We start from the raw sequence: 57,671 nt of genomic DNA, 5'->3' as shown, positions 1-57,671 counted from the left end.
GAGATCGCCAGCATACTTGCTGCAATGAAAGCAATCTGCCAACCCGAAGCCTGTGTGACGTAGCTGACATAATGTGCGCCAGTCAAAGCGATCACTGGCACACCGATCGGAACCGATCCCAGCATGATCCAGCCCAACATAGCTCCGGCTTTTGGCCGAAAAGCTAGCTGTACATAAGCCGTGATCCCTCCCGCGCTTGGCGCCATTCTGACAAGGCGCGCCAGTGTGCCGACGAGCAGAAATGATAAGAAAGACATAAATCCCCAAACCAATACAGAAGCGGGACCGGCGGCATCAGCCGTGACAGACGGAAGGATTAAGATCCCGCAGCCTAATACGGCCCCGATCGTTAATGCCGCTCCTTGAACCCAAGTAATCGAACGCTGCAATTCCGGCAAAATGATTGCCTCCTTTCATGTTGATGGCTTAATTATAGAAAAAAACAAACGGCACCCATATGCTACAATTAAGCTAAATCAACAACATTTCCTCATAATAAAAGGAATTCTCACCAATTCACTTAAACATATAAAGGAGCAATACCAATGGACGATACAGACCTACAGATTCTTTCGCATTTGCAGCAAAATGCCAGATTAACGATGGTTGAATTAGGAAAGCTTGTCGGACTCAGCTCTCCGAGTGCGGCGGAACGTGTCAGAAAGCTTGAGGACAAAGGGGTCATTACCGGGTACAGCGCTGATATCTGTTATGAAAAGCTAAACAAACATGTCACTGCTTTTATCCTGATGGAGCCGAAAAGCTGCAAACACTACGCCGCCTTTGCCGCAGCTCACCCCGATGTGGCAGAGAACCACCGGATTACAGGTATGTACAGCTATGTGACAAAAGTGGTGACGGAATCTGTGCATAGTCTAGAAGATTTTATAGACGCTTCAATGGCCCACGGAAAACCGACCACGCTTGTTGTGCTTTCTTCTTCCGCTTTCCGGCATGCTTTTGTATAACTAAAAACCCGCAGCACAATCTGCGGGTTTTTCTTCACTTTATTTTTGGGCAGCCTTCAGAGCTCGGGCTCCGATATCTTTTCTGAAAAACAGGCCGGGTTTGATGATCTCATCAACGGCTTTGTACACTCTGTCTCGTGCCGCTTCAAACGTTTCATCAAAAGCGGTCACATTGGCGACACGGCCGCCGTTTGTGACGAACTCTTCACCTTCTGCTTTCGTTCCGGCATGGAAGACGACAACTTGATCAGCATTTGCTGTCAGGCTGCCAATCGGCGTGCCTTTTGCATAGCTTTCAGGATAGCCTTCTGAAGCAAGCACGACACTGACTGCCGCCGTATCCTTCCATCTCAAGTCAACTTCCTTATCATCTAAAAGATCAAGAAGCACTTGTACCAGATCAGATTCCATACGAGGAAGCACAACCTGCGTTTCCGGGTCACCGAAGCGGGCATTAAATTCAATGACCTTCGACCCATTCGCAGTGAGCATCAGTCCCGCGTACAAAACGCCTGTGAAGGAGCGACCTTCTTGAACCATTGCTTTTGCGGCTGGCTTGACGATCGTTTCTACAGCATGACGCACGGTGTCTTCCGAAATTTGCGGAACAGGAGAGTAAGCGCCCATTCCTCCTGTATTCGGCCCTTTGTCACCATCAAACGCGCGTTTATGATCCTGGGCAATGACCATCGGATATACCTTTTCTCCTTTGACAAATGCCATGAGGGAAAACTCTTCGCCGGAAAGAAATTCTTCAATCACGACAGATGCGCTCGCATCACCGAATTTTTCATCTTCAAGAAAATCATGCAGACACGCGATGGCTTCTTCTTCCGTCATCGCAACGGTTACGCCTTTTCCAGCCGCCAGTCCATCCGCTTTAATGACAATCGGAGCGCCTTTTTCCTGCACATAAGCCTTGGCTTTTTCAAAGGATGTAAACGTGTCGTATTCTGCGGTCGGAATGTCGTATTTCTTCATTAAATCCTTTGCAAACTGCTTGCTTCCTTCGATGATCGCAGCGGCTTTTGACGGACCGAACACACGAAGACCGACTTTTTCGAACTCGTCAACAAGGCCTTCAATTAAAGGAACCTCAGGCCCGACAATGGTCAGCCCGACCTGATTTTCTTTTGCAAATGAGACAAGCCCGGCGTGGTCGCTTTCCTCAATGTTTACAAGCTGTGCAGAAGATGCCATGCCGTCATTTCCCGGAGCGACAAATACCGTATCAACAAGGCTGCTTTGCGCCACCTTCCATGCCAGCGTATGCTCTCTTCCGCCTTTACCGATAATTAATACATTCACGTCGTTTTCATCCCCTTAATGTTTGAAGTGTCTGATGCCGGTGAATACCATGGCAATGCCGTACTCGTCCGCTTTTTTAATGGAATCCCCGTCACGGATAGATCCGCCTGGCTGGATGATAGCTGTAACGCCCGCTTTTGCCGCTTCTTCGACTGTATCCGGCATTGGGAAATATGCATCTGATCCGAGTGCGCTGCCTTTCGCTTTTTCTCCGGCCTGCTCGATTGCGATTTTCGCTGATCCGACGCGGTTCATTTGTCCGGCTCCTACACCTACTGTCATGTTATCTTTTGCGAGAACAATCGCATTGGATTTCACATGTTTCACGACTTTCCAAGCAAGCTTCAAATCTTCCCACTCTTGCTCGTTCGGCTCTCTTTTTGTCGGAATGCTGATCTCAGCATCATTAAAGCCGTGCATATCTAAATCTTGAATCAGCAAACCGCCTTGTACAGATGTCAGCTGTTTTTCTTTTTGAACGGCAGCTTTCACATCAAGTGTCAGCAGACGGAGATTTTTCTTCGCTGTCAGGATATCAAGCGCTTCTTGGCTGAATGAAGGCGCAATGATGATTTCTAAGAAAATATGATGAAGCGCTTCGGCTGTTGCCTTGTCCACTTCACGGTTCAACGCGATAATGCCGCCGAAGATCGATGTTTTATCTGCTTCGAACGCTCTGTCAAACGCTTCTGCGATCGTTTCGCCAGTTCCCACCCCGCACGGATTCATATGCTTCACAGCAACCGCAGCAGGCTCAGTGAATTCACGAACAATTTGAACAGCTGCGTCCGCGTCTTTAATGTTGTTGTAAGAAAGCTCTTTGCCGTGCAGCTGTTCTGCTTGCGCAATAGATCCTTTGACAGGAAGCGCGCTTTGGTAGAATGTGGCTTCTTGATGAGGATTTTCCCCATAACGAAGCGATTGTTTTTTCTCAAACGTAACGGTGAATTGCTCTGGTTCTTTTTCACCGACAACATTTGTCAGATATTCAGCGATCAGCGCGTCATATGCCGCAGTGTGGCGGAATACTTTTGCCGCCAGCTCGCGTTTTTTCTGAAGCGAAACATCGCCTTCTTCTTTGATTTGATTCAGAACAGGGCTGTAATCCGCTGGGTCAACGATAACCGTCACATCCTGATGGTTTTTCGATGCCGCACGCAGCATGCCAGGTCCGCCGATATCAATGTTTTCAATAGCCTCTTCGTACGTCACATTCTCTTTAGAAATCGTTTCTTTAAATGGATAGAGGTTGACGACAACCAGGTCAATTGGCGCAATGCCGTGTTCATTGATCTGCGCCATATGCTCTTCGTTGCCGCGAACTGCGAGAAGACCGCCGTGAATATTCGGATGAAGCGTTTTTAAGCGCCCATCCATAATTTCCGGAAAACCTGTCACTTCAGAAATTCCGATGACATCAACACCGTTTTCTTGAAGAAGCTTTTTTGTGCCGCCGGTTGAAATAACTTCAACGCCAAGCTCTGTCAGTTCTTTTACGAAAGGAACAAGATTTGTTTTATCTGAAACACTGATTAGTGCGCGTTTAATGGTCATGCCTTTTCACCTCTGTTATTTAATCCTAATAGCTCTTTAATCACACTCGGATACCATTTGTGCTCAAGCTTGTGAATGTGATGTTCGATGGTTTCTAATGTATCATCTTCGGTAATTTCAATTGCCTTTTGAGCGATGATCGGCCCTGTATCCATTCCTTCATCGACATAATGAACCGTAATCCCGGCAACCTTCACACCTGCCCGGTATGCCTGTCCGACTGCATCTATTCCAGGGAAAGCGGGAAGAAGGGAAGGATGGATGTTGATGATTTTTCCTCCGTATGCCTGAAGCAGCGTATCACCGATCAGTCTCATATAGCCGGCGAGAACGATCAATTCTGCTTCATGAAGATGAAGCTGTTCAATAATGGCCCGTTCAAATGCGGCCTTGTTTTCATAAGACTTCGGCTCAAATGCAAAGGATGGAATCTGGAATCTTTCCGCCCGCTCGATGACTTTTGCCTGCGGCTTATCGCAAACGAGGAGCGAAACGGCTGCATCCCAGTTCTCCTCTTTCAAACGCGTGACGATGGCTTCAAAGTTTGAGCCGTTTCCGGATGCAAATACCGCAAACTTTTTCATGAAAGTGCAGCACCGCCGAATGTAACGCCTTCACCATGTTTCACTCGCCCGATCAAATAGGCTTTTTCGCCGTGGCTTTCAAGCGTTCCGATGACTTCGGTGAGATGTTCTTCTTTTACTGCAAGAACAAATCCGATGCCCATATTAAAGACGTTAAACATGTCTTCTTCTTTCAGCTTGCCATGTTCCTGCAAGAAAGAGAAGATCGGCGGGATCGGCCAAGAGCCGTGATCGATTTCCGCACTTAAGCCTTCAGGAAGCATACGCGGAAGATTTTCGATAAATCCGCCGCCTGTTACGTGCGCCATTCCATCAATGAATCCGCTTTTCACAGCCGCAAGCACAGGCTTCACGTAAATTCTTGTCGGCTCAAGCAGTTCTTCGCCGAGCGGGCGTTCAAACGGCGCATACGTTTTGTCGAGATCAAGCTCTGCATCGTCCAGAAGCACCTTTCTCACAAGGGAAAAGCCGTTGCTGTGAAGGCCGCTGGAGCTCAGACCGATTAAAAGGTGGCCTTCCTTGATGTTTTCGCCGGTCACGATTTCATCCTTTTCCGCCACACCAACCGAGAAACCTGCAATATCGTATTCATCAGCTGTATATAATCCAGGCATTTCAGCGGTTTCTCCGCCGACCAAGGCTGAACCTGATTGCTCACAGCCATCCGCAACACCTTGTACGATCTGCTCGATTTTCACAGGGTCCGCTTTGCCGACCGCTAAATAGTCGAGAAAAAAGAGCGGCTCCGCACCTTGCGCAAGCACGTCATTGACACACATTGCAACAGCGTCTACACCAATCGTGTTATGTTTATCCATGGAAAAAGCCAGCTTTAATTTTGTGCCGACACCGTCTGTTCCCGAAATTAAAACAGGTTTCTGATAAGAAAGCTCAGACAAATCAAACATGCCGCCAAAGCCGCCAAGGCTGCCCATAACGCCAAGCCTTTTCGTGCGCTCCACATGTTTTTTCATCCGTTTTACAGCTTCATATCCGGCTTCGATGTCAACTCCTGCGTTTTTATATGCTTCAGACATCCTATTCACTCCTTTAAGGCGCTTTTCAAAATATCTCTCCGAACAAGGGCAGAAAGAGAAAGGCAGCCAAACTGCGCTGCCTTTATGTCATTTTCAAGTTTTATTTGGTTAACACCGCTTCTTTTACATGAGGAAGCACAGTGTCCTGATAAATTTCAGTCGGATATTTCCCTGTAAAGCAAGCAAGACATTGCCCGCAATTCGAGTCTTCGTATTTTCTGCCGATTCCTTTCAGCAGCCCTTCGACACTCAAAAATGAGAGAGTGTCGGCTCCGATTTCCTGACGGATTTCTTCAACCGAGTGGGAAGACGCGATCAGCTCTTCATGTGTGGACGTATCAATGCCGTAAAAGCACGGATGAGCGATCGGCGGCGAACTGATTTTCACATGCACTTCTGTCGCACCCGCTTCTCTGAGCATCGTTACGATCCGGCGGCTTGTTGTTCCGCGCACGATGGAGTCATCCACCATAACGACGCGTTTCCCTTCTACAACACCGCGCACCGCAGAAAGCTTCATTCTGACGCCCTGCTCACGAAGAGCCTGAGACGGCTGAATAAACGTTCTGCCCACATAACGGTTTTTGATTAACCCAAGCTCGTACGGGATGCCTGTTGCTTCCGCGTAGCCGATCGCCGCTGAAATACTGGAATCCGGAACGCCTGTCACGACATCAGCTTCAACCGCTGATTCCTGAGCGAGCATTTTTCCAAGGCTTTTACGTGCACTGTGCACGTTAATGCCGTCAATATTGCTGTCAGGTCTTGAGAAATAAATGTACTCCATGCTGCAAATGGAACGGTTGATATTCATGGAGAAGCGCTCTGATTTCATGCCATCATCATTGATAATCAGCATTTCTCCCGGCTCCACCTCACGAAGGTACGTCGCACCGACGACATCAAATGCGCATGTTTCTGAAGCGACGACATAAGCGTCTCCCATCATGCCGATTGACAGCGGTCTAAGCCCGTTCGGGTCAAGCGCGACGATCATTTCTGTTTCAGTCATGATCAGGAACGCGTAGGCGCCTTTCAGCATAGAAAGCGAGTTTTTAATCTGATCCTTCAGTGTGAAGTGGCCGCTTCTTTTGATCAGGTGAGCCAAAACCTCTGTATCCGAAGAAGTCTGGAAGATGCTCCCTTGATTTTCAAGCTGCTGCTTCAGCTGAGTGGCATTCACCAAGTTTCCGTTATGGGCAAGCGCCAGGCTGCCGTTGTTTTGAGAGCGGAAGAGGAGCGGCTGAACATTTTCATATCCGCCGCCGCCAGCCGTTGCGTACCGAACGTGCCCAATTGCGCCTTTCCCCTTTACTTTGCTAAGCTCACCGTTTTGAAAAACTTCAGTGATCAGCCCTTGGCCTTTATGTGCCGTCAGCTTTTCACCGTCAGTCGCCACAATGCCCGCGCCCTCCTGTCCTCTGTGCTGGAGGCTGTGAAGGCCGTAATACGTGATTTGCGGGGCTTCTTCATGCCCCCAAATCCCAAAAACGCCGCATTCTTCATTTAAGCCTTTGATTTCAGCAAGCATGGGATAGCTCCTTTCCACGCGCGTTCAAGCTCTTTTGTCTGCGCGTGAATCAATTGTTGTCCGTCTTGGTTTTGAACGCTCAGAAGTCCGTCAGCTGTTACCTCACCGATATGAACCGCATCTTGTACAGCTGCTTCAAACGCTGCTTGATGTTCTTTTTTCACAGAAACGACGAAGCGAGATTGAGATTCAGAGAATAATAACGCTGCTTCCCCTTCAACAGTCACGTTAGCGCCAAGGTTTTCCGTCGTCATGACACTTTCAGCAATCGCTACGCCTAAGCCGCCTTCAGATACATCGTGTGCTGATTGAACAAAGCCTTGTTTGATCGCGTCAAGCAGTGCCTTTTGGCGTGCCTGTTCTACATCTAGATCGATTTGCGGCGCTTTGCCGTAAATGCGGCCTTCTGTCATTTTTTGCAGCTCGCTTCCGGCAAACTCAGGTTTTGTTTCGCCGATGACGTACACGAGGTCGCCCGCTTGTTTGAAATACTGCGTTGTGATGTGTGCTGTATCTTCAATTAAACCGACCATGCCGATCACAGGTGTCGGGTAGATCGCCGTGCCGTTTGATTCGTTGTAAAGCGATACGTTTCCGCCGATCACAGGTGTGCTGAGAACGTTGCACGCCTCACTGATGCCGTCAGCCGCTTTTTCAATCTGCCAGAAAATTTCCGGCTTCTCCGGGTTTCCAAAGTTCAGGTTATCTGTAACCGCAAGCGGTTCTGCACCTGAGCAAACGATGTTGCGCGCCGCTTCAGCGACAGCGATTTTTCCGCCGACCTCTGGATCAAGGTAGAGATAACGGGCGTTACAGTCAGTTGTCATCGCCAGCGCCTTTTTCGTTCCGCGGATTCTGAGAACACCCGCATCAGACCCAGGGGCCACAACCGTATTCGTCCGCACCATGTAGTCATACTGGTCGTAAACCCACTCTTTGCTTGCGATCGTCGGCTGCTGCAGGAGCGCCTTCAGTGTTTCATTCGCATCGTCAATTTGAGGAGCCGGGACATCCGTCTCTAAAAATTCACGGTAGTAAGCAGGCTCTTGAGAAGGCTTGTGGTAAACGGGCGCCTCTTCTGCCAAAGCATCAACAGGGAGCTCGCATACAACCTCACCTTTATGTGTCAGGCGCAGCAGTTTATCATCTGTTACACGTCCGACAGAAACCGCTTCAAGATCATACTTGTCAAAAATATCGATGATTTCCTGCTCACGTCCGCGCTCGATAACAAGCAGCATCCGTTCCTGTGATTCAGAAAGCATCATTTCATAAGCAGTCATGCCTGTTTCACGCTGCGGAATCAAGTCAAGATTCATTTCAATGCCTGAACCCGCTTTACTTGCCATTTCCGCGCTTGAGCTGGTCAGACCGGCAGCTCCCATATCCTGAATGCCGACTAACGCATCGCATTGGATGACTTCCAGACATGCTTCAAGCAAAAGCTTCTCCATAAACGGATCGCCGACTTGGACAGCAGAACGCTTTTCTTCAGACGAGTCTGACATTTCTTCAGAAGCAAACGTAGCGCCGTGAATTCCGTCCCGCCCTGTTTTTGCGCCGACGTACATGACCGTGTTGCCGACACCCTTTGCCTGGCCTTTTTTGATGTCTTCATGATTGATTAATCCGACGCACATTGCGTTGACAAGCGGATTTCCTTCATAGCTGCTGTCAAATTGCACTTCGCCGCCGACTGTCGGGATTCCGATGCAGTTCCCGTATCCGGCGATACCCGCTACTACTTCTTCAAACAAGTACTTCACGCGCGGTGAAGTCAGTTCACCAAATCGAAGAGAGTTTAATACAGCGATAGGACGCGCACCCATTGAAAAGACATCACGGATTATGCCGCCTACGCCAGTCGCAGCGCCTTGGTACGGTTCGATGGCTGATGGATGGTTATGCGATTCAATTTTGAACACAACCGCTTGGTTATCACCGATATCAACGATTCCGGCGCCTTCACCCGGACCTTGCAGCACGCGTTCGCCGCTTGTCGGGAATTTACGCAAAATCGGCTTTGAGTTCTTGTAGCTGCAATGCTCTGACCACATGACAGAAAAAATTCCGATTTCTGTGTAGTTCGGCAATCTGCCAAGAATGGATTCAATCAATGCAAACTCATCATCACTGACACCCATTTGCTGATAGATTTTCTCTTCTTTAATTTGTTCTTTACTTGGTTCAAGCAGTAGTGACATGAGTTTCCCTCCAATTTTTCACGATAGACTGAAACAATTTAAGACCGTCGGCGCTTCCAAGCAGTTCATCGACCGCGCGCTCCGGATGAGGCATCATGCCTAATACATTTCCTTTTTCATTTACAACACCGGCAATATCGCTGACACTTCCGTTAATATCGCAACCGTATGTGAAAGCAATTTGATTGTTTTCTTTTAATGAAGCAAGCGTTTCGTCATCACAGTAGAAATTCCCTTCACCGTGGGCAACCGGAATCGTAATCGTTTGGCCCTTTTCATAGGAAGAGGTGAATAATGTTTCGTCGTTCTGCACGATTAATTCAACCGGACGGCAAATGAACTTCAAGTCTTTGTTGCGTCTCATTGCACCTGGCAGAAGGCCAAGCTCCTGTAAAATCTGAAATCCGTTGCAGACGCCGAGAACAGGTTTTCCTTCAGCCGCTGCCTGTTTTACAGCTGGCATAATATTCGCAAAACGGGCGATGGCGCCGCATCTCAAGTAATCTCCGTAAGAAAAACCTCCCGGAATTAACACCCCGTCAAAGCCGTCAAGGCTTGTTTCCTCGTGCCAGACGTATTCCACATCATGACCGAGTTCGTCCTTTACAGCGTGAAACATATCGATATCACAGTTAGAGCCAGGTAACACAATCACCGCAAATTTCACTGTGCGACTACCTCCTCAACCTCGTATCTGTAATCTTCAATCACTGTATTCGCAAGAAGTTTTTCGCACATTTCTTTGACTAGCACGTCAAGATCACGGTCAGACTTTTCGATTGTTAGCTCCATGTATTTCCCGATGCGCACGTCGGCGACTTCCTTGTAAGACATACTGTGCAAGGCATGCTGGACAGCGCTCCCTTGTGGATCCAATACACTTTCTTTTAAGCTGACATAAACTTTTACTTTATACATGATGAATGCCTCCCAGTCTTTTGAAAATCTCTTCGTATGCGTCGGTTAAGCTTCCCAGATTGCGTCTGAATAAATCTTTGTCCAGCTTTTCGTTCGTGTCTTTATCCCACAAGCGGCATGTGTCAGGTGAAATTTCATCCGCCAAAAGCACTTTCCCGTCTGCATCTAAACCGAATTCAAGCTTGAAATCTATTAATCTGACGTGACAATCGTCAAAAATGCTTTGAAGCTCTTCATTTACTGTTTTTGTAATGGACTTAATGGTTTCTACCTGTTCAGGAGTCGCCGCTTTCAGCAGCCAAACATGATCTTCTGTGATGAGCGGATCACCCAGCGCGTCATCCTTGTAGTAAAACTCGATAATCGGCTGTTCAAGCTTCGTGCCTTCTGGAATGCCGAGACGTTTGGACATGCTTCCTGCCACAACATTTCTGACAACGACTTCCAGCGGCACAATCGTTACCTTTTTAATGAGCTGCTCTGTTTCCGAAATGCGCTCGATAAAGTGGTTGTTAACCCCTTTTTCGTGAAGCTGTTTGAAAATCAGGCTTGAGATCTCATTGTTTAAGCGCCCTTTGCCGCTGATTTCCGCCTTTTTTTCTCCGTTAAAGGCAGTTGCAGAATCTTTATACACCACATACAGCGTGTTTTCGTCGTCGGTTTTGTAAATCTTTTTCGCTTTTCCTTCATATAAAAGTTCATTCTTCGCAATATTCACGGAAGGCCTCCTAACCCGAATGTTGGGAATTTTCAAACTAAGGCGGCACGGAAGAAGCCGCCTAAAAGCTTCTTCTATGCTAAACCTAAACGTTCAAAGATCAGATCCACATTTTTCAGATGGTAGTTGTAATCAAAGCAGTCAGCAATTTTTTCCGGAGAAAGACGGGAAGTGATTTTCTCTTCCGCTTCCACAAGCTCACGGAACGGTACTTGCTTTTCCCAGGCCTCCATTGCTTTCGGCTGCACTGTGTCATAAGCTTCTTCACGAGTCAGGCCCGTGTCAATCAATGCCAGCAGCACGCGCTGTGAGTAGATCAGCCCCAATGTGCGGTCCATGTTGCGCTTCATGTTTTCCGGGAAGACCGTTAAGTTCTTCACGATGTTGGAGAAGCGGTTCAGCATGTAATTCAGCGCGATTGTCGCATCCGGAAGAATAATCCGTTCCGCTGAAGAATGAGAAATATCGCGCTCATGCCATAACGGAACATTTTCGTAAGCTGTCATCATGTAGCCGCGAATGACACGCGCTATACCTGTCATGTTTTCAGAACCGATCGGATTCCGTTTATGCGGCATAGCTGATGAACCTTTTTGCCCTTTCGCAAAAAATTCCTCGACCTCGCGTGTTTCACTCTTTTGCAGTCCGCGAATTTCAACCGCGAATTTCTCAATGCTTGTCGCAATCAAAGCAAGTGTCGCCATATAATCAGCATGGCGGTCACGCTGAAGCGTTTGTGTTGAAATCGGTGCGGCTTTCAGGCCGAGTTTCTCACAAACATACTGCTCTACAAACGGATCAATGTTCGCATATGTGCCGACAGCACCGGAAATCTTACCAACCTCGATGCCTTCCTTCGCTTGTTTAAAGCGTTCCAGATTGCGTTTCATTTCTTCGTGCCAAAGCGCCAGTTTTAAACCAAATGTTGTAGGCTCTGCGTGTACGCCGTGTGTACGGCCCATCATGACTGTGTATTTATGTTCTTTCGCTTTTTCTTTTATAATGTCAACAAATCTCTCAAGGTCCTTGAGCAGAATGTCATTTGCCTGTTTTAATAAGTAAGAAAGAGCGGTATCTACGACGTCAGTTGACGTTAAGCCGTAATGCACCCATTTTCTTTCTTCGCCCAGTGATTCGGATACAGCGCGCGTAAAAGCAACTACGTCATGGCGCGTGTCCTGTTCGATTTCTAATATGCGGTTGATGTCAAATGACGCGTTTTCGCGCATCAGCTTTACGTCTTCTTTTGGAATAACGCCAAGCTCCGCCCACGCTTCACAGGCAAGAATTTCAACCTCTAACCATGCTTGAAATCTGTTTTCATCCGTCCAAATCGCGGACATTTCAGGTCTTGAATAACGTTCGATCATTCTGCTTGTCCTCCGTCTCTATTTCTCCATTTATTTGTGATCTCCTGAATCCATTCGTCTTCAGGCTGCTTCATAAAAGTAATATGCCCCATTTTGCGGCCTTTTTTGATTTCATGTTTTCCGTATACATAAAGCTTTGCTTCTTTTAAAAGCTCTGGCTCTTCCTCTGGGATCTTCACTTCATCGCCGAGAAGATTCACCATCATGCCAGGCTTCAGCAGCTCCGTTTTTCCAAGCGGAAGGCCGCAGACCGCTCTGATATGCTGTTCAAACTGGCTTGTTTCGCAAAGATCCAGCGTGTAATGTCCTGAATTGTGCGGTCTTGGCGCCAGTTCATTAACCAAAAGCTCATCGCCCTCTGTCAGGAACATTTCAACAGCAAGCGGTCCGACAAGGTTCAGCTCATCTGCGAGCTTAACGGCCAGCTCAGCAGCCTTTTCCTGAATCCTTTCTTCAACCCGTGCAGGCACGATACTTTGGAACAGAATATTATTGTGGTGAATGTTTTCTGCGGCCGGGAACGTCGAAATCTCTCCGTTTACCGATCTGACAACAATCACGGACAGTTCCATTTTAAAAGAAACCCAGCTTTCGAGAATGCAGGTTCCGTGCTCTAAAAGAGCCGAAGCCTCTTCTATTTGTGACGCTTCCTTGATGACAAATTGGCCTTTGCCGTCATATCCGCCGCGGCATGTTTTCAGCACTGCGGGAAGCCCCAGCGACTGAACCGCCTCTTTCAGCTCACCCTTTGTTTTGACGATGCGGTAAGGTGCAACTTCACAGCCCGCGGATTGAATCGCTTTTTTCTCTGTTTCACGGTTTTGGGTAATGAGCAGCAGCTCACTTCCTTGCGGGAGATACGCATGACCTTTCAGCCAATGCAGCGCATCATAATCGATGTTTTCAAACTCATACGTGATAATATCGCTGATCTCAGCCAATTTCCGAATCGCTTCGCGGTCGTTGTATGAAGCGGTGATTTCAATATCCGCGACCTGCCCGCACGGCGAGTCTTTTACCGGATCGACGACCGCGACTTTATACCCCATTTGTTTTGCGGAGACAGCCATCATTTTTCCAAGCTGTCCGCCGCCGATAATGCCGATGACGGCTCCCGGATAGATGATTTGATTAGACAAGCTGATCACTGCTTTCTAACACTGTTTGTTTTGTATTTTCTCTTCTTTCATCTAACTTTCTGGCCAGATCCTCGTCAAAAGCTGACAAAATTTGCGCCGCTAACAGACCTGCGTTCACAGCGCCCGCTTTTCCGATGGCTGTTGTGGCAACTGGCACGCCTCCAGGCATTTGCACGATGGAAAGAAGTGAATCGAGTCCGTTCAGCGCCTTGGATTGAACCGGAACGCCGATGACCGGCAGCGTCGTTTTAGCAGCTGTCATCCCCGGCAGGTGCGCCGCTCCTCCAGCACCGGCGATAATCACCTTGATGCCTCTATCTCTGGCCGTTTCAGCGTATTCAAACATGAAATCAGGCGTCCGGTGAGCGGAAACCACCTTCTTTTCGTACGGCACTCCAAGTTCTTCAAGTATGTCGCATGCGTTTTTCATTGTCTCCCAATCGGAAGTGCTTCCCATGATGATTCCTACTAGCGGCTGCATTCTGTTCCCACCTTCTAATGCTTTAGTTTTCAGAAAATAAAAAATACCCGGCTTTGTATTGACTTATGAGGAAGCAATACAAACCGGGCATGGTGCATGTATCGGCAGTCGTTCGCTTCTGCGATATATCCATGTCAGTTTTATCGATCACTTTCCTGCATAGTCCGGCAATTTACGGTTGCCGGGTAGAAACTTATGGGCCATATTCCCAAGATTATATGAGGTCGTGTTTTGATTTCATGTTTATCTTAACAACGGACTTGGATAATGTCAACGATATTATCGAACGATACAAAAATTCATTCTTCTAATGTTCGTGTTTTAGACCAATTTCCCTTCAAATACGATTTTTTTTCCGCACGGAACGATCTGAATTGACCCATTTTCCAGCTTTTCCTTGAAAATCGGCTCTTCCATTCGACGTACAGGCATATATCCTTCTTCTTTCATTTGTTGAAGCACTGCTTCTATTGTTTGCTGTTCTGTCACTTCAAACTTTTTCTTCTTCGGCTTTGCCATTATTCTTTAATTCTCCTCTTCTTCACCGCTTTGACCCAGAAGCCGCCGTGGATCGTTTTTGGTTCATACGCAATAATAAAAGCTTTCGAATCAAGCGTTTTAATCGTATCATACAGCTGCAGCTCATATCTTCTCGGCGTCAAAATCTGCAGGGCCGTGCGGTCGCCTTCAAGCCCGCCGGCCACCCAATTCGTTACGCCGTAGCCTTTTTCACGAAGCTGCCTTGGAAGATCGAGGTCAAGCTCTTTCGTAATCACATTGACCATAATATAGCCAAGCGCCAGTTTTTCTTCGATTTTCATGCCGACAATAACGCCCAAACCATAGCCGAGTGCGTACGCAATCACGTTTTGAATCTGGTCTAAGTTATCAAGCACAAGGCTCAGCCCTGTCACATAAACCAGAATTTCAATGGTGCTGATTCCGGCCGCTAAATACCGCTGGCCTTTCAGTGTTAAAATCATTCTTATTGTAAAAAATGATACATAAACAACATTGATAATCAGAATAATGAGAACCATTGCTAATCCGTTTGATAATAAGGTTTGCATCATTTTATAAAACCTCCTTACTCATTCAACTTACGTAAAGCATTCATATTCTACTAGAGAAATGAACCCTTTACAATCAGCTATGGCCGTCATCGCAGGCAAAATTTTTCGACACACTCTCTTCATCACTCAGCAATAGTTTACCCTCTTTCTGTCCTTTTCAAAATCCAAACAAAAAAGCCCGCTTTTCAGCAGACTCATTTTTCTTTATCTATTGTCACATCTCTTTTTTCATTTTCCGAAGGGAATCATATTCTTTCTCAAGTTCACTCAGCGTATAATCAGCGAGCTGTTCCCCTCTTCCGCGATAAAATTCTGAGAGCATTAATTTGGTTTTTAAAAATTCCTTCTTTTGATAAATCGCCTGACGAAGTAAATGGGCCATGTCCATCATCCTCCACCGCATTTTCCTCATCATACACGGATTAATCCTACAATTCAACTGTGTTTTTTAGATATATTTGTAAAAACTGTGACATCAAAAAAACCGGCCTTTTCAGCCGGTTTTTTTACATTAAAGCGGGATAAGCGATGCCGTAAAATATTCAGAAATAAACGGCCAAGTCACTGCCGCAAACAGCAGCGCAACGGCTAAAACAGCAAACACACAATAGATATAGTCAATCGGTGCCTCGCTTGCCGCCTGATACAGACGCTGTACATACAACGCCATCATAAAGAAGATCGAAAACAGGATTAACACTGTGAAAAGGACAGTCAGCATCGGTACATTCACAATCGCAAATATCATCCAAATGATTGAAACGGCGATCACCGGAACAAGCAATGAGCCAAAACCAGCCGCAGCTTCCTTGAACGATACCTTTTGCTTCATCATATACCGAGACACGGCCCATATGGAGAAGACCATAACAGCAAAAAAGACGAGCATATACACAAGAACAACAAAAAATCCGTCATAAAACGCGTGATGGCGCTCTCCAAAACCAAGCGGCCTGTTCCAGCTCGCCTTTAACTGAAACCAGTTTCCGATTGAAAAAACGATACTGAAAATGAGCATTGAAATAAGACCATATTTATAATGAGAGAAACCATCTGCCACAACAGTTTTCGCCGGAGACTTTAAGATTGAAAAAGCAAAGCCGCAATATCTGTTAATGGCTGCCCAAACAGAGGATAGCTTTTCTTTCACAGACGATTCTACGCGTTCCTTATGTTGTTTCTGCTTTTGTTTCTGCTTTTGCTTGCTTTGGCGGCTGGCCTTTCTGGACATCCGCGAAAGCGGCTCTTCATCTATTCCTTCATTCCGGTTAACTTCTTCTTCAAACGTTTCTTTTCTTTCTTCCGTCATGTTAGCAACTCCTATCAAAAATATACGGCGGAATACCATTCAGTAAGAAAATAAAACACTTATATAAGGTACCGAAGCCTTCCTGAACAGTCAAGTCATTTCCATTTAAGTAAACAATGGCGGCACATCTACATGACGGTATATGATATGAAATGGTTTTACCTTTCGCAACAAAATAAAAAACCAGCCGCAACATCGCAGCTGGTTTTCATTCATTATTTCAAGAAAATAAAGTAAAGAATAAATACAACAAACAGTCCGTACATGATCGGATGAACCTCTTTGGCTTTACCTTTGCACACCATTGTAATCGGGTAGAAAATAAATCCGATCGCAATCCCAGTCGCAATGCTGTACGTTAGCGGCATCATGATCATTGTAAGGAAAGCGGGAACCGCCACTTCGAACTTATCCCAAGCGATTTTTCCAAGCGGCGCTACCATTAGTGCACCGACAATGATCAGTGCCGGAGCTGTTACATTTGACGTAACGACTGATAGAAGCGGCGAGAAAAACATAGCGAGTAAAAAGAGAAACCCAGTTACAATTGCCGCAAATCCGGAACGAGCGCCCGCAGCAACACCCGAGCTTGATTCCACATAAGACGTTGTCGTAGACGTCCCAAGCACGGAGCCGATAACGATGGAAGTTGAGTCAGCTAAAAGCGCACGGCCCGCACGCGGCAATTTGTTTTCCTTCATTAAACCAGCCTGTGTTGCCACAGCAACCAGTGTACCAGCCGTATCAAAAAATCCGACAAACAAGAATGTTAAAATGACGATCAGCATTTGCACAGAGAAAATATCCGGCAAGTGAATCCAAGCTTGTCCAAAGGTCGGTTCAAGGCTCGGCACACTTCCGACGATTTGAGACGGAACCGGAACCAAACCGAAAATCATCCCGGCAATCGCCGTTAACAGCATCCCGATAAACACGCCAGCGTTCACGCGAAGCACCATCAAAATAACCGTTACGATGACACCGAAAATCGTTAGCAGCACAGGACCGCTGTGAATGTTTCCGATTGTGACAAGGGTTGAAGGATTCGATGCAATAATTCCTGAGCCCTGCAAGCCGACAAATGTAATAAATAAACCAATCCCCGCTCCGACTGCCAATTTAAGCTCAGGCGGAATGGCGTTAATGATTTTTTCACGAAAACCTGTTAAAGAAAGAGCAACAAAGATAAGTCCTGAAATGAAAACACCAGACAAAGCGGCCTGCCAGGAAATCCCCATACCGAGAACAACAGAAAACGCAAAAAACGCGTTCAGCCCCATACCGGGCGCAATGGCGATTGGATATCTCGCAATCAATCCCATTAAGATACAGCCTGCTGCAGACGCCAAAGCTGTCGCCGTAAAGACCGCGCCTTGATCTATTCTCAATGCTTCCGGAAAATCTTTCACACTTTCCAAAGCAAGCGTAATCGGATTGACGAACAGGATATACGCCATGGATAAAAAGGTCGTTAATCCGCCGATGATTTCGTTGCGATAGCTGGTGCCCAGCTCATCAAACTGAAAAAACTTTTTCAAGCTATATGACTCCCTTCACTCTTTGCTATTTATCCTGCCCTGAAATCGCCAAATAAAAAACGCCCCAATACATTTTGGGACGCTTGACTACAGACGGATTTCAGTTTGAATAAATAAACCTGTTTTATTTATATCAAACGAAAGAAATGTTTACGTAGTCAAGCCATTTACGGTAGCTTGGTAGAAACTTGCGGGCCATATCCCCGCGATTATACGAATTCACCTTATTTGATTTCTGAGTCTATTGTACCAACTTCAATTTGAAATGACAATATAAATAACGAACAATAGTCAGTTAAAAATCGATTTTGTTCGTAATAAACAAAAAAAACCATCTTCTCGGCATAATTGCCAAAGAAAATGGTTTTCACTATTTTTACTTATTCCCACTCAATCGTCGCAGGCGGCTTACTTGTAATATCGTACACCACGCGGTTGATATGCTTTACTTCATTTACGATACGTGTAGAAATCACTTCAAGCACATCCCAAGGGATACGCGCCCAGTCAGATGTCATGCCGTCGATTGATGTAACGGCGCGAATTCCGATTGTGTAATCATATGTTCTCGCGTCACCCATAACACCAACGCTGCGGATGTCCGGAAGAACAGTGAAGTATTGCCAGATATCACGCTCTAAACCATGATTAGCAACCTCTTCACGCAAAATCGCATCTGATTCACGAACGATTTCCAGTTTTTCTTCTGTTACTTCGCCAAGAACGCGGATGCCGAGTCCCGGTCCTGGGAAAGGCTGGCGCCATACGATGTCATCAGGAATGCCGAGCTCTGTGCCAAGCGCGCGCACTTCGTCTTTGAAAAGCGTGTTTAACGGTTCGATCAGTTCAAACTGCATGTCTTCAGGAAGCCCGCCGACATTATGGTGAGATTTGATCGTTTGCGCCGTTGCTGTACCGCTCTCGATGATATCCGTGTAAAGCGTTCCTTGTGCAAGGTAGTCGATGCCTTTGAGCTTGTCCGCTTCATCGTCGAACACATAAATGAATTCATTCCCGATGATTTTACGCTTTTGCTCAGGATCAGAAACACCTTTTAGCTTATTTAAGAATCTGTCTTTTGCGTCTACTTTAATCACGTTCATGTTAAAGCCTTCGCTGAATGTTTTCATAACGCCTTCAGCCTCGCCTTTACGGAGCAGGCCATGGTCTACAAAGATACAAGTCAGCTGGTCGCCGATCGCTTTATGAATCAAAACAGCAACAACAGAAGAATCAACGCCGCCGCTAAGCGCGCAAAGAACCTGTTTGTCTCCGACCGTTTCACGGATTTTTTGCATTTCGATATCGATAAAGTTCTCCATTGACCATTTGCCTTCGCATTCGCAAACGCCGAATACAAAGTTTTTCAGAAGGTCATTGCCGTATTCAGAATGGCGCACTTCCGGGTGGAACTGAACGCCGTACCATTTTTTATCCGCTTTGCTCATTGCTGAGTTCGGGCAGTGATGGCTTGTCGCATCAACAGTGAAACCTTCAGGCACTTCTACAACCAAGTCACCGTGGCTCATCCAAACCACTTGTTCATTCGGAAGATCTTTGAACAAATCAGGTGTTCCTTCGATGTGGATGTTCGCTTTGCCGTATTCACGCTGGCTGGCAGCTTCTACTTTACCTCCAAGGTAATGAGTCATCAGCTGCATGCCGTAGCAAATTCCCAATACAGGAACATCTAATTCGAAGATTTTCTCGTCACAGCGGAAAGAGCCTTCATCATATACACTGTTCGGACCGCCGGATAAAATAATTCCTTTTGGATTCATTTCTTTAATTTCTTCAGCCGTCAATGTATGCGGATGCAGCTCACTGTATACACCAAATTCACGGATGCGGCGTGTAATCAGCTGATTGTACTGACTGCCGAAATCAAGGACAAGAATCATTTCATTCACTAACTTTGTCATGGTTGTCACCTAATCTCCTCTAAGTTTTTTGACACAGAAAAAAACGAGGACAGATATGAAACACGCTCCGCCCTCTTTGGCAAGGCCGTTTGCCGGAGTCAGGCAACTCGCTCCCAGACTCCGATAATATTCACTAATTCTAACAACACGTCGATAAGCGGTCAAGACCATCTTCTTTTAATTAAATTTTCCCATAACTCTCTGGAATCATTCCAAAGCTTTGCCGAATCGTCATTTCTGTACAGCGCCCGTTCATAGTTTGCTGTCAGCTTTAACATGTCTTCAGAATGATATGTTTCGTTGATTCGTTTTGCATACTCCCGCAGCGTTTCGCTGTCACGTTTAGGCAGGCCTCTTCTTTTCATCTGTTTCAGGAGCGCGCCGTATGCCTCAAAAAACACATGCTGATCACTGCGGTGCTTCAATTTTCTCACTGTGAAAACAGGAAGCCATAACGAACGGAAAACATAAAGCAAAACCGCTGTCAAAAGAACCGCAGCCATGGCGGCATACCAGCCTGCTCCAACGCTTGCATGCGCAGACGGCGTTTTTTTGGAAACGGCAGGCTCACGTTTTTCCTTTTGTTTTTGCTCTTTCTCCGGCTGTTTTCTCTTTTCTTTCTGTTCCTCTTTTGCTTTCTCAGGCGAGCTGCTGCTTTCACTGCCGGAATCCTTTGTATCGGAGGAAGCAAACTCAGCCGGATTTGTGAACCCTTTTGTGGGCTCAAAAGTGACCCATCCCTGCTCTGGAAAATACACCTCTACCCAGGAATGGGCGTTGTTATTTGTCACTTCATAGATGCTGCCGTTTTTGTTCCCCGCTTCTTTATATTCACCAGACGTATATCCTTTTACCCAGCGGGCCGGAATGCCGGCCGAACGCAGGAGCACCACCATCGAGGACGAAAAGTTATCACAATAGCCCATCTTTGTTTCAAACAGAAATTGATCCACATAATCTTCATCATCTTTAGGGATGGTGACGTTTTCTGTTTCATAGGTGAACTCGTTTGATCCTAAATAGTCCTCAACAGCTTTGACCTTATCAAACATATTATCGTGATCCTGAGTCAGCTTGATCGCTAGCGTTCTCACCCGCTCAGGCAGAGTATCCGGCAGCTGCATATAGCGGTCGCTGAATGTGTACTCCTCACTGTTTTGTCTCACTTTCACCTTTTTCAGCTCATCCTGTTTATAGACCGGGGAGTTGTACGTCACTGTATAACTGCCCATGTTCCGAATATCACCGGCCTGCTCACTGATCGGAGAAATTTGTTCAGTGTTCCCGTTCATTTCAAGCGAGACAGCCTGCTTAGGCTTAATACTTTGCGCACCAATCGGATACATTACATGGTTATATCCGTAACGCTCATCGACCTTCACGCGTACAGTGTTCCGCTCTGTGGAAACCTTATGATCAAACCACAGATTTTCAACGTTGCCTCCGCTAAGCTGATACGACATGCCCGTGTCTGTTTCAATCCAGCCTTTTCCCGTATACGTATCCTTCGTTTCTACGCGGAAATATGTGCGCTCTTTTCCCTGCCATGTGAAAACAGGGGTAGCGTCCTGCTGAAACGGACCGCCGAGCGATTCATCGTGATTCCCGTATCCGATTTTGCTTTCTCCTGCCGGCACACGATCATGATTGGTGACTTTTTTGAGAAAAGGAACGGGATCCGGCCAATTCGGATCTGATTTCGGCGCGGCAAGCCCAAATCCTACCGCGGCCAAAATCAGCACAGACAGGGGGAGAAACCATTTCAGAACAGCCGCTTTCGGTAACGTTATTCGTTCCATCAGCTTAATGCGTTCCAAATACAGAAGGCCCAGCATAAAGAAGCCAATCAGCACGATACGGATAACAGCGTAAGTGGCGTCATAAGGCGTAAATGTATCAAGAATCGTAATATACGCCACTGTCATCATAAAGAAAAATAAGATCCTCCTCTGGTAAATCACCCAGTAATGAAGGAGATAGACCAGCAGCCACAGCAGCACAAAAAACAGCAGGGTCCGAAAAGAAGGAATCATATTATTCCATTGTCCTGTCTGAATAAACGTGATATTCAAATAGACATCCTGTAAAAAAGAGCTGACCCAGCCTAAGTCAAAAATAGACCCTTCGTAAAACAGAATGTGTATCGAAATGAACGTAAATAAGACACAAAAAGGAACGGTGACAAACCACCTCATCCTGAAAAAAGTCAGCAGAAACGTCAAGCCGATAAAGACAATAAAAAAGCCTGTATGCTTCGTGTCTGTAAAATGGTCCAGCGGCCTGAGCCACTCCCACAGCAATAAAAAAGCCAGAAAATAAAATAACAGCAAGCTCAAACGGCTTCCCTTCTGGTCATCAAGCGGCATGTACACCGTCACCTCTCTTTCTAAACAACACGCGAAGCTCGGCCGCCTCTCATGATTTGAACTCTGATTTGGTGTTTCAGCATGCGTTCGATCATCATATGCTCACCTTGGGAAAGATCGGCGTCTTTCTCTTTTGCCAGTATAATGGTAACCGGGCCGATCCCTGCTTCTGACATCTTCACCAAATCCTCCGTGATCTGTCCCGTGACAATCACTTTATCAGCCTGGCGAACAGACGGCTTCCCAAGCTCCTCACGTGCATAACGGCTTACGCGGTCAGCAGCATCACAATCACAAACGGCTAAGTGATGGAGCATGTGTTTAAAATGCCGCTCTCCCTCCTGAATCGGAAAAATGGACCTTTCCTTTCCGACTGAAGCCAGACCTGCTCCTGCGCCATTTTTCAAAACAGAATGAAGAATCGAAGCTGTCACGGAAACGACCTCCTCGAACGCATCAGAGCTAAAACGGTCCATCAGAATAAACAGATTTTTGCTTCTCGACGGTTCAAATTCCTTCGTCATCAGCTGGCTCCGTCTCGCCGAAGTCTTCCAGTCTAACGCCGCAAAACGGTCTCCCGGCTGATAGTTCCTTACACTCGCTGCGACAGAAGAATGGTGCTGATGAACAGGTGATGCCCCGCTTACGCCATCTTCCTGATATCGCTCATTCAGCTGGTACTGAAGAGGCTGAAAGAACGGGTAAACAAACACCGCATCGTCTGCCCCATAAAACGCCGTTTTTTCAATCAGTCCGAGGACATCCCCGGTCCGAAGCCTGACGGAATGAAAATGATGCTCTCCACGCGGTACTGGCGTTATTTGATATGACATCGTGATGCTCCGTTTGAACCATGGGAACACCAGATGTTTGGCCAAAGCTTCATCTCCGTTTAATGGCTCTAACCCTGACGGCAGACAATCTTCAATCACCATATACATCAGGGGAAACGGCAGTTTTCTTTTAAGCGTAATCGAAGCTTCCAGCCTGTCTCCCGCATGCAATTGCGTTTTGACGATATGCCGCGACACCTGAAAGGAGCGGAGCGGGTACATCGCCAGCAGCCCGGCGTATACAACAAAAGGGAGACATGCATAAAACAAAAACCAGCTGACAAAGCCGCCCTGAAACATCGCATAAGAGAAAACAGCACCCGTCAATAACGTTAATACGAGCAGTTTCCACCCGTACATCAACCATTGAAATGTCTTTTTCATCAGCGGACCGACGACCTTTGAACCGGAACTTTCACGCCAGACATGATCTCCCGTATGATTGTTTCTGCCTGGATCCCTTCAAATTTTGCTTCCGGCTGCAGGAGCATCCGGTGCGGCAGCGTATAAGGGGCAAGATATTGAATATCATCCGGAATGACATAATCGCGGTCATGAAGCAGCGCAAATGCCTGGGCCGCTTTCATGAGAGCGATGGATCCGCGCGGACTGACGCCTAAGTGAACAGAGGCATGCTGTCTCGTTTTTTGCACGATTTCGACAATATATTCCTTCATGCTGTCATCAGCACGGACATCCTGCACTTCTCTCTGCAGGCGGATGAAATCTTCTTTTGAAATCACAGGCTCGAGCGTCTCAATCGGATGGCTTTTTTCCTGGAGAGATAAGACATCCAATTCCTCTTCAAAGGACGGATAGCCCAAGCGAAGTTTAAATAAAAAACGGTCAAGCTGGGCTTCCGGCAAAGGATATGTCCCTTCATATTCCACAGGGTTTTGCGTTGCCATAACAAAAAATGGAGCGGCAAGCGGCATTGTGTTGCCGTCTACCGTGACGCTTCCCTCTTCCATCGCTTCAAGCAAGGCAGACTGTGTCTTAGGGGATGTTCGGTTGATTTCGTCAGCCAGCACGATATTCCCCATAATCGGGCCCGGCCGGTATTCGAACTCCATTGTTTTCGCATTATAAATAGAAACACCCGTTACATCGGAGGGCAGCAAATCCGGTGTGAATTGAATTCGTTTAAAATCTGCGCCGATCGATTTCGCCAGAGCGCGAACCATCATCGTTTTCCCTACGCCCGGCACATCCTCAAGCAGCACATGTCCTTTGGCAAGAATAGCTGCTAAGCTGAGTTTTGCGATGTCCCGTTTTCCAACCATTACTTTATCGATATGTTCAACTGCTTTTCCCAGCAAAGGATGCAGGTCTTCTTGGTATGACATTCTCTTCCTCCTAGTCATCTACAAAAATCATCATATAGTAACCTAACTTTACCACAAAAAACGACCTGTATAAAAAAACGATTCTAGCAAATTACTGCCAATACATACAGAGCACTCAAACAAAAAAAGCCTCCCATGACAGGAAGCTCTCATTACCCAGTTATTTGTTTTGCAAAGGCTCCATATGAACATGCGAATAATCAATCGCATGCTCCTCCTTCATTCTCCGCTCAATTTCATTCGCAATATCATGGCTTTCTGTAATATTTAACTCTGATGACACTTCAACCACTACATCTACGTGCACAGAGCTGCCCAAATATCTCGCCTTGATGTCTTTTAACCGGCTGACACCGGAGATTTTTTCGATCGTCTGTTTATAATCGGACATGTCCTTTACGTCAAAGCCATCAGTCAATGAATGCGATGATTCCTTAAAAATATCCCATGCCGTTTTGCAAATGAGAAGGCCGATGACAAACGCAGTCACCGTATCAATCCATGCAAGATGGAATTGCGCGGCCAAAATACCGATAAATGTGCCGACACTGACGAATGCGTCCGATTTATTATCAGCCGCCGCCGCAAGCAGCGCTTGGCTGTTCACCTTTTTGGCAAGCCTTTTGTTGTACTGATAGACAATCAGCATCATGACTGCCCCGCCTGCAGCCGTCCAAGCCGCAATCATATCCGGTGTTTCTTCTTTCACAGAAAAAATAGATTCACCGGCGCTGAAAAGCACTTGCAGGCCGACAACCATCATAATAAAAGATGCGATAAGTGATGCAATTGTTTCCGCCCGAAAGTGGCCGTATGGATGATCTTCGTCAGGAGGCTTTTGAGAGATGCGGAGACCGATCAGCACAGCAACAGAAGCAATAATGTCTGTTGTGTTATTTAGCCCGTCTGCCGTAAGAGCTTCCGAGTGAAATACATAGCCGATGATCAGCTTAATCGCGGACAGCACAAGATACGCGGCAATACTGACCAGCGCCCCGGATTCTCCCTTTTTCAGTTCATCATATCTCTCCATAAAAAACCTCCTCTCCGCTCATGTTTTCTATCATTATGATACAAAGCTGAACCGCAGTGGGTCTATAGAAACATGATTCACTCACCACAGAAAAATAGTGACGATAGAACAATTTTTACTCTAAGCAACTTATTTTCATTTGTAAAAAGTGTTTCAAATCCAATGATACCAATACTTCTAGCCATCCAACACTTTTTCAAAAATATAACAAATCAAAAATACGGGCAATTGACGGAAAATTTTTTCTTTTATTTCGAACATATTCACTCCAAAAACAGCAAACAAAACCCTACAAATTTGAAATAAACTGTTATATTTTCTGACATAAATTTTCGACAAAATGTATATTTATGTTACAGTTTCAATTATCATAATATTCAGTAACAACTTTAATTTTCGAGGAGGTAACATATGAACCAGTCTCAATCAGGATTAAAAAAAGAATTAAAGACCCGACATATGACGATGATTTCTATCGCCGGCGTCATCGGAGCCGGATTATTTGTTGGCAGCGGTTCAGTGATTCACTCGACCGGGCCCGGTGCCATTGTCTCTTATGCATTAGCCGGATTATTGGTCATCTTTATCATGCGAATGCTTGGTGAAATGTCGGCTGTAAACCCGACAAGCGGATCATTCTCCCAATACGCTCATGACGCTATCGGACCGTGGGCAGGATTTGCAATCGGCTGGCTCTACTGGTTTTTCTGGGTTATTGTTATCGCTATTGAAGCAATCGCGGGAGCAGGCATTATCCAATACTGGTTCCACGATATTCCGCTGTGGATGACGAGCTTAATTTTGACGATTTTACTCACACTGACAAACATCTACTCTGTTAAATCATTTGGTGAGTTTGAATATTGGTTCTCCCTCATTAAAGTTGTTACAATCATCGCATTCTTAATCGTAGGTTTTGCATTTATTTTTGGCTTCGCCCCAGGCAGTGATCCAGTCGGTTTCGCAAATATTACGGGCCAAGGCGGATTTTTCCCGGAAGGCATAGGCTCTGTATTGCTCGGAATTGTTGTCGTGATCTTCTCCTTTATGGGAACGGAAATTGTTGCGATTGCTGCCGGTGAAACATCAAACCCGGTCCAATCTGTAACAAAAGCGACTCGATCCGTTGTATGGCGCATCATTGTCTTTTACGTTGGTTCAATCGCCGTTGTCGTTGCGCTTCTGCCTTGGAACTCAGCGAATATTTTAGAAAGCCCTTTCGTCGCTGTTCTCGAACATATTGGAGTGCCGGCAGCCGCGCAAATGATGAACTTTATCGTCCTCACAGCTGTACTGTCTTGCCTGAATTCAGGTTTGTACACCACATCCAGAATGCTGTATTCACTTGCAGAAAGAAACGAAGCGCCGCGCCGCTTTATGAAACTGAGCAAAAAAGGAGTTCCCGTACAAGCAATTGTCGCCGGAACATTTTTCTCTTATATCGCGGTCGTAATGAATTACTTTTCACCTGACACCGTCTTTTTATTTTTAGTCAACTCATCAGGCGCAATCGCCCTGCTCGTTTATCTTGTTATCGCTGTTTCCCAGCTGAGAATGAGAAAAAGCCTCGAAAAAACAAACCCGGAAGCATTGAAAATCAAGATGTGGTTCTTCCCGTTCTTAACCTACCTGACCATTATTGCCATCTGCGGTATTTTAGTATCCATGGCATTTATTGAATCGATGAGAGATGAACTGCTGCTGACAGGCTTTATCACAGGCATTGTATTGCTTTCTTATCTTGTGTTCAGAAAACGCAAGGTGACTGAAAAAGCAGCAGCCAAACCGGTCACTCAGCAGCAGCCCGATATCCTGCCTTAACGGCAGGATTTTTTTGTCACCATCACGTCCTTAATGTCATTAACTATAGTACCAATTAGGGAATATTTAGATAAGGACAGATGAAAATGACACTTGAAAAATTTGCGGATGCTCTCCCAATCCCAGATACACTAAAGCCGGTACAGCAGTCAAAAGAAAGCACATACTACGAAGTAACCATGGAGGAATGCTATCATCAGCTTCACCGCGATCTCCCTCCAACCCGCTTGTGGGGCTATAACGGTTTATTCCCCGGTCCCACCATTAAGGCCAAAAGAAATGAAAACGTTTATGTGAAATGGATGAATAACCTTCCTTCAGAGCATTTTCTTCCGATTGATCACACCATTCATCACAGTGACAGCCAGCATGCCGAACCCGAGGTAAAAACCGTCGTTCATTTACACGGCGGCGTCACTCCAGATGACAGCGACGGTTATCCTGAGGCCTGGTTTTCTAAAGACTTTGAACAAACAGGCCCTTATTTTAAACGAGAGGTTTACCATTATCCGAATCAGCAGCGCGGAGCTATTTTATGGTATCACGATCATGCCATGGCGCTCACGAGGCTGAATGTGTATGCCGGGCTCGTCGGTGCTTATATCATCCATGAACCAAAGGAAAAACGCCTGAAGCTCCCATCAGGTGAATACGATGTGCCGCTTTTGATCACGGACCGTACGATTAATGATGATGGCTCTTTATTTTATCCGAGCGGACCGGAAAACCCTTCACCGTCACTGCCTAATCCGTCAATCGTTCCAGCCTTTTGCGGAGATACAATTCTCGTCAACGGGAAGGCATGGCCATACATGGAGGTCGAACCGAGAAAATACCGCTTCCGCGTCATCAATGCCTCTAATACGAGAACATATAACCTGTCACTTGATAATGGCGGAGAATTTATCCAGATCGGTTCTGATGGCGGACTTTTGCCGCGTTCCGTCAAGCTAAACTCCTTCAGTATTGCGCCGGCTGAGCGCTTTGATATTCTCATTGACTTCGCCGCGTTTGAAGGACAATCGATCATTTTAGCAAACAGCGAGGGCTGCGGCGGTGACGTTAATCCGGAAACAGACGCAAACATCATGCAATTCAGAGTCACAAAACCGTTAGCCCAAAAAGACGAGAGCAGAAAACCAAAATACCTGGCATCTTACCCTTCGGTACAGCATGAAAGAATACAAAACCTCCGAACATTGAAGCTGGCAGGCACTCAAGACCAATACGGCAGACCCGTCCTTCTTCTTAACAACAAACGCTGGCACGATCCTGTCACTGAAGCACCGAAAGCCGGTTCTACCGAAATATGGTCGATCATCAACCCGACTCGCGGAACACATCCGATCCATCTTCATTTGGTCTCCTTCCGTGTATTGGACCGGCGCCCATTTGATACAGCCCGTTTTGAAGAGCGCGGAGAACTGGCCTACACCGGACCCGCCGTTCCGCCGCCACCAAGTGAAAAAGGCTGGAAAGACACAGTTCAGTCCCACGCCGGTGAAGTCCTGAGAATCGCCGTAACATTCGGGCCGTACACTGGGCGGTACGTATGGCATTGCCACATTCTTGAGCATGAAGACTATGACATGATGAGACCGATGGATGTAATTGACCCCCATAAATAAGTCCCATAAAACTTGCCTGCTGCAGGCAGGTTTTTTTATCTATGAAACTTTTTTCTTCCATAAATCGTATAACTTAGAAACAGCGAAGAAAGGAGCGGCTTTTTATGCTGACAAACGATCTTAAACATAAAACAAATCAATACATTTCAATTTATGACGAATTAAAATCAAAATTAAGGTGGAAAGTTGCTCATAATCAGATATTAATGCTCATCTCCTCTGCATATATTGTGAATAAAAGAGATTTTGATTTTCAGCGCTTTTATGATTTGAGCAGCTATATAAAATCAAACATCGGCAGCTTCTCAACACTCAATTCTCACCATCGCTTTACTGTCGCTTCAATTCTGGATATTCATTTTCAGCATGAGGCGAAGCAAGCGTTTCTTACTTTCATCGATGTATACAGCCAAATGGTGAAACATGGATATAAACGGGATATTTTCACGTACCTTTCCGCTCTGATCCTGCTCACCGGCAAGACCGAAACGATAAACCAAAGAGAACAGATGAACATGGGGCTCTCTGTTTATCAGCAGATGAAGAAAAATCACTATTTCCTCACTTCAACTCAAAATGTTCCGCTTGCCGTATTGCTTGCCCAAAACGGAAATGGTTTGCAGGCGCTGAACAAGGCAGAAACATGTTATCAGCTGCTGTCCGCTAACGGCTTTAAAAAAGGCCAATACTTACAACACGTCAGCCATATTCTTGCCCTGCAAAGCGAAAAAGACCCTGAAACCCTTGTTTCCCAATGCAAACTGATCTTTCAATCCATTACTGAATCTCATAAAAAGCCAAAAGATTTTCATTATCCCGATCTCGCCCTTCTCACATTCTTGGAAGAGCCGGACATCAAAACCGTTTTAGGCATCACTCATGAGCTGAACCAAGAAAAAGCATTTAAATGGGAAAAGGATATGAACTTCAAAATTGCTGTCAGCTTATATCTCAGCGAGTATATGGAGAAAAATCTGCTGATGGAATCAGGCCTATACACAGCTATTGAAACGGCCATCCAAGCACAGCAGGCAGCCGCAACAGCTGTGATCATCAGTTCATCAGCCATTCATTCACATGACGGAAACTAAAGGAGGAGAAAACATGCCATATATCACATTAGAAGATCAGACCCGCCTGTACTACGAAACTCACGGGAGCGGGACACCGATCCTATTTATACACGGCGTGCTTATGAGCGGACAATTTTTCCACAAACAACTTTCAGCGCTATCTGCCAATTATCAATGTATTCGCCTCGACCTTAGAGGGCACGGCGAATCCGACAAAGTTCTTCATGGACACACCATTTCTCAATACGCCCGTGATATCAAGGAATTTATGTGTGCGATGGAGCTTGAGCCTGCCGTCCTTGTTGGCTGGTCAATGGGCGCTTTCGTGGTATGGGATTATATCAATCAATTTGGGAATGATAACATACGAGCCGCTGTTATCGTCGATCAATCGGCTTCCGACTACCAATGGGACGGCTGGGGACACGGCCCGTTTGACTTTGACGGCTTGAAAACAGCGATGCACGCTATTCAAACTGAGCCGCTTCCATTCTACAAAAGCTTCATCAATAATATGTTCGCAGAGCCGCCAGCATCAACAGAAACAGAATGGATGCTTGCCGAAATTCTGAAACAGCCGGCAGCCATTTCAAGTACGATTTTATTTAATCAAACGGCAGCTGATTATCGCGAAACCATTCAAAACGTTCATGTGCCGACATTGTTATGCTTCGGAGAAGACCGCAAATTTTTCTCAATAGAAGCCGGAGAACACCTGCGTGAACATATTCCAAACGCAAAGCTCGTAACATTTACTAAGAGCAGCCATTGTCCGTTTTTAGAAGAACCGGATGCTTTTAACAGCACGCTCCTGTCCTTTTTAGATGAGCAGATTGGAAAGTCATAAAGAAAAAGGAATTAGGAGATTAGGGCAAAGTATGAGACAATAAGAAATGTGCAGTAAAATACATGAGGGAAGAAGTGACTTTATGTCTTACTATAACAAACGAAATCAAGAACCGCTGCCAAAGGAAGATGTGAGTACTTGGGAATGCACAAAAGAAGACTGCAACGGCTGGACCAGAAAAAACTTCGCCAGCAGTGACACGCCATTGTGCCCTTTGTGCGGAAGTAAAATGGTCGACGGCATCCGTTCATTAGTGAATCTCCAAAACAACAGCCAAACGAAAACAAGTTAGCTCTTCCCTTTTTAAAAGCAGTCTCTATCAGCAAACAATCCTCGATCAGAGATACGAATTTTATATCCAATAGCACGGCCTCCCGATTTTGACGAGAGGCCGAGATAATGAAGCCCAAAACTGTAAACGTTTCGGGCTTTTTCACTTTCTGTTATGGTATAATATGGATATGAGGGGTGATGATGTGATCAAAAACCAACAGCAGGCTGACCTGAAGAAACGAGCTTCAGCCAAAAAGTTGAACTTGGCTATAAACTCATGTGCGGAACTTATGAATTGGTCCATACCGATCATTCGTTTCTTTAAATGGCTCGGATCATTTGCCCTGCACCTCGTCCATTAAAAAATCACTCAGCATTTGCTGAGTGATTTTTTCAGTTGATGACAGAAAAGCTGTTGATGATGCCATTCGGATTTTCCCATACTTTTTTGAACGTCTTCGTATCAAGGTCATAAGAATAAATTGTCCGAACCTTGGCTTCACGCCCAGTTTCGTCCTTCAGCTTTTTAGCCCCTTTGGCTTCGGCAAGGAAATAAATCTTCTTTCCGTCCTTGGAGAACTGCGGCTGCGCGTCAATTAACAGCTTAAATGTTTTCTGATTTGAAATGATTTTTTCGTAGGTTTTCGTGTCTGCATTCAGCATTTGAATAGAAGCTGTTTGCTCCGTGCCTTTTTGTGTATATGACGTAAACAGAATACGTTTATCGTCATCGGAAACAGCAATGTCACTGATAAACTGCTCCAGGCTCTTAAGCTCATGAAGGCCGCTTTCATGACCGGCCGAAAAATGAATCTTTGTCGGTTCAGGATCGATTCCCTTCTCATTGGCTTCATCCGTTTTTTTGTAATCTTCTTCTACAGAATAATGAAGCAATGCAAATGAATCTGTTTTTTGGTTATAAAAGAAGCTGCTGACACTGTCATCCTGGTCAGTAGCGGCAGGATACAGGTTTTTGTACTTCTTCGTTTTCAAATCAAAGGATGCGATACGAAAATTACTTTCGTCCGCTTTCCCTAAACGAAAATAGATTTTTGAGCGATCCTTTGATAAAAACAAGCTGTCCGCGCTTTCCGGACCTTTATAAAGCATAGTTTTCTTATCAGACTTAAGATCAAGCTTAAAAAGCCTCATCTCATTTTGATCGTTATTGCTTGTATAATAGAGCGCCTGCTGCTCTTGGTCCAAGGCAAATGCCGGATAGCTGGTCAGCTTCGCCTCGTGGATCACCTTATCATTTTCATAATACTTCGTCAGAAGATCGGTATCGGTAATCGAAACCAGAAGCTTCTCACTGTTCTCCGTGTTCACGGAAACATCGTCGGCACTCTCACTGCCTTTATCTTTAAAAGAATAAAACATAAAACCCGCAGCTGCCGCCAAAACAACGATGATTGCCAATAAAACGATTCCTTTTTTCATCTCTTATCTCCACCAATAGAAAAAGCAAGAATGCGACTTCTTGCTTTACAGATTTAAACTATGTATTAATAGCTGTAATGTCCCGCTACTTTTCCTTTGCTTAATGGGTATCCCAGCGCTTTAAACGCTTTAGGGCTTACATCCAGCACTGCGTGAGGCATTCTGCCAACATCATTTTTATAAACCGTAATCACCTTTTTAGGCTTCGCTTTAGCATAAGCTCTGATTTTTGTCCCATTTCTAGGTACGTCAAATCCGATCTTTGTCGCACAGTCCCAATGTCCAAGTTTTTTACCTGAAGAGCCTTTTTTCCCAACTCCGTTATACCAAGTAATATTTCCGTTCACGTGTTTTGCACTGGCATCTGCCGAAAAACTGAAAGCTCCCAAAGTACTTCCTACTAAGATAAAAGCGGCTAAAATGACTTTCTTCAACATTTCGTCCCCCTGTTTGTTAACATCTAGGAAAAATTATACACGATCAACCAGGGATTTTTTATTTCAATATCCTTACAGTAATGTTACAAAGTCGAAAAAAATCCCCTCTGCTAAAATAAACCATGGAAGATTATCCTATTATAATTACAGCATTAGCGTTATAATTGTTGATAGAGTAGTTGTCGCATTCAATATGAACGAACCATTACCGTATTGTTCAAGCCAAATTCATAGTTATGTAAACCAATCATACTCTCTCATCATAAAGAAAAAAGAGTGTGCGAGACTCTTTTTTCTTCAAAGTTTCTTTTTTCAAAAAAACGTAGATTATATTATATATAAGTTTTATCTTTTTTTGGTTTTTAAAAATGGCGATTTTGTGAACAGTTCATATTGATCGGTGCGGAATTACTCATATCAAAAGATATAGGAGTGGTAATCCATGAAGGCAGCTAGATGGCATAACCAAAAGGATATCCGTATTGAAAATATTGAAGAGCCAAAAGCGGAACCGGGAAAAGTCAAGATCAAAGTCAAATGGTGCGGCATCTGCGGCAGTGATTTACACGAGTATTTAGGAGGCCCGATCTTTATCCCGGTGGACAAACCCCATCCTTTAACAAAAGAAACAGCACCTGTCACAATGGGTCATGAATTCTCCGGTGAAGTTGTTGAAGTCGGGGAAGGCGTTGAAAACTATAAAGTCGGAGACCGAGTCGTTGTGGAACCGATTTTTGCAACACACGGACATCAGGGTGCGTACAACCTTGATGAACAAATGGGATTCCTCGGCTTAGCCGGAGGCGGCGGCGGATTCTCTGAATACGTTTCTGTAGATGAAGAGCTGTTATTCAAACTTCCTGAGGAATTATCATATGAACAAGGCGCACTCGTTGAACCTTCTGCGGTCGCTTTATACGCTGTCCGCTCAAGCAAAATCAAAGCCGGTGACAAAGCGGCTGTATTCGGCTGCGGCCCGATCGGACTTCTTGTCATTGAAGCGCTGAAAGCTGCGGGTGCTACTGAAATTTATGCTGTTGAGCTCTCACCTGAGCGCCAGCAAAAAGCTGAGGAGCTCGGCGCCATTATCGTGGATCCGTCCAAAACAGACGATGTAGTGGCACATATCGCAGACCTTACAGGAGGCGGCGTTGACGTAGCCTTTGAAGTAACCGGGGTTCCAGTCGTTTTACGCCAAGCGATCCAATCTACAACAATCGCCGGTGAGACAGTGATCGTCAGCATCTGGGAAAAAGGCGCTGAAATTCATCCAAACGATATCGTAATCAAAGAGCGTACAGTGAAAGGAATCATCGGGTACCGTGACGTATTCCCAGCTGTATTGTCATTAATGAAAGAAGGCTATTTCTCAGCCGATAAACTCGTTACGAAAAAGATTGTCTTAGACGATTTAATCGAAGAAGGCTTCGGAGCTCTGATCAAAGAGAAAAACCAAGTGAAAATTCTTGTCAGACCAAACTAAACATACAAAAAAAGAATCCGCATTCAAGTGCGGATTCTTTTTATTCCACTTAGCCAATCACTTCAGCGCCGGACTCTTCTTTAACCTCACTGCGATCATGAGCACGGAAGCTTTCCTCAAGCTGCTCAAGCGAAAGACCTTTTGTTTCCGGTAAAAACTTGTTCACAAACAGAATCGAGCAAATTCCCAGCGCAACGAAGATGAAGAACGTTGTTGATAACCCAATGCCTGCCATCAAAATAGGGAATGTCAGGCTGACTGCGAAATTGACCATCCACAAGCAGAATACCGTAACACCCATTCCCAGACCGCGAAGGCGCAGCGGGAAAATTTCTGAAAGCATCAGCCATGTCACTGGTGAAATCGCACCCTGCTGAAACGCCAGGAACGAAACCGTTAATGACAGAACCACATATGGAAGCACAGGCGATCCTTCCAGCACAAGTGAAAATATCCCGATCAGCAGCAATGCCGTTGTCGTTCCGATCAGCCCTGTAATCAGCATCGGCCGGCGACCGACTTTACCGAGCAGCCAAATTCCGACGAACGTGGCCAGGACGGAGATCACACCATTGGCAATATTTCCGATCAGCGCTGCTTCCGTTTGGAATCCGGAATCTCTTAAAATTTCAGTGCCGTAATACATGATGGAGTTTACACCCGTAATTTGCTGTACAATTGCAATTCCGATTCCTATAAATACAATCCGGCGCACCCATGGCACTGCAAGATCTTTAAACGTAGCTTTCTCAAGTTTATCCTCTCTTTTGAAAGCGGATTCAATTTCAGCCAGCTCAGAAGCAGCGCGTTTTTCGTCCCTGATTTTCTTCAAAACCCCTAAAGCATCTTCATTCCTTCCTTTTGAAACAAGCCAGCGAGGACTCTCAGGCATTCTGATCATTCCAAAAAACAGGAATATGGCCGGAAGAGACGCTATTACGAGCATAAATCTCCATACATTGGAGCTGTCTCCCATTGTCGTCCCGAGGATGGCATTAAAAACAAAGGCCAATAGCTGTCCGGATACAATCATTAATTCATTCTGGGTCACCATCCGTCCTCTGCTTTCCACAGGTGACATTTCCGCTAAATAAGCAGGCACCGTCACTGATGCGCCCCCGACGGCAATTCCAAGCACAAAACGGGAGATGATCATGATTGTTACGTTTGGAGCCAGTGTACACCCAATCGTTGAGATAAAAAATATAATGGCGAGGAAAAGAATATTTTTACGGCGTCCGTTAAAATCAGACATTCTTCCGCCAAGCACAGCTCCAAGTGCAGCTCCAAAAAGAAGAGAACTGGTGACGAGCCCCTCTGTGAAAGCATTAAGATTAAGCTGATCAGGCTCACCCATATATGGTAAAGCTCCATTTAATACCCCGGTATCATAACCGAAGAGAAGCCCGCCGAAAGTCGAAACTAAAATAATTGTGCGTAAAAATGACATTTGACTGCCTTTTGTATTCATACCGTTTCCCCCAGTCTTTTTCAAAATCGGTCACTTCGTATTTCAAAAACGTATTCTAGGGCTGCCGCCTTCCTCAAATGCCGTGAGCAGGCCGCAGAAAAAAGTTCAAAATGTCTTTTTTCACTGGCTTTATAACCTTCCCTTCTTTTTCAGCATGTGTTGAAGTCAATTGATTTGGAAGCGATTTCATTTATTACTAAACAACAATGGGTATATTTTTGGTGTCTGACTTAATGAATTGTTATTTTATAGTCACTTTATAGTGTTGTTATAGTAATATCATAGTGATATATTTGTCACTTCTGATATTATCATAATTTCAAAAACGCTTTCAGTCAATATAAATTTCTGAAAATTCCTTAACTTCATGTCAGTAAAATGACCACTTTATGGGGAAATTGAACTTTTTTCTTGCCGGAAATGTGGAATCAGTATGTATTATCTGTGAATTTCTGTTTCATTTCTGTCTTCATCGAAATGAGTAAGTGTTGGGTAACTTCCCCTACACAAATCTTCTCTGCATGATTCGCTGCTCAAACATTCAAATGATTGTTTTAGATTCAAGATAAAAGGAAATAGAAGAGGAAAATAAAGATGGCTAAATGGCTGGCTCTTATTGAATAGGAGGAGGCAATAAAATTGAATGAGATTTATATCTTTGCAGGAATTTTATTGTTGGCAGCGGGGATGATTGATTTTATATGGACAACATTATGGCTTGAGAGCGGGGCCGGTCCGATCACAAGATGTTTGTCTGCATGGCTGTGGAAAGGCTTCCGTAAGATCAGCGGAGATCACGCAAAGGTTCTCAGTACGGCAGGGCCGCTGCTGTTATGCATGACATTATTGGTGTGGATCGGTTTATTTTGGAGCGGCTGGACTTTTATCTTCTCAAGTGATCCTCACTCTCTCGTAGTTACTCAAAGTAAAGAACCAGCCTCCTGGTCAGACCGGGCTTATTTTTCTGGATATGTGATGTTTACATTAGGAAATGGTGACCTTACACCGAACGGTGCCCTTTGGAAGCTTGTGACAGTCGGTGCTACAGCTGAAGGTCTGCTTACGATTACTTTTTCTGTCACGTACTTGATTTCTGTCTTGAGTGCGGTTAATCAAAAGCGCTCATTCGCCCAGAGTGTACTGAGTCTTGGGCATAACGGAACAGCGATTGTCCAAACTGCGTGGAACGGGAGACATTTTCACGACATGGATTTGCTTCTCGTCACATTTTCTTCAGAGCTGGGAAAGCTGACCGCTCAGCATAACGCCTTCCCCATTCTTCATTTTTACCATAGCACACAGCGCGAGGAATCTTCCGTCATTGCAGTCACTGTACTGGATGAAGCGTTAACCATTTTGACATATGGCATTCCAAAGCAGTACCTTCCGAATCAGCTGCACATAAAAGAAGCGCGCTCAAGTGTCAAAAACTACTTAGACACCGTTCATACAGCATATATCCATCCGGCTGAACAAGAACCGCCGGAGCCCAACCTCTTGAAGCTAAGGGATTGCGGCATCCCAACCCTATCGGAGCAAACATTTCGAACAGCGGTCAAATCTTTAAAAGAACGGCGGCAATTGCTTTTGGGCATTGTTCAAGCGGGTGCGCGTAAGTGGCCTGCACAAGAGTAAGGGGTAAAAAAGAGGATGCCTCCCAAAAGTCCAAAAGACTTTTAAGAAACATCCTCGATTTTAATTACAAAGATAAAGAAGCTTCAATCTCTTTCATACGCGGCAGCGCATCAATCGCTCCAATTTTGGTGCAGACAAGAGCGCCCACCTTATTGGCAAAAGACACGATATCACGCAGCTGCTCAAAATCAGTTTCTACCGTTTGAATCTTATCTGTACCAGCTAATTTGAATAAAGCCGCTCCGACAAAAGCGTCTCCCGCTCCTGTAGAATCAATCGAAGTGACAGGAATACTCGGAATGATTTCATGTTCCTTGCCATTAGACAGCAATGTTCCGTTTTTCCCAAGGGTCACGGCAACCATCTTGGCTCCGATACCATGGAGGATATTGACGCCCTCTTCATGATCCTTCGCACCAGTGATGATCTCCAGCTCCTCGTCACTCACCTTAACAAAATCACTTAAAGCAATGGCTTTTTTTGCAGCACTAACAAACTCAGAGACTCTTCCCTTCCATAAATCCCCTCGATAGTTAGGATCAAATGAAAGAAATTGCCCTTTATCCTTCGCAATGGACATAAGCCGTAAATAGGCTGTACAAAATGGATCAGATAACAATGCCGTCGCTGAGCCAAAATGAAGGATTTTCGCTTGATTCATTTTATCCTGATCGACATCTTCGATCGTAAACAGAGCATCCGCGCCTCTATTGAAAACAAAATCGCGCTCTCCATTATTCTTTAATGAAACAAAAGCAAGCGTTGTAGGTGCTTTCTCATCCATCACCAGCATAGAGGTATCCACATGAACAGCATCTAACGTTTGCTTCAGAAAATACCCAAAGGGATCCTTCCCTACTTTTCCTGCGAAAGCAGCGTCCCCTCCCAGCTTGGCAATCGCCGCTGACACATTTGCCGGTGCACCGCCGGCACTTTTTAAAAATTGACGCCCTTTCTTTAAATCAACGTCTACATCGGTACAAAAGAAATCGATCAATAACTCCCCAATACAAACAACAGACTGACTTCGCATGTTATCACACTCTTTTTACATATTCTAGATTACAGTCTCAGTATATTACTTTCAGTCATAAATACAACCTTTTACATCGAATATTGGAAATATTAAATATATTCACTTACCTGGATTTCTTCTCAAGCTCAGTGATGATCTGTTTATATCTTTTTTCAGTTAAAGGATAAAAGGCTATGATGATGATAGAGAGTAAAATAAATAGACCCGGAATTAAGGCATTCATATGTTTAATCGCATTCAGTGACGTCACGGTTTGATCAGTATTCGCCACATATCCTGCGATTCCTAAATAGATGGCAGAAAACGAACCGGCCAGTGCAACACCTAACTTATTGATAAAACTCATACTGGAAATCACCACTCCGTCGGCACGAACCCCTGTCTTCCATTCCGCATAATCAACACAATCGGCAACCATTCCCCAAGCAAGCGTATTTAAAGGGGTTGTAAAGAACCCTGAAGCAAATAGCCAGATGAAAATGAGCGTCACCGAAGAATACGCCGTAAAATGCAGACCTGCATACGAGATCAGTGACAAAGCAGCCGATATGATCATCACATTTTTCCTGCCCCATTTCTCAGAAAAGTATGGAATAAACAAGTTACTGATGAGGGCTGCGCCAAAAAATAAAACGGTTCCAAAGAACACCAATTCCTTTTGATTCACGTTATACGTAAAGTAGTACACCATTGTACTGATTTTAATATTAAACCCGATTGCAAATGCTAAAAATGATGACGTTAGAATCAGCAAAGGTTTGTTTTGAAACAAAACGGATAACGTCTTTTTCATTCCCTGTTTCTTTGTTTTCTTAGGCGCAATCCGCTCACGCACAGTAAAGAAACTAAAGAGATTCAAAGCGATGCTTACAATGGCATAGACGAGAGCCGTCATCTGAAACCCAAATGCCTGGTTCTCTCCTCCCAAAGCTGCTGCAAGCGGTGTTGCACAGGAGATGGATAGAAGGATTCCGACATAAACCAAGATCATACGAGTCGTTGTTAATACCGTTCTTTCTTTTACAGAATTCGTAATCCGGCCCGTTAAGCTGTTCACTGGAATCGTTTGCATACTAAAGGACATGCCGAGCAGAATATAGGTAATATACGCATATATGATGTTTCCCGTTGCTCCAAAGTGAGGAGTGGTGAAACACAGGACAGTAAATAATGCGAAAGGAAATGCAACCCACAGCAGATAAGGCCTTGCCTTTCCCCACCTTGTGTTCGTTTTATCTAAAATAACCCCCATAATCGGGTCAAAAATAGCATCCAGCACCCGCACAACAAGAAATAATGTGGCGATGACCGCAGGCTGTATGCCGCCGATGTCCGTATAATAAAACAGCAGGTATGCGTTTACAAATTGAAACACAATATTATACGACATATCACCGAAGCCGTACCCGATTCGTTCAAGCCAGGACAGACCGGCACTGGATTTTGTTTGATGTTTCGCCTTCATTACCGTTGCTTTTTCTGTTTGAATCATCTTTTCCACCCCATGAATCCGTTTTCAATATTGAGTACAAATCCAGTAAATAAGAGGGAGAATACGAGATTCTCCCTGTTCACTCAGCTATTCGGATAAACCATCACTTTTAAACATTCATTCTTAAATTGCAGTGCCCGCTCCATCGCCTCTTGCGTGTGCTCCAGCGCATATTGATCCGTCACAAGGTGCTTCGTGTCAACAATACCCGAAGCAAGGAATTCAATTCCTTTTGGATACGTATTGGCATAACGGAAGATGCCGTATATATCAATCTCATTGTCTGCGATAAATGGCACATTTAGCGGAATTTCATTCTGAGAAGGCAAACCGACAATCGCAAGCTTTCCGCCGCGTCGTACAGAAGCCAATGCAGATTGCAGTGCCGCAGGATTCCCCGCTGTTTCCCAAGCAACGTCAACGCCTCTATCATTTGTGATTTTTTTAATTTCTTCAAGAGCATCCTGTTCACGGATATTAATCACATGAGTAGCTCCCATTTTTTTCGAGGCATTTAACCGCAGCGGCTCTAAGTCGGTCACAATGATTGTACTTGCTCCAAATGCTTTAGCGGCCGCGACAGCCATTAATCCAACAGGGCCCATCCCCATAATCGCAATCGTTGATCCTGGCTGAAGCTTCGTTCTCGCCGCTGCATGAATGCCGACAGAAAACGGTTCAATCAAGGCAGCATCCTCATAGGAAAGTGAATCTGGAATGGAGAAAACAAAGTCCTGTCTGATTTTGATATATTGTACAAACGCGCCGTCTACCGGCGGTGTGGCCAAAAACTGTACATCCGGACAAAGGTTATAACGCCCTTCTTTGCACGCTTCACAGCGTCCGCACGTAACACCAGGTTCCACAGCGACGCGGTCACCGACTTTGAATTGATCAACAGACGAGCCGACAGCCGCGATTTCTCCCGCGCACTCATGTCCGAGGATAAATGGATTCTCCACTACATAGTTGCCTATTCTGCCGTTTGTATAGTAATGCAGATCCGATCCGCAAATCCCGACAGCCATTACCTTAATCAATACTTCATCCTGGCTGATGTCAGGTACAGGCAATGTTTCTATTCTGATTTCTCTTGTGTTATGCATAATAGCAGCTTTCATGGTTTTAGGTACTGTGTGAGTCATTACGGCAAATTCCTTTCTTTATGAATACTTCTAACGGCATATGGCCGCTTCATCAAGAAATGTAAGTGCATACATTTTTGCGTTTTCTGTTACTGCCCTCATTTTATCTGCTTTTCAGCACGTTCAACAGCCTTTCCTGCTGTATAAAAGGACAGCCGCACTGTACTTTTTGATTTTTCATATACAAAACTAGCAGGATTGATAAAATAGTACTAATAGGAGGTGCAGGTTTTATGGCTGAACTTGAAGATCGAAAACAATTTGCGGAATTGCTGGCACCTGGCGTAAAGTCATTAAAACTTCATCCAGATTATAAAGTCAGAAGGAATAAGAACGAAAAAACAGGACAGTCTTATTTAGACAACATTTCACACCAGCTGGGAGTTTCCCCAAACACGATTAAAAGCTGGATCGGACAGATGGGTGTGAACTATGTCCCCGGAAGAATCGAAGACGGAAAACTGTTCGGAATGATCTGGATCATTCTTGAAAAAACCGATATGAATATACAGTGGTTTACCGACCTGCTTGAGACCACCACTATACCGGTAATCAAACCTGCACTGCCTGTATGGGCGGCCTCATGCCTTAAAAAAGCGAAAATAGTACGGCAGGACAACTCATTCGGAGCACCGCTTGATCAAGATATTGAAAAAACAGTCAAACGTTTATTTCCCGATATTCTCGACCATAAAACGAATGCGCTTACAGAACAGATGCCTTTGACACACAACTTACCGTCACGCTGGTCGGGTCACTTTATAGGACGGAGATTTGACATCGAGGCGATACGGCAATGGATGCTTTCCCCATCACCCGTCTGTTTAATTACCGGATGGGCAGGCATGGGAAAAACGACAACTGCTCTAGAAGCAGCCTATTCCTGTATCGGCGATTCCTCAGATTGGCCGGCATTCAACAGCATCATCTGGCTCAGTGCTGATTGGAAAGGATTAAGCTTTAGCGATTTTTTAAATACGATTGCATACCAGCTCGGGCGAACGGAACAAATTGATAAATCCATAAACGAAAAACGATTTGTCGTCCGCAATGCTTTGGCCAATTACACCAGAGAAAAACCGGTACTGCTGATCGTGGACAGCATAGACACTGCCGAAAGAGACATTCACGAATTTATCACCAGCCTGCCCCAAGGCGTGAAAGTCCTCCTCACAGCACGTGAAAACTTGAAGCAAACCTATCGGGAAGGCTTCGGAGAAATGGTAACCATCCAGCTGAGCGGCCTTGACCAAACAGATGCCCTAGAATATTTTCATCAAGAAGTGAACCGCTGCCTGCAAATGTGCAACGACCCAACTAAACGAGCAAAGCTGGCGCAGCTGCTGGAACTGTCTCCAGAACTGAAGAGCGAGTTCATTTCAGCAACTGCCGGAAACCCGAAAGCCATGGCACTCAGCATCGCCTATATGTCAGACGATGACATGCCCGCTCGGCAGCTGATTCATGAGCTCGGAAAAGCAGGCTACTCACTATTAGATCTGTTTGATTTTCTATTTGGGCGCACATGGCACAGATGCAATGAAGACACCCGGAAGCTATGGCAGGCGCTATGCTTTTTCAGCAAGCCGCCAGATGAAAAAAGCCTGGCGGCAGCAGCCGGATTAGACGCTCGCCGTTTCCATTACGCAGTTGAACAAATGCGGTCTTTTGCTCTGATTCAGCCCGAACGAAGCAAAGGAAGTACACAGTACTTCGCCCATCAAACCGTTGTCGCCTACGGAGAACAGCACTTATCCGAAAATCAGAAGTATGAAAAAGAAGCCCGCAGCCGCTTGGCGCACTATTATATTCATTATGCAGAAACCCACTTAAAGCGGGAACAGCCAAACTCTATCTATTGGAGCTATCTCTTGGGACGTGATTTGGACCAAATCAAAAAAGAATGGCCAAACATCCTAAAGGTGATCAAATGGTCAAGCGAAACTGGACAAAATGAAATCCTAATTGAACTCATCACCCGCATCAGCCATTTCCTAAGCAGAATCAACCTGCCCCTGCGAATCGAATACGGATGCAAAGCCGCCGATGCCGCCCATCAATTAGGCCAACACACACGAGAAGCATTCTTCCGAATCGACACAGCAGGCTGGGCACTGATGGAAGTCAATGATTTAGACTGGGCGCTTCAGCAAATTGAAGCCGGCCTGAAAACGCTGGAACAATCAGACACTGAAGAGCAAGACGTTCACGATTTAAAGGTATGGGGACTCGCACTGCAATCGAGGCTGTATTTAAAAGCCGGAAATCATGAAAAAGCGGAAGCGATTTTAACCGAAATCAAAGATAAACCGATTTCCCCTGCGATTCAGCACAGAGTTCTATTGGTTCGCGGAGATCTGGGCTTTGCGAAAGGTCATAATGAAGTAGCCATTCAATTATACGAAGCGGCAAATCTAATCAGCTCCATGTATGGGGGCGAAAAAACGATAGAAGCCTATTTTAATTTAGGTGTGGCTTACGTGAAATGTGGTCAGTTTGAGAAAGCGGAAGAAGCTTTTGAGCAAATGCTTTATGACAAACATAACGCGAATCAGGTTGAGTTGATTTATTATTATTATGGGATGGCGCAGCTGTTGCATCGTAAAGGAGATCATGCGGAAGCTATGGAATCAAATCAAAAGGCGATTCGTTTGATTGATTCGTGGGAGCCTGCGATTGGGATTCGGGGTGAGGTGGAAGAACTGGCAATGGTGATTAAAGAAAACGACTATTACTCATAGTTGTTCTGTCAGAAATCTCATGCTGTTTCTTTATTATAAATAGGAAAGGCCAACTGAAGTCGCAGTTGGCCTTTCGTTTCTTATTAAGGTCTACAAATGTACTGAACCAGGTTTTCCCGTATGTATTCTTTCTCGTATAAAGGAAAGCGTATCATTTGCCAGCTTTTTGCGACAAAGAACAATACCGGAATGACCACAATTGTAGACATATCTTGTGGGCTTCCCCCAACTTTCCCATAAATAATCTGCATCTTTTAAGTCAATATATTGATCGTGTTTAGCTGAAATCAGCAGAATGTTATCTTTATTAACTTTTGGCACGGCTTGACTAGGATCTGTGATATTCCAATATTTCACTAAATCTTCATAGGTCACACTATTTTGTTCTAATTCCTCTCTTATAAATTTACCCGGGATCGTGTTCCATATCGAATAAGAAAGGCGATTGGCATAAAAGATTGATACCGCTACATCAATTTGAGAATCTAGGGTTGCAATTAGATTAGTAACCCATCCCCCTAAGCTTACTCCCGCTATAATAACAGGCCCTTTTTTATTTGCTTTTATCCAGTGAATTAACGCGCGTAAATCTACAATAGACTGTCTTGTCGACTCAATTGTACGATCAATGTTTGCACTAATCATCAACTCGCCACTATACAGTGAATTTTCCGGTTCTCTTTCAAAATGGTATGGTAGAGAATAATAAAACATGTTCCAGCCTAAATCGTTCATTATACGATTATGAAATATTTTTTTGATTCTATCGAACGAATCCATGCGCCAGCCGTGTACAAAGATAACATTTGGTTGATCTATATCATTTTCATTTAAAAAAACCTCCCCTTTTAAAGTGTCATTAACAGGATTCCCAGATTGAATTAAAGATTCATAGCTAAATGTTCCAACCTTATAATTTTTTCCTGACTCATTCAAATCAATTGAAACATCAGCTATATTTGCACTGTAAAATTCTTCTCTATCATCTATATCGGCTGTAAAAGCTGCAGAAAAATGTTTTTCTTTGCTTCTTTTTCTGTGTAAATCATATAAAGCCAAGCGATCTATCATTTTTGAGAAATGCACTATTAAGTCCTCCTTGATAATCAAAAAAACTAATATTAGAGTTGATAATTGGATTGTCTGTCTCCATAGAGTCGGGACGGATCTTATCAAGAATCTAACTTCATCGACAGTGAATTTTTGGGGATCAGATGTCATTATTCTGTCTCTCTTTATTCTTAACAAAAAAGACGAGTTCCTATTGCAAGGAAAACATCGTCTTTTAGTAGCTAAAAAAAGCAGCACAAATAGACATTTTAACAGGATTTCTCTTTGACAGTGCTTTCCTAGAGGAAACCGTCTAAAAGTGTTGGTGGCACTATTTATCTAGATAACGGGGTCTTTTTTTGTCGTATGAGAGTATACCAATATTGTCTCCTGTCTGCAATAGAGAGAAAGGTAACAAAGGTTGGGACGAATAATTTTCAACCCCATAAGTGAATGGATATAGAAAATGACCAAAAATAAATAACTCAATGCCTTCCTCTTTGTGGATAAGGGCTCTTATTATTTCAATTACTTATTTCCGCTCATAATATCATGGATAAGCCCAGAATAAGCTGAAACCTTCTCGATGCATTCCAAGAAATGCCTTTTGTTATTTTTCGAGACGATGGAATTCAACTCACTTCTGGTTTTCAGCAGTCGAAGACGAGGTCCTGCGCGTCCTTAAAAATCACAAAGTAAATCAAAACAAAGTCAAGGTGCAAATAAAGCATGCATTGTATGATGAGAATTTTGTATTTTAGTCGATAGAATAGTCTATATCGAGGTTACCTACCGTTTATCAAAACTATTGAAAATCGATATAAAACAGTGCTAAAAAAATCAAACCACAAAAGACAGAAAAAAAAAGAAGCCTCTCACAAGTTCAGTGAACTCATGAGAAGCCTCGAAAATCTATAAATGGCATCAAAAGGGCATCAAAAATGACGTCCGTTGCCGACAAACCCTTGTTTATCAAGGATTTTTTGTCGGGTTACATCATGCCGCCCATACCGCCCATGCCGCCCATGTCAGGCATTCCTGCGCCGCCGGCATTTTCTTCCGGTTTGTCAGCGACAACAGCTTCAGTTGTTAAGAGCATTGCTGCTACAGAAGCTGCGTTTTGCAGTGCAGAGCGTGTTACTTTCGTTGGGTCAACGATACCTTTTTCAATCATGTTTACCCATTCGCCAGTTGCAGCGTTGAAGCCTACGCCGATTTCTTCGTTTTTGAGGCGCTCAACGATGACAGATCCTTCAAGACCAGCGTTGTGTGCGATTTGACGGATTGGCTCTTCAAGTGCGCGAAGCACGATGTTGATACCTGTTTGCGCATCACCTTCAGCTTCAACTGCAGCGACTTTGTTATATACGTTTACAAGCGCTGTACCACCGCCGGATACGATGCCTTCTTCAACAGCTGCACGAGTTGAGTTCAGGGCGTCTTCGATGCGAAGTTTACGCTCTTTCAGCTCAGTTTCAGTTGCAGCGCCGACTTTGATGACAGCTACGCCGCCAGCAAGTTTAGCAAGACGCTCTTGTAATTTTTCTCTGTCGAACTCAGAAGTTGTTTCTTCCACTTGAGCGCGGATTTGAGTGACGCGTGCAGAAATTTTATCTGTTTCGCCAGCGCCTTCAACGATTGTTGTGTTTTCTTTTGTAACCACAACTTTAGAAGCGCGTCCCAATTGTCCGATTTCAGTAGATTTCAGGTCAAGGCCAAGGTCTTCTGTGATGACTTCTCCGCCAGTAAGGACAGCGATGTCTTCAAGCATTGCTTTACGGCGGTCACCGAATCCAGGAGCTTTAACAGCCACTGCGTTGAATGTGCCGCGAAGTTTGTTCACAACAAGTGTTGCTAGAGCTTCACCTTCAACATCCTCAGCGATCAGAAGCAATGGTTTGCCTTGCTGAACAACCTGCTCAAGCACAGGGAGGATTTCTTGAATGTTTGTGATTTTTTTGTCTGTGATTAAGATGTAAGGATTGTCAAGAACCGCTTCCATCTTATCAGAATCAGTTACCATGTAAGGAGACGCATATCCGCGGTCAAATTGCATACCTTCAACAACTTCAAGCTCAGTTGTGAAGCCTTTAGACTCTTCGATTGTGATAACGCCGTCGTTGCCTACGCGCTCCATTGCTTCAGCGATAAGGCTTCCGACTTCCTCATCAGCAGCAGAGATCGCAGCAACCTGAGCGATAGATTCTTTGCCTTCAATTGGCTTAGAAATTTCTTTCAGATTCTCGATCGCAACGTTTACAGCTTGTTCCATACCTTTACGCACGCCTACAGGGTTAGCGCCTGCTGTAACGTTTTTAAGGCCTTCACGGATCATTGCTTGCGCAAGAACTGTCGCAGTTGTTGTACCGTCACCGGCAACGTCGTTTGTTTTGCTGGCTACTTCAGCTACAAGCTTAGCACCCATGTTTTCAAACGCGTCTTCAAGTTCGATTTCTTTAGCGATTGTTACACCGTCATTAGTGATTAACGGAGAACCGAATTTTTTCTCTAGAACCACGTTGCGTCCTTTTGGTCCTAAAGTTACTTTTACAGCATCAGCAAGTGCATCAACACCGCGAAGCATTGCGCGGCGAGCTTCTTCACTAAACTTAATATCTTTTGCCATGTGTACGAAACCTCCTCGAATTTTTAAGTATTTGTTTATTTAAGAATTAGCCGATAACAGCTAAAATGTCGCTTTCACGTAAGATTAAGTATTCAGTACCTTCGTATTTCACTTCAGTACCTGCGTATTTTGAGAAGATAATGCGGTCGCCCTCTTTTACTTCTAAAGCAACGCGCTCTCCGCTTTCTAACACGCGACCTGAACCAGCTGCCACGATTTTGCCTTCTTGCGGCTTTTCTTTTGCAGAATCCGGTAACACAATTCCGCTGGCAGTTTTTTCTTCAGATTCTACGAGTTCAATGACAACGCGATCACCTAATGGCTTTAACAATGTAATAACCTCCTCAATAGTATGAATATGTAATTTTAGCACTCAGCACTAAAGAGTGCTAACACAATTCTTATAATAAAGAATCTCACTTCCAATTTCAAGTGATAAGATAAAAAATTTTTCACGCTTACATCATTCTTTTCCGCTCAGATATCCCTTGGCTTTTTCACCCCCGATTCAATTATGTTACAATAGCTGTAGACAAAAGAAACCCATTTAACAAAGGAGTACATACCATTTGAGAAAACAGTATTGGTTTATTATTTTGACATATATCATCATGCAGTTTTCCGCAGTAATCGGGATTCCCTTGTTATTTAAATTCGGTTATGCGGGAGGACAGCCCACAAAAGAAAATCTGCTGTACGCGCAGGGATTATGGTCCGTCATCAGTTTTATTGCCTGTCTGATTGTTGTTTTGCTCATTCTCAGAACTGTGCCTAAAACTACGCTGCGAAACGAAAAGAAAGACTCGGTCGGACTTTCGATCCTTTGGGCGATAGCCGGTTTTTTCATAGCCCTTTTCTCTCAAGGAATAGCCGGTTCTATTGAATATTATGTATTTGGCATCGGAAGAGAATCAGAAAATACAAAAGCCATCCTGGATGTGATTCAGGCAGTTCCGCTCATGATTATCGTTTCTTCTATCATCGGGCCTATATTAGAAGAAATCATCTTCAGAAAAATCATTTTCGGCGCGCTGTACGAAAAAACAAATTTCTTTATTGCCGGACTGATCAGCTCCATTATTTTCGGAATTGTTCATGCTGATTTGACGCACCTTCTGCTGTATACGGCAATGGGCTTTACCTTTGCATTTCTATATGCGAGAACCAAACGGATTTGGGTGCCGATTTTCGCCCATGTAATGATGAATACATTCGTCGTCATTATGCAGCTTGAGCCTGTTCAGAAATACCTTGAACAGCAAAGCACACAAATGCAATTGATTATTGGAGGATTATTTTCATGAGAAACCCGATAGTGTGGGGAATGATCTACTTTGCCGTAGGGTGCATCTTTACTTATCTCGCCGCAAGCTCGCCAGGCAGCATGTGGTCATTTTACTCCATCCTGCTGATGGTGTTCGCTGCATACAACATCAGCATTTCTTTTAAGATGTTCGCCTTTTCTTTTAAAATAAAGAAGAACCAGAAATAAAGAAAATCCATTTCTCTTCTATGAGAAATGGATTTTTTATGTTGGCTAAGAAGAAACGTCCTGATCGGCAGCACTGCTTTTCTGCGCTTTCCGATAGGCAGCCTTCGATATTAAAATACTGATTTCATACAAAATCAAGAGCGGAACAGTCACCATCATATGAGACAAAAGCTCAGGTGGTGTAATCAGAGCAGCAATCACAAGCAGCGTAAAGTACGCATACTTTCTGATTTTCGCTAAGAACATCGGTGTCACAATTCCAAGCCTTGTCAAAAACATAAGGATGACCGGCATTTGAAACAACAGTCCAAACGGAATCGTCAGCTGCAGAAGAAAATGAAAATATTCATTAATCCCAATCACCTGAGTGACATTCAAATCCTGAGAAATCCGTTTCATAAAATCGACAACAAAAGGAAATAAAATATAATAGGAAAAAGATAAACCCGCTAAAAACAGCAAAATAGAGATCGGAATGTAGCTGAGCGTTACTTTGCGCTCCTTTTCATAGAGGCCCGGGCTCACAAAAGCCCAAAGCTGATAAAGAATAACCGGCGAAGTCAGGACAATCCCGATGATAAACGCAAACTGCATAAACACATAAAGCGGGTCTGTCAGATTAAACGCGTTGAGCGTGAGCTCCTTCGCTTCATCCGTTTCTTGCAGATACACTATAATCGGCTTCGCTAAAAAAAATCCCGCGATAAAGAAAACGACAAACGCCAGCGCCACAACCAGCAATCGTTTTCGAAGCTCCGCAATATGCTCCAGCAGCGACATTTGATTCACTTTCATTTGTGTCATCCTAACTTACTGATTCTCTTTCTTTTTTTCCTCATCATCACTCGCTAATCCTTTAGTAGCGTTTTTGAATTCACGAAGTGTGTCTCCAGCCGCTTTTCCCAACTCAGGCAGCTTTTTGGGGCCAAAGATAATCAGAGCAACGATTGCGATAACAGCAAGGCTTCCAGGACCGATCGGCATATTTGGGCTCCTCCTTTCCGGTTACTCGATTTCCTCTAAAACAGAATAATGCTTCAAGAAATAAACCAGTGACTGAAGCTCTACAGCTAAATCTATATGATGAATTCGAATGTGTTCCGGCACATTCAAACGGGCCGGCGTAAAATTAAGAATACCCTTGATCCCTAACGCAACCAATCTGTCGGTAATCGATTGAGCCGCAACTGCGGGCACTGTCAGAATGGCAACTGATTCGCCTGTTACATGTTTTTCAAGATCATCGAGGTTAAAGACGGGCACACCGCCTACCTCAGTTCCTATTTTACTCTCATTTATATCAAAAGCCATAGAAATTTTTGTGTTATTATTTTTTGTGAAATTATAGTGAAGAAACGCTGTTCCTAAGTTTCCGACACCAATCAGGATAACGTCTGTCATTTCATCCTGATCCAGCGTTTTTCGGAAAAATGACAGCAAATAATCGACATTATATCCGTATCCTTTTTTGCCAAGAGCTCCAAAATAGGAAAAATCCCTGCGAATCGTGGCAGAATCAACCTTTACGGCATCGCTGAGTTCAGCGGATGATACACGCTGTTTTCCTGACGCATGGAGATTCTTTAAAAAGCGATAATAAAGCGGCAGCCGTTTTGCCGTCGCCTGCGGAATTTTTGATTGATCCTTATTCATTTTTGGTCCTCCAAATTATACTCGGATAGTTCTCTTTTAAAGTCACCGTTTTTCCCGCCTGACTTTTCCAGCAAGCAGGTAGGGCCGATGACCATCCCCTTATCAAGCGCCTTGCACATATCGTAAACAGTAAGGGCACACACCGATGCAGAAGTTAGCGCTTCCATTTCCACACCTGTACTCCCTTTTGTTTTGACCTGTGCTTTTATATGAAGTATAACTTCTGTTTCTTTTATTTTCCAGTCAAACGAAATATCGACTCCGCTCAAGGATAGCGGATGGCACATCGGAATGATATTTGATGTTTGTTTCGCAGCCATAATGCCCGCTACCTGAGCGACAGCAAGTACATCTCCTTTGCCGATATCATGGCTTTTTATTTTCTCGTACACTTCACTCTTCATGTGTACGCTTGATACAGCCGCCGCAGTACGGACAGTCGAAGATTTTTCGCTGATATCCACCATCTGGGCTCTGCCCTGTTCATTAAAATGAGAAAATCCATTCATAGTAAAAACTCTCCTTAAACAGATCATACACTATTTTCTTCTCTATGTCTTATTCGGCCAATGTATTGTTTGCTGAGTTCTGGTTCATAAGCTACACTTAACTTATTATAGCAGAGGTGAAATAATATGATGATCTTACAAATTAATCAGCTTTCCAAATCATTTGGTGCTGATACTATTTTAAACAATATAAAGCTGGAAGTCAGAAACCGTGATCGCGTCGCAATTGTAGGAAGAAACGGCGCTGGGAAATCTACACTCCTTAAAATTATCGCAGGTCACCTTTCATATGAAAAGGGTGAAATGATCAAGCCGAAAGATATCACAATGGGCTATTTGGCCCAGCATACCGGCTTGGATTCTAAGCTTACCATAAAAGAAGAGCTGCTGACTGTTTTTGATCACTTAAAAGCGATGGAAAAAGAAATGCGAAACATAGAAGAAAAAATGGCGGCAGCTGACCCAAGTGAACTGGAAAGCATCATGAAAACCTACGACCGCCTGCAACAGGAATTTAAAGATAAAGGCGGCTATCAATATGAAGCAGATGTCAGATCTGTGCTGCACGGTCTCGGCTTCAGCCATTTTGACGATTCAACACAGGTGCAAAGCCTGAGCGGAGGTCAGAAAACAAGACTGGCCTTGGGTAAGCTTCTGTTAACACAGCCTGACCTTCTCATTCTAGATGAGCCGACCAACCATCTGGATATTGATACGCTGACCTGGCTTGAACATTATTTACAAGGCTATTCAGGCGCTATTCTGATTGTTTCTCACGACCGCTACTTTTTAGACAAAGTGGTGAACCAGGTGTACGAGGTATCAAGATCAGAAAGCAAAAAGTATCACGGCAACTACAGCGCTTATCTAGACCAAAAAGCTGCCCAATATGAAAAGGATCTTAAGCTGTATGAAAAACAGCAGGGTGAAATCGCCAAGCTGCAGGACTTTGTAGACCGAAATCTAGCGAGAGCCTCAACGACAAAAAGAGCACAAAGCCGCCGGAAACAGCTTGAACGGATGGACGTCATGTCAAAACCGCTCGGCGACGAAAAATCAGCAAATTTTCATTTCGACATTACAAAACAGAGCGGGAACGAGGTCCTGCGGGTTCAGGATCTGGCCATCAGCTATGAAAACCAGCCGCCGCTTCTGACAGATGTGTCGTTTAGGCTAACAAGAGGAGAAAGCGCCGCTCTTGTAGGTCCCAACGGAATCGGAAAATCAACCTTGCTGAAAACATTAATAAACACACTGAAGCCGGATCAAGGAACAATAGCGTACGGTTCAAATGTCAGTGTCGGTTACTATGACCAGGAACAGGCTGAGCTGACTTCCTCTAAACGCGTCATTGATGAGCTGTGGGACGAGTATCCGGAGCTTCAAGAGAAAGAAATCAGAACGTGCCTCGGAAATTTCTTATTCTCCGGGGATGATGTGCTTAAACCCGTCTATTCCCTAAGCGGGGGCGAAAAAGCAAGAGTGGCCCTGGCAAAGCTGATGCTGCAAAAAGCTAACTTTCTCATTCTTGATGAGCCGACGAACCATCTAGACTTAGACAGCAAAGAAGTTCTCGAAAACGCCTTGATCGATTATCCGGGCACATTGTTATTTGTCTCACATGACAGATATTTTATTAACAGAATCGCAACAAGGGTATATGAGCTTTCTCCAAACCATATTGAAGAATATCTCGGAGATTACGATTATTATACAGAGAAAAAAACACAGCAGCTGGAATTGGAGAAAATGAAACAGCAAGAGGAAACTGAAAAGGCAACGGCTGCAATGAAATCCGACTCTAAGCGTTCTTATGAGGAAGAAAAAGAATGGAAAAAGAAAGAACGCCAACGACTCAGACGCATAGAAGAAATTGAAACGACAGTTCAAACCATAGAAGAAAAAATCAGTCACAATGATGAATTACTTTGTGATCCGGAAGTATATCAGGACCACGAAAAGGTACAAGCCATCCACGCTGACAACGAGAAACTCAATCAAGAATTGGAAAACCTATTATCAGAATGGGAAGAACTATCCACAGAAGAAGATTAAAAAAGTCAAGCACCTCTTTTTTAGAGGTGCTTTTTATCCACAGAAAATAGCCTTATAAGCAAACGAAGAAAGCGGTTTATACACAGTATCCACAAAATATTCTGAATTTATCCACTTTATTAACAGCCTCTCAACCCCTTTATCCATCTATATCTCCATAATTACTCACAGATATGTGGATAAATTGAGAATTATCTGTTAATAACAATAAAAAAGCCTCACGCCATTATGTCGTGAGACCTTGGTAAGAAGTCAATTCAAGACCAGGCTGGCCATTCATATCATATGATCCGCGAATCCCTTTTTCAAAAGCAATTGTACCGGCCGCAGCAATCATTGCAGCATTATCCGTACATAAGGATAGCGGAGGAATGATGAGCGCCGTCCCCTCATGCTGGGAAAATTCCTTCTGTAACGCAGCTCTGAGTCCTCTGTTTGCAGCTACTCCGCCGGCCAAAAGAACCTGTTTGACACCATATTCTTTTGCAGCGCGTGCCGTTTTTGTCACTAAGACATCAATGACGCTATTCTGAAAACTGGCAGAAAGATCTTCCGGCGCAATTTCCTGTCCTTTTTGAGCCGCGTTATGAAGCGTATTGATCACAGCTGATTTCAGCCCGCTGAAGCTGAAATTATAAGAACCTTCTTCAAGCCATGCGCGAGGCAGAGGAATAGTGTCATTCCCTGATTCCGCAAGCTTGTCAATCTGCGGTCCGCCTGGATACGGGAGACCCATTGTTCTCGCCACTTTGTCATAAGCTTCCCCTGCTGCGTCATCGAGTGTTTCCCCGATTACTTCAAATGAACCGTGTTCTTTCATATAAACCAATTCCGTATGGCCGCCGGAAACGACCAATGCAAGCGCTGGAAAAACAATCTCTTCTACCAGACGGTTTGCGTAGATATGGCCCGCTATATGATGGACTCCAACTAACGGAATCTGATGCGCAAAGCTCAATGCTTTAGCGGCGTTTACCCCTATTAGCAGCGCTCCCACCAATCCCGGGCCTTCAGTAACTGCAATCGCATCTATGTCCCGATATGTCATGTCTGCTTTACGGAAAGCCTCTTCGATCACTAAAGTGATTTGCTCCACATGATGTCTTGATGCAATTTCCGGCACAACCCCTCCGAATCGTTTATGGCTTTCAATTTGAGAGGCCACAACGTTCGAGACGATTTCTGTTCCGTTTTTTACAATAGCTGCTGCCGTTTCATCGCAGCTCGTTTCGATTCCTAATATATAAAGATCTTTTTGCTCATTCATTTATCATCACCCACATAATTAACGCATCTTCCCCGTTATCAGTATAATAGTTCTTTCTTATTCCGCCGGGCTGCATCCCGAATTTTTTATATAAACTTTGAGCAGGGTGATTGGAAACCCTCACTTCAAGCGAAAGCCGCCTCGCCTCTTTTTCTTTACAAAGCTCGAGAGCTGAGCGAAAAAGTGCTTCTCCTAAAGACTGGCCCCTATACTTTGGTTTAATCGCTATATTTGTGATTTGGGCGTCGTCCATCACAATCCAAATCCCGCAATAACCCGCGATACAATCGTCCTTTTCAATCACGAGATAGTGGGCATACGGATTTTCAAGCAATTCATGATAAAACGAATCCTTCGTCCAGGGAGACGTAAAGGAGGATGTTTCAATTTCGTATACGCGATCAACATCATCAAGCTGCATTTTTCTGACTGCTGCTTTTGTTTTCATCCTACCACCCTACTTTTGACTTTCAATCCATTTCGCTTCAGCTTCTGCAAGCCGTAAATAATCCGGCACAAGCCCGTGAATATCAGCAGCTTCCCTATCCGCACCCAAGTAAGCCAATTCTGAAGGGCGGGGATTATGCTGAACCGCAGCCCCTATAATTCCTTTTGTCCCTAATACATCCAGTATCGTCTCCTTGTGTATGGATGTATCATATCCTAAAAACAAAACAGGGCGATCCTTCTCTTTTAGCATCTCCAGCCACTCTGTCAGCATCACATTTTGATCCGGCACAGCCTGTTCTAAAAGACCGTTTTTATATTCATAAAGACCTGTATACACCTGTCCGCGTCTCGCATCAAATATAGGGCTGATCAGACCGTCAAAGTGACGTCCATTTGCCGCCAGCGCTTCAAGACTTGAAACAGCAGAAATCGGAATGTTTAAAGACCAGGCAAGCGTTTTGGCAATGGTTACACCGATTCTCACCCCTGTGTATGAGCCTGGACCTTTTGCGACAACAATTTTAGAAAGATCCTGCGGGGTTATATCACAATCATTCAGCAAAGAATGAACAGCAGGCATCGCCCTCACAGAGTGATTCTTTTTTAAATATGTCATGTATTCTGATATGACAGTGTTGTCTCGAAGCAGCGCTATGCCTAAAGTATAATTCGATGTATCAATTGCTAATATTGTCATGTCTACTTATCTCCTCACAAAGCATTTCATACCGATTCCCCACAGCTGTAAAGGTGATCTCTCTTTCATCATCACCAGCTCTTTTAATGGCAATTTGCAGTCGCTCCTGCGGAAGCTGCTCTTCAATTAAATGTGCCCATTCCACTAAGCAGACACCTTGTCCATGAAAATATTCATCAAGTCCTAAATCTTCACTTTCGTCTTCCATTCTGTATACATCCATATGATAAAGAGGAAGTGAACCATCGTTATATTCTTTTATGATCGTAAACGTCGGACTGTTTACAACACGTGTAATTCCGAGTCCTTCAGCAAAACCTTTTGTAAAGGTTGTTTTCCCAGCTCCTAAATCGCCCTCTAATGTCAGGACGTCCCCAGGCTTTGAAAACGATGCAGTCAGCTTAGCAATCGCTTTTGTTTCTTCAGGATTTACAGTTCTCCATTTTAATTGCTTCACACGAGTCACCCGTCTTATTTAAAATGATTATATCCTTTTTTCTCTAAAGTCATTGTTTCTTCATCTGTCTTTAATATGACATTGGATTCTGTCTTTTCCCGGACACATCCAATCTTTTTAATTGGCAGTTGAAGTCTGCTGCACTCCTGCTGTAACACTTCCCAATCTTCCTTTGAGATCGTCCCAGTCAGCTCAAAATCCTCTCCGCCAAACAAAGCCCATTCCTTCCATTTGGAATTTAACTTAGGCAAGTCCGGATGAACTGGAAGAAGGCTCTCGTCAATTTCTATTGAAACAGAGCTGGATTCAGCAATTTCATGCAATTCACTTGCCAATCCGTCACTAATATCATTAAGAGCCACACGCTGAGCGTTCGAGCATAGTCTGCCAACACTCACTCTTGGGTGAGGGCGTTTATGCCTATTGATAAAGTAATCTGTTTCAAATGATGTTTCCGGATGAGAGGGCTCTTTTAGCAGCAATGAAAGTCCAGCGGCAGAAGAACCGATTTCACCAGTAACAAAGACAATATCATTCGGCTTTGCCAAACTGCGCAAACAGGCACGTCCCTTTTCAACTTCCCCAATCACAGTCACTGTGACGACTAGTTTATCAGAAGTAGAAACTGTATCACCGCCAATCAGGTCCATACAGTATAGTTTCGCCAGTTCATTCATTCCTTCATACATTGCCTTGATTTCTGATTCCGTCCATTTTGAAGGCACTGCAAGAGACACTAAATAAAACTTAGGAATACCTCCCATTGCGGCAATATCACTTATATTTATAGCCAACGCCTTATACCCAATGTCCTCCGGCGAAGAATAGCTCAATTTAAAATGCACGTCCTCTACCATTGTATCGACACATACAATTTCCTGCACACCGTTTTTCGCTGTGTAAAGAGCGGCATCGTCTCCAATTCCTACATCAACGGAAGAATGGTGAATGGTCCGCGGAGTAATACTATTAATTAAATCAAACTCATCCATTAACCAAACCTCCTTTTGGTCTGATTATGTTTTATATGTACTGTATCTAGTGTATCGGATTATGGTGAAATATCCAAGATATTGCCGATATAAAGAAAGCTTGGCTATCATACCAAGCAAAAGATGTAATAAAAGAAAACACAAAAAAAAACGAAAACATGATCGTTTCGTTTACAATAAATGGCGGTCCGGACGGGACTCGAACCCGCGACCTCCTGCGTGACAGGCAGGCATTCTAACCAACTGAACTACCGGACCATTTTAATTTGGTTGCACCCTTTGGGGGCTCCTTATTTTAAAGGATATATTTTTTTTGGTTGCGGGGGCAGGATTTGAACCTGCGACCTTCGGGTTATGAGCCCGACGAGCTACCGAACTGCTCCACCCCGCGATGATATAATTAAGATAAAACTGCTTGGCGGCGTCCTACTCTCACAGGGGGAAACCCCCGACTACCATCAGCGCTGAAGAGCTTAACTTCCGTGTTCGGCATGGGAACGGGTGTGGCCTCTTCGCTATCGCCACCAAACAATTTGAGAGTGTTCTCTCAAAACTAGATAACAGGTGTGACATCATTAGAAATTAGGTTAAGTCCTCGATCGATTAGTATCTGTCAGCTCCATGTGTCGCCACACTTCCACCTCAGACCTATCAACCTGATCATCTTTC

54 protein-coding genes, 2 tRNA genes, 2 rRNA genes and 2 riboswitches (1 of these 60 running past the window's edge) are annotated in these 57,671 nt (G+C 44.5%); of the genes, 13 read left to right on the top strand and 45 right to left on the bottom strand.

Translation table 11 applies throughout. The annotated features are described in order from the left end of the window. Positions 1-401: the start of an APC family permease gene (locus tag WA325_RS18905; protein WP_336184085.1), read on the bottom strand. It extends 874 nt beyond the left edge of the window; the window shows 401 of its 1,275 coding nt (coding positions 1-401); the start codon lies at positions 399-401; the stop codon falls past the left edge of the window. Between the two features lie 144 nt (positions 402-545). Here WA325_RS18905 and WA325_RS18900 point away from each other — a divergent pair, with 144 nt between their 5' ends. Then, positions 546-968, top strand: coding sequence for an Lrp/AsnC family transcriptional regulator (locus WA325_RS18900; protein WP_024120450.1), 423 nt, complete (start codon positions 546-548; stop codon positions 966-968). 39 nt (positions 969-1,007) lie between these two features. On the opposite strand, the gene purD is transcribed toward WA325_RS18900, so the two are convergent. The 22 genes from purD to mneS form a co-directional block, all read right to left on the bottom strand. Further along, positions 1,008-2,276, bottom strand: a complete 1,269-nt coding sequence (purD, locus tag WA325_RS18895; RefSeq protein ID WP_336184083.1) for a phosphoribosylamine--glycine ligase — start codon at positions 2,274-2,276, stop codon at positions 1,008-1,010. A 15-nt stretch (positions 2,277-2,291) separates the two neighbouring features. Beyond that, a complete protein-coding gene (purH, locus tag WA325_RS18890; RefSeq protein WP_336184082.1) occupies positions 2,292-3,830 on the bottom strand; it encodes a bifunctional phosphoribosylaminoimidazolecarboxamide formyltransferase/IMP cyclohydrolase in 1,539 nt (512 codons plus the stop codon). Continuing rightward, the gene (purN, locus tag WA325_RS18885) at positions 3,827-4,414 is read right to left on the bottom strand and encodes a phosphoribosylglycinamide formyltransferase (protein ID WP_059293371.1); all 588 of its coding nucleotides are present in this window, start codon (positions 4,412-4,414) and stop codon (positions 3,827-3,829) included. Before purN ends, purH begins: the two co-directional genes overlap by 4 nt. Next, on the bottom strand, positions 4,411-5,451 hold the full coding sequence (gene purM / locus WA325_RS18880; protein WP_336184081.1) for a phosphoribosylformylglycinamidine cyclo-ligase: 1,041 nt from the start codon (positions 5,449-5,451) through the stop codon (positions 4,411-4,413). Before purM ends, purN begins: the two co-directional genes overlap by 4 nt. 100 nt (positions 5,452-5,551) lie before the next feature. Then, the gene (gene purF / locus WA325_RS18875; protein ID WP_024120445.1) at positions 5,552-6,982 is read right to left on the bottom strand and encodes an amidophosphoribosyltransferase; all 1,431 of its coding nucleotides are present in this window, start codon (positions 6,980-6,982) and stop codon (positions 5,552-5,554) included. Further along, positions 6,958-9,186, bottom strand: coding sequence for a phosphoribosylformylglycinamidine synthase subunit PurL (gene purL, locus WA325_RS18870; RefSeq protein WP_227599322.1), 2,229 nt, complete (start codon positions 9,184-9,186; stop codon positions 6,958-6,960). The genes purF and purL overlap by 25 nt, the downstream gene beginning before the upstream one ends. Further along, entirely contained in the window at positions 9,170-9,853 is a 684-nt protein-coding gene (purQ, locus tag WA325_RS18865; RefSeq protein WP_202853377.1) for a phosphoribosylformylglycinamidine synthase subunit PurQ, read from the bottom strand. The genes purL and purQ overlap by 17 nt, the downstream gene beginning before the upstream one ends. Beyond that, positions 9,850-10,104: a phosphoribosylformylglycinamidine synthase subunit PurS gene (gene purS, locus WA325_RS18860; protein WP_010333246.1), complete on the bottom strand. Its 255-nt coding sequence runs from the start codon at positions 10,102-10,104 to the stop codon at positions 9,850-9,852. Before purS ends, purQ begins: the two co-directional genes overlap by 4 nt. Further along, the gene (gene purC, locus WA325_RS18855; protein ID WP_202853376.1) at positions 10,097-10,822 is read right to left on the bottom strand and encodes a phosphoribosylaminoimidazolesuccinocarboxamide synthase; all 726 of its coding nucleotides are present in this window, start codon (positions 10,820-10,822) and stop codon (positions 10,097-10,099) included. The genes purS and purC overlap by 8 nt, the downstream gene beginning before the upstream one ends. Positions 10,823-10,896: 74 nt before the next feature. Then, a complete protein-coding gene (gene purB / locus WA325_RS18850) occupies positions 10,897-12,192 on the bottom strand; it encodes an adenylosuccinate lyase (protein WP_105954733.1) in 1,296 nt (431 codons plus the stop codon). After that, positions 12,189-13,331, bottom strand: coding sequence for a 5-(carboxyamino)imidazole ribonucleotide synthase (gene purK, locus WA325_RS18845; protein ID WP_105954732.1), 1,143 nt, complete (start codon positions 13,329-13,331; stop codon positions 12,189-12,191). Before purK ends, purB begins: the two co-directional genes overlap by 4 nt. Beyond that, complete coding sequence (gene purE, locus WA325_RS18840) at positions 13,324-13,812, bottom strand: 5-(carboxyamino)imidazole ribonucleotide mutase (RefSeq protein ID WP_326325456.1); 489 nt, start codon at positions 13,810-13,812, stop codon at positions 13,324-13,326. The genes purK and purE overlap by 8 nt, the downstream gene beginning before the upstream one ends. 140 nt (positions 13,813-13,952) lie before the next feature. Further along, a riboswitch (purine riboswitch) is annotated at positions 13,953-14,054 on the bottom strand. Between the two features lie 79 nt (positions 14,055-14,133). Further along, positions 14,134-14,331 (bottom strand): NETI motif-containing protein, encoded by a 198-nt coding sequence (locus tag WA325_RS18835; protein WP_336184080.1) that lies wholly within the window; start codon positions 14,329-14,331, stop codon positions 14,134-14,136. Then, entirely contained in the window at positions 14,331-14,885 is a 555-nt protein-coding gene (locus tag WA325_RS18830; protein WP_024120437.1) for a DUF2179 domain-containing protein, read from the bottom strand. Before WA325_RS18830 ends, WA325_RS18835 begins: the two co-directional genes overlap by 1 nt. 214 nt (positions 14,886-15,099) lie before the next feature. After that, positions 15,100-15,267, bottom strand: coding sequence for a Fur-regulated basic protein FbpA (locus tag WA325_RS18825; RefSeq protein WP_202853375.1), 168 nt, complete (start codon positions 15,265-15,267; stop codon positions 15,100-15,102). A gap of 129 nt (positions 15,268-15,396) precedes the next feature. After that, complete coding sequence (locus WA325_RS18820; protein WP_336184079.1) at positions 15,397-16,194, bottom strand: hypothetical protein; 798 nt, start codon at positions 16,192-16,194, stop codon at positions 15,397-15,399. 215 nt (positions 16,195-16,409) lie between these two features. Continuing rightward, positions 16,410-17,732, bottom strand: a complete 1,323-nt coding sequence (gene pbuG, locus WA325_RS18815; RefSeq protein ID WP_202853374.1) for a hypoxanthine/guanine permease PbuG — start codon at positions 17,730-17,732, stop codon at positions 16,410-16,412. Positions 17,733-17,867: 135 nt separating this feature from the next. Next, a riboswitch (purine riboswitch) is annotated at positions 17,868-17,969 on the bottom strand. A gap of 143 nt (positions 17,970-18,112) precedes the next feature. Beyond that, entirely contained in the window at positions 18,113-19,654 is a 1,542-nt protein-coding gene (gene guaA, locus WA325_RS18810) for a glutamine-hydrolyzing GMP synthase (protein WP_305935235.1), read from the bottom strand. A 161-nt stretch (positions 19,655-19,815) separates the two neighbouring features. Further along, entirely contained in the window at positions 19,816-22,020 is a 2,205-nt protein-coding gene (locus WA325_RS18805) for a DUF4129 domain-containing transglutaminase family protein (RefSeq protein WP_336184078.1), read from the bottom strand. A gap of 20 nt (positions 22,021-22,040) precedes the next feature. Next, complete coding sequence (locus tag WA325_RS18800; RefSeq protein WP_336184077.1) at positions 22,041-23,237, bottom strand: DUF58 domain-containing protein; 1,197 nt, start codon at positions 23,235-23,237, stop codon at positions 22,041-22,043. Continuing rightward, positions 23,237-24,199 (bottom strand): AAA family ATPase, encoded by a 963-nt coding sequence (locus WA325_RS18795; protein WP_105954726.1) that lies wholly within the window; start codon positions 24,197-24,199, stop codon positions 23,237-23,239. The genes WA325_RS18800 and WA325_RS18795 overlap by 1 nt, the downstream gene beginning before the upstream one ends. Positions 24,200-24,359: 160 nt before the next feature. Then, positions 24,360-25,232, bottom strand: coding sequence for a manganese transporter MneS (mneS, locus tag WA325_RS18790; RefSeq protein ID WP_024120430.1), 873 nt, complete (start codon positions 25,230-25,232; stop codon positions 24,360-24,362). Positions 25,233-25,643: 411 nt separating this feature from the next. Between mneS and gabP the strand changes: the two genes are divergently transcribed. The 6 genes from gabP to WA325_RS18760 all read left to right on the top strand — a co-directional run bounded on the left by gabP (position 25,644) and on the right by WA325_RS18760 (position 31,236). Continuing rightward, complete coding sequence (gene gabP, locus WA325_RS18785) at positions 25,644-27,053, top strand: GABA permease (protein ID WP_105954725.1); 1,410 nt, start codon at positions 25,644-25,646, stop codon at positions 27,051-27,053. Positions 27,054-27,139: 86 nt separating this feature from the next. Continuing rightward, positions 27,140-28,681 carry an outer spore coat copper-dependent laccase CotA gene (cotA, locus tag WA325_RS18780; RefSeq protein ID WP_105954724.1) on the top strand — a complete coding sequence of 514 codons (1,542 nt, stop codon included), beginning with the start codon at positions 27,140-27,142 and terminating at the stop codon, positions 28,679-28,681. A gap of 104 nt (positions 28,682-28,785) precedes the next feature. After that, the gene (locus tag WA325_RS18775) at positions 28,786-29,772 is read left to right on the top strand and encodes a DUF4003 domain-containing protein (RefSeq protein ID WP_105991263.1); all 987 of its coding nucleotides are present in this window, start codon (positions 28,786-28,788) and stop codon (positions 29,770-29,772) included. A 13-nt stretch (positions 29,773-29,785) separates the two neighbouring features. After that, entirely contained in the window at positions 29,786-30,601 is an 816-nt protein-coding gene (locus WA325_RS18770; RefSeq protein WP_105991262.1) for an alpha/beta fold hydrolase, read from the top strand. 82 nt (positions 30,602-30,683) lie between these two features. Then, positions 30,684-30,893, top strand: a complete 210-nt coding sequence (locus WA325_RS18765) for a cold-shock protein (protein WP_003234008.1) — start codon at positions 30,684-30,686, stop codon at positions 30,891-30,893. Between the two features lie 184 nt (positions 30,894-31,077). Beyond that, positions 31,078-31,236 (top strand): hypothetical protein, encoded by a 159-nt coding sequence (locus WA325_RS18760; RefSeq protein ID WP_164848134.1) that lies wholly within the window; start codon positions 31,078-31,080, stop codon positions 31,234-31,236. A 31-nt stretch (positions 31,237-31,267) separates the two neighbouring features. On the opposite strand, the gene WA325_RS18755 is transcribed toward WA325_RS18760, so the two are convergent. Further along, positions 31,268-32,314 carry a hypothetical protein gene (locus WA325_RS18755; RefSeq protein ID WP_322012863.1) on the bottom strand — a complete coding sequence of 349 codons (1,047 nt, stop codon included), beginning with the start codon at positions 32,312-32,314 and terminating at the stop codon, positions 31,268-31,270. Between the two features lie 65 nt (positions 32,315-32,379). Further along, positions 32,380-32,751 (bottom strand): cell wall metabolism protein WalM, encoded by a 372-nt coding sequence (gene walM, locus WA325_RS18750; RefSeq protein ID WP_081638245.1) that lies wholly within the window; start codon positions 32,749-32,751, stop codon positions 32,380-32,382. Between the two features lie 442 nt (positions 32,752-33,193). Between walM and bdhA the strand changes: the two genes are divergently transcribed. Then, positions 33,194-34,234, top strand: coding sequence for a (R,R)-butanediol dehydrogenase (gene bdhA, locus WA325_RS18745; RefSeq protein WP_024120423.1), 1,041 nt, complete (start codon positions 33,194-33,196; stop codon positions 34,232-34,234). Between the two features lie 49 nt (positions 34,235-34,283). Here bdhA and WA325_RS18740 read toward each other — a convergent pair whose 3' ends face one another. Beyond that, a complete protein-coding gene (locus WA325_RS18740) occupies positions 34,284-35,705 on the bottom strand; it encodes a sugar porter family MFS transporter (RefSeq protein ID WP_105991260.1) in 1,422 nt (473 codons plus the stop codon). A 639-nt stretch (positions 35,706-36,344) separates the two neighbouring features. Between WA325_RS18740 and WA325_RS18735 the strand changes: the two genes are divergently transcribed. Continuing rightward, the gene (locus WA325_RS18735; RefSeq protein WP_095714320.1) at positions 36,345-37,340 is read left to right on the top strand and encodes a potassium channel family protein; all 996 of its coding nucleotides are present in this window, start codon (positions 36,345-36,347) and stop codon (positions 37,338-37,340) included. Between the two features lie 64 nt (positions 37,341-37,404). Here WA325_RS18735 and WA325_RS18730 read toward each other — a convergent pair whose 3' ends face one another. From WA325_RS18730 to gutB, 3 genes are all read right to left on the bottom strand, one after another. Next, entirely contained in the window at positions 37,405-38,373 is a 969-nt protein-coding gene (locus WA325_RS18730) for a carbohydrate kinase family protein (protein ID WP_336184076.1), read from the bottom strand. Between the two features lie 106 nt (positions 38,374-38,479). Continuing rightward, positions 38,480-39,868, bottom strand: coding sequence for a glycoside-pentoside-hexuronide (GPH):cation symporter (locus WA325_RS18725; RefSeq protein ID WP_248339760.1), 1,389 nt, complete (start codon positions 39,866-39,868; stop codon positions 38,480-38,482). Between the two features lie 83 nt (positions 39,869-39,951). Then, positions 39,952-41,013, bottom strand: coding sequence for a sorbitol dehydrogenase (gene gutB, locus WA325_RS18720; protein WP_336184075.1), 1,062 nt, complete (start codon positions 41,011-41,013; stop codon positions 39,952-39,954). 233 nt (positions 41,014-41,246) lie between these two features. On the opposite strand from gutB, the gene WA325_RS18715 reads away from it, so the two are divergent. Continuing rightward, entirely contained in the window at positions 41,247-43,754 is a 2,508-nt protein-coding gene (locus WA325_RS18715) for a tetratricopeptide repeat protein (RefSeq protein ID WP_336184074.1), read from the top strand. A 90-nt stretch (positions 43,755-43,844) separates the two neighbouring features. Here WA325_RS18715 and WA325_RS21510 read toward each other — a convergent pair whose 3' ends face one another. From WA325_RS21510 to groES, 3 genes are all read right to left on the bottom strand, one after another. Beyond that, the gene (locus WA325_RS21510) at positions 43,845-44,840 is read right to left on the bottom strand and encodes an alpha/beta hydrolase family protein (protein ID WP_407707945.1); all 996 of its coding nucleotides are present in this window, start codon (positions 44,838-44,840) and stop codon (positions 43,845-43,847) included. A 955-nt stretch (positions 44,841-45,795) separates the two neighbouring features. After that, the gene (groL, locus tag WA325_RS18700; RefSeq protein WP_010333214.1) at positions 45,796-47,430 is read right to left on the bottom strand and encodes a chaperonin GroEL; all 1,635 of its coding nucleotides are present in this window, start codon (positions 47,428-47,430) and stop codon (positions 45,796-45,798) included. Positions 47,431-47,476: 46 nt separating this feature from the next. Continuing rightward, entirely contained in the window at positions 47,477-47,761 is a 285-nt protein-coding gene (groES, locus tag WA325_RS18695; protein WP_003155970.1) for a co-chaperone GroES, read from the bottom strand. A gap of 238 nt (positions 47,762-47,999) precedes the next feature. Here groES and WA325_RS18690 point away from each other — a divergent pair, with 238 nt between their 5' ends. Both WA325_RS18690 and WA325_RS18685 read left to right on the top strand, forming a co-directional pair. Further along, positions 48,000-48,734 carry a CPBP family intramembrane glutamic endopeptidase gene (locus WA325_RS18690; protein ID WP_024120411.1) on the top strand — a complete coding sequence of 245 codons (735 nt, stop codon included), beginning with the start codon at positions 48,000-48,002 and terminating at the stop codon, positions 48,732-48,734. Beyond that, positions 48,731-48,922: a DUF4305 domain-containing protein gene (locus WA325_RS18685; RefSeq protein WP_024120410.1), complete on the top strand. Its 192-nt coding sequence runs from the start codon at positions 48,731-48,733 to the stop codon at positions 48,920-48,922. The genes WA325_RS18690 and WA325_RS18685 overlap by 4 nt, the downstream gene beginning before the upstream one ends. Before the next feature lie 45 nt (positions 48,923-48,967). On the opposite strand, the gene tatC is transcribed toward WA325_RS18685, so the two are convergent. Genes tatC through moaC form a run of 4 tightly spaced genes read right to left on the bottom strand, consistent with a single transcriptional unit; the run spans position 48,968 to position 51,084 of the window. Further along, positions 48,968-49,726 carry a twin-arginine translocase subunit TatC gene (gene tatC / locus WA325_RS18680; protein WP_082687911.1) on the bottom strand — a complete coding sequence of 253 codons (759 nt, stop codon included), beginning with the start codon at positions 49,724-49,726 and terminating at the stop codon, positions 48,968-48,970. A 6-nt stretch (positions 49,727-49,732) separates the two neighbouring features. Beyond that, on the bottom strand, positions 49,733-49,906 hold the full coding sequence (tatAY, locus tag WA325_RS18675) for a sec-independent protein translocase protein TatAY (RefSeq protein WP_010333210.1): 174 nt from the start codon (positions 49,904-49,906) through the stop codon (positions 49,733-49,735). A gap of 21 nt (positions 49,907-49,927) precedes the next feature. Further along, on the bottom strand, positions 49,928-50,575 hold the full coding sequence (locus WA325_RS18670; protein WP_105954702.1) for a redox-sensing transcriptional repressor Rex: 648 nt from the start codon (positions 50,573-50,575) through the stop codon (positions 49,928-49,930). After that, a complete protein-coding gene (gene moaC, locus WA325_RS18665; RefSeq protein ID WP_336184073.1) occupies positions 50,572-51,084 on the bottom strand; it encodes a cyclic pyranopterin monophosphate synthase MoaC in 513 nt (170 codons plus the stop codon). The genes WA325_RS18670 and moaC overlap by 4 nt, the downstream gene beginning before the upstream one ends. Before the next feature lie 126 nt (positions 51,085-51,210). On the opposite strand from moaC, the gene WA325_RS18660 reads away from it, so the two are divergent. Beyond that, positions 51,211-53,139: an ABC-F family ATP-binding cassette domain-containing protein gene (locus tag WA325_RS18660; protein WP_248339755.1), complete on the top strand. Its 1,929-nt coding sequence runs from the start codon at positions 51,211-51,213 to the stop codon at positions 53,137-53,139. A 226-nt stretch (positions 53,140-53,365) separates the two neighbouring features. Here the strand turns inward: WA325_RS18660 and tsaD are convergent, their stop codons facing one another. The 9 genes from tsaD to WA325_RS18615 form a co-directional block, all read right to left on the bottom strand. Continuing rightward, positions 53,366-54,406, bottom strand: coding sequence for a tRNA (adenosine(37)-N6)-threonylcarbamoyltransferase complex transferase subunit TsaD (gene tsaD / locus WA325_RS18655; protein ID WP_059293401.1), 1,041 nt, complete (start codon positions 54,404-54,406; stop codon positions 53,366-53,368). Beyond that, a complete protein-coding gene (rimI, locus tag WA325_RS18650; protein ID WP_336184072.1) occupies positions 54,399-54,854 on the bottom strand; it encodes a ribosomal protein S18-alanine N-acetyltransferase in 456 nt (151 codons plus the stop codon). The genes tsaD and rimI overlap by 8 nt, the downstream gene beginning before the upstream one ends. A 9-nt stretch (positions 54,855-54,863) precedes the next feature. After that, positions 54,864-55,553, bottom strand: a complete 690-nt coding sequence (tsaB, locus tag WA325_RS18645; RefSeq protein WP_105954697.1) for a tRNA (adenosine(37)-N6)-threonylcarbamoyltransferase complex dimerization subunit type 1 TsaB — start codon at positions 55,551-55,553, stop codon at positions 54,864-54,866. After that, on the bottom strand, positions 55,534-56,010 hold the full coding sequence (gene tsaE / locus WA325_RS18640; protein WP_103672099.1) for a tRNA (adenosine(37)-N6)-threonylcarbamoyltransferase complex ATPase subunit type 1 TsaE: 477 nt from the start codon (positions 56,008-56,010) through the stop codon (positions 55,534-55,536). Before tsaE ends, tsaB begins: the two co-directional genes overlap by 20 nt. 14 nt (positions 56,011-56,024) lie before the next feature. Beyond that, positions 56,025-57,002: a thiamine-phosphate kinase gene (thiL, locus tag WA325_RS18635; protein ID WP_336184071.1), complete on the bottom strand. Its 978-nt coding sequence runs from the start codon at positions 57,000-57,002 to the stop codon at positions 56,025-56,027. A 181-nt stretch (positions 57,003-57,183) separates the two neighbouring features. Beyond that, positions 57,184-57,260, bottom strand: a tRNA-Asp gene (locus tag WA325_RS18630). 56 nt (positions 57,261-57,316) lie between these two features. Next, a tRNA-Met gene (locus WA325_RS18625) sits at positions 57,317-57,393 on the bottom strand. Between the two features lie 22 nt (positions 57,394-57,415). Next, a 5S ribosomal RNA gene (rrf, locus tag WA325_RS18620) occupies positions 57,416-57,531 on the bottom strand. A 54-nt stretch (positions 57,532-57,585) separates the two neighbouring features. Further along, a 23S ribosomal RNA gene (locus WA325_RS18615) occupies positions 57,586-57,671 on the bottom strand; the annotation flags it as partial.

The organism is Bacillus sp. 205(2023) (genome assembly GCF_037027485.1).
Taxonomy (GTDB): domain Bacteria; phylum Bacillota; class Bacilli; order Bacillales; family Bacillaceae; genus Bacillus; species Bacillus halotolerans.
This window is presented reverse-complemented; position numbering and strand designations above follow the sequence as displayed.

Coding starts and splice junctions, on each gene's coding strand:
- tsaD (WP_059293401.1), bottom strand. CDS start 54,406: ATGAATGAGCAAAAAGATCTTTATATATTAGGAATCGAAACGAGCTGC.
- WA325_RS18715 (WP_336184074.1), top strand. CDS start 41,247: ATGGCTGAACTTGAAGATCGAAAACAATTTGCGGAATTGCTGGCACCT.
- purB (WP_105954733.1), bottom strand. CDS start 12,192: ATGATCGAACGTTATTCAAGACCTGAAATGTCCGCGATTTGGACGGAT.
- WA325_RS18685 (WP_024120410.1), top strand. CDS start 48,731: ATGAGAAACCCGATAGTGTGGGGAATGATCTACTTTGCCGTAGGGTGC.
- thiL (WP_336184071.1), bottom strand. CDS start 57,002: ATGGATGAGTTTGATTTAATTAATAGTATTACTCCGCGGACCATTCAC.
- groL (WP_010333214.1), bottom strand. CDS start 47,430: ATGGCAAAAGATATTAAGTTTAGTGAAGAAGCTCGCCGCGCAATGCTT.
- WA325_RS18795 (WP_105954726.1), bottom strand. CDS start 24,199: ATGTCATACCAAGAAGACCTGCATCCTTTGCTGGGAAAAGCAGTTGAA.
- WA325_RS18835 (WP_336184080.1), bottom strand. CDS start 14,331: ATGGCAAAGCCGAAGAAGAAAAAGTTTGAAGTGACAGAACAGCAAACA.
- gabP (WP_105954725.1), top strand. CDS start 25,644: ATGAACCAGTCTCAATCAGGATTAAAAAAAGAATTAAAGACCCGACAT.
- purN (WP_059293371.1), bottom strand. CDS start 4,414: ATGAAAAAGTTTGCGGTATTTGCATCCGGAAACGGCTCAAACTTTGAA.
- purS (WP_010333246.1), bottom strand. CDS start 10,104: ATGTATAAAGTAAAAGTTTATGTCAGCTTAAAAGAAAGTGTATTGGAT.
- WA325_RS18755 (WP_322012863.1), bottom strand. CDS start 32,314: ATGAAAAAAGGAATCGTTTTATTGGCAATCATCGTTGTTTTGGCGGCA.
- WA325_RS18830 (WP_024120437.1), bottom strand. CDS start 14,885: ATGATGCAAACCTTATTATCAAACGGATTAGCAATGGTTCTCATTATT.
- purH (WP_336184082.1), bottom strand. CDS start 3,830: ATGACCATTAAACGCGCACTAATCAGTGTTTCAGATAAAACAAATCTT.
- cotA (WP_105954724.1), top strand. CDS start 27,140: ATGACACTTGAAAAATTTGCGGATGCTCTCCCAATCCCAGATACACTA.
- WA325_RS18660 (WP_248339755.1), top strand. CDS start 51,211: ATGATGATCTTACAAATTAATCAGCTTTCCAAATCATTTGGTGCTGAT.
- walM (WP_081638245.1), bottom strand. CDS start 32,751: ATGTTGAAGAAAGTCATTTTAGCCGCTTTTATCTTAGTAGGAAGTACT.
- WA325_RS18825 (WP_202853375.1), bottom strand. CDS start 15,267: ATGGCCCATTTACTTCGTCAGGCGATTTATCAAAAGAAGGAATTTTTA.
- WA325_RS18725 (WP_248339760.1), bottom strand. CDS start 39,868: ATGATTCAAACAGAAAAAGCAACGGTAATGAAGGCGAAACATCAAACA.
- mneS (WP_024120430.1), bottom strand. CDS start 25,232: ATGGAGAGATATGATGAACTGAAAAAGGGAGAATCCGGGGCGCTGGTC.
- tatC (WP_082687911.1), bottom strand. CDS start 49,726: ATGACACAAATGAAAGTGAATCAAATGTCGCTGCTGGAGCATATTGCG.
- WA325_RS18770 (WP_105991262.1), top strand. CDS start 29,786: ATGCCATATATCACATTAGAAGATCAGACCCGCCTGTACTACGAAACT.
- purF (WP_024120445.1), bottom strand. CDS start 6,982: ATGCTTGCTGAAATCAAAGGCTTAAATGAAGAATGCGGCGTTTTTGGG.
- WA325_RS18900 (WP_024120450.1), top strand. CDS start 546: ATGGACGATACAGACCTACAGATTCTTTCGCATTTGCAGCAAAATGCC.
- purE (WP_326325456.1), bottom strand. CDS start 13,812: ATGCAGCCGCTAGTAGGAATCATCATGGGAAGCACTTCCGATTGGGAG.
- tatAY (WP_010333210.1), bottom strand. CDS start 49,906: ATGCCGATCGGTCCTGGAAGCCTTGCTGTTATCGCAATCGTTGCTCTG.
- purM (WP_336184081.1), bottom strand. CDS start 5,451: ATGTCTGAAGCATATAAAAACGCAGGAGTTGACATCGAAGCCGGATAT.
- tsaB (WP_105954697.1), bottom strand. CDS start 55,553: ATGACAATATTAGCAATTGATACATCGAATTATACTTTAGGCATAGCG.
- WA325_RS18805 (WP_336184078.1), bottom strand. CDS start 22,020: ATGCCGCTTGATGACCAGAAGGGAAGCCGTTTGAGCTTGCTGTTATTT.
- rimI (WP_336184072.1), bottom strand. CDS start 54,854: ATGAAAACAAAAGCAGCAGTCAGAAAAATGCAGCTTGATGATGTTGAT.
- gutB (WP_336184075.1), bottom strand. CDS start 41,013: ATGACTCACACAGTACCTAAAACCATGAAAGCTGCTATTATGCATAAC.
- WA325_RS18730 (WP_336184076.1), bottom strand. CDS start 38,373: ATGCGAAGTCAGTCTGTTGTTTGTATTGGGGAGTTATTGATCGATTTC.
- WA325_RS18800 (WP_336184077.1), bottom strand. CDS start 23,237: ATGAAAAAGACATTTCAATGGTTGATGTACGGGTGGAAACTGCTCGTA.
- WA325_RS18820 (WP_336184079.1), bottom strand. CDS start 16,194: ATGACGGAAGAAAGAAAAGAAACGTTTGAAGAAGAAGTTAACCGGAAT.
- WA325_RS18740 (WP_105991260.1), bottom strand. CDS start 35,705: ATGAATACAAAAGGCAGTCAAATGTCATTTTTACGCACAATTATTTTA.
- bdhA (WP_024120423.1), top strand. CDS start 33,194: ATGAAGGCAGCTAGATGGCATAACCAAAAGGATATCCGTATTGAAAAT.
- WA325_RS18670 (WP_105954702.1), bottom strand. CDS start 50,575: ATGAATAAGGATCAATCAAAAATTCCGCAGGCGACGGCAAAACGGCTG.
- purL (WP_227599322.1), bottom strand. CDS start 9,186: ATGTCACTACTGCTTGAACCAAGTAAAGAACAAATTAAAGAAGAGAAA.
- WA325_RS18765 (WP_003234008.1), top strand. CDS start 30,684: ATGTCTTACTATAACAAACGAAATCAAGAACCGCTGCCAAAGGAAGAT.
- moaC (WP_336184073.1), bottom strand. CDS start 51,084: ATGAATGGATTTTCTCATTTTAATGAACAGGGCAGAGCCCAGATGGTG.
- WA325_RS18775 (WP_105991263.1), top strand. CDS start 28,786: ATGCTGACAAACGATCTTAAACATAAAACAAATCAATACATTTCAATT.
- guaA (WP_305935235.1), bottom strand. CDS start 19,654: ATGACAAAGTTAGTGAATGAAATGATTCTTGTCCTTGATTTCGGCAGT.